Genomic DNA, 57,671 nt, shown 5'->3' on the forward strand with positions numbered 1-57,671 from the left:
TTAGCGTTTTTGACAACGGATTTGATTGTCGCGAGATCCTCGAACGAGTTTTGACCGACGGCTTGAAGATCGTAACCTGTGTGGACACAGATGTAGTCAACACCGAGTTCATCAAGCTCTTTCGCACGTGTCGCGATATCTTTGACAGCAATCATATCCACCAAAATCTTCTTGCCTGATTTTTTCGCTTCTTCAACGGCACCTTGGATCGACATATCTTCGGCAGCTCCAAGAATCGTCACGATATCGGCACCGTGTGCGACAGCTTGGCTGACTTCATAGCCGGCAGCATCCATGATTTTTAAGTCGGCGAGAACCGTTAAGTTCGGGAATGCCGCTTTCATTTCTTTAACGGCACGAAGCCCTTCGTTGATGACGACCGGTGTCCCGATCTCAACGATATCTAAGTTTTCTTCACCAATTTCTTTGACTAAAGCGATGGCACCTGCTGTATCGACTAAATCGATTGCGAGTTGTAATTTCATAATTGATCTCTCCCATTCTTCTCTCTATTTATGGATCCTGGCACTTCCTTCTGACGTTCGTGAAGGAACATGACTAAATATAATCCTCATAGACGAACTTGGGAAGTACGCACTTTTAATTTACATAGTGCGATTTTTCATACATAGTGCGGAAAAGTATACTGTCGATGACAAGAGGGCTATACTGAAAAAGGAGGTGGGACGATGCCACATTTTGAAGACCGGCAGTTTAATTGTGAAAAGGAATTGACCCTATCGATCATCGGGGGGAAATGGAAGATGCTGATTCTTTGGCATCTCGGGAAAGAAGGCACTAAACGCTTCGGAGAGCTGAAAAGTCTGATGCCCGGTATCACGCAACGGATGCTCGTTAATCAATTACGGGAGCTGGAAGATCACCATATCATCCACCGGGAAGTGTATCCGGTCGTTCCGCCGAAGGTCGAATATTCGTTGACGCCACACGGCTACAGTCTGATGCCGATTCTGGACGCGATGTACGACTGGGGTAAGGATTATGCCAAAAATGTCCTCGAAGTCGAGTTTGAACAACAGAAATTGTCCCAATAAAAAAGATGCTCGTCTGTCCCGTCTCAATTTGAGAGGAGGCATCCGAGCATCTTTTTTAGGTTTCTTCTGTCGTAAAAATCTTCGACATTGCCAGTTCGTCGACGTACTCGCCGTCAATTAACAAAGAAGCAATCCGCGTGCCTTCAATATTGAAGCCGAACTTATGATACAACTCGATTGCCCGCAGGTTATCTTTCCGGACTGTCAGTTCCAGCCGGACAAGTCCCGCTTCAACGGCAAAGGCATCGACGGCTTCGAGTAATCCGGCACCAAGCCCGCGCCCCGTATAGGCATCCAGCAAGCCGATAACGAGGTTCGCCCGGTGACGGATTCGGCTTGGTTTGCCACCGACGACCAACACATAGCCGACAAGTTGTTCATCGACATCGACGACAAAGATGTCCGAGTTCGCCGCCTGACCAAATCGTTCGATAAACGCTTCCGCCTGTTCCGTCGACATGCTGCGTTCTTCCGGTTCATACAACATATATTTTGTTTCCCGATCAATCCGTCGCATCAAATCCGATAAGGCCTTTCCGTCCATCAAGGTGGCACGTCGTATCATAGATGTCAGCTCCTGTTTCTAATAAAAAATTCTTTTGTTAGAAATACACCTTATTTTATAATAATGCTCTACACAACCTATAAAGAAAGTTAATTTTTATAACTTGACTTATTATTGTATTATACGTTAATTTCCGCTGAAAACTATTCTTTTTATTCTCTTTATAAAAAAGTACCATATCTAACAAATGATACAGCACTTTTAAAATTCTAGATTTTTTATTGTTACCTCTAATTACATTATCTATCATTAAAACAAAAAAAGACTAATTCTATAAAATATTATCAGAAAACAATAGACTTAGTAAATTACATCGATAATACACCTTGAATATATCCGTCCGAAAATCAGGTATATTATCCAAACTATTTTTTAGAAATTAATTGCTTTTGTTTAAAATCACTTTTAATGATAATAGACAACTCTTCTATACTTGGATTTTCAATATTTGCTACTCTTCTTGCATGATTCATAATTAAATCATCATATATATTTCTTACTAATCGACCATTCGCAAAATTCTCTTCTTTTGATTCTACCAAGTCTTCCAATATTATTTTTACTATATTTTTAGCTTCTTCACTCAAAATATAGTTACTCTTTTCACACAATATTAATAAAATCTGTTCTAGCTCTATAGCTGTGTAATCTTCAAATTCAATAAATGTGTTAAAACGAGATTTTAATCCTAAGTTAGAATCTAAAAATTTATTCATAGGGTCTGTGTATCCTGCTACTATTACCACTAAATCTTCTCGATAATCTTCAAGCGCTTTTGTTAGTTCTGTTATACACTCTCTGCCATAAGAATCACTATGATTATTTTCAGTTATACTATAAGCCTCATCAATAAATAAAACCCCACCCAATGCCTCTTCAATTACTTTTTTAACTTTTAAAGCTGTTTGACCTTGATAACCTGCTATTAAATCCGTTCTAGAAACTTCAACAAAATGTCCTTTAGATAGCAAGCCTAGCTTCTTATACAATCGTCCAATAATTCTTGCAACAGTAGTTTTTCCGGTCCCAGGTTTACCCATAAAAGCTAAATGAAGTGTACTTTTAAGAGAAATTAAACCTTTTTCATGACGCATTCTTTGAATTTTTTGATATGCAATTAAATCATCTACTTTTGACTTCACACTCTCTAAACCTACTAGATTATGTAATTCAATTAATAGTTCTGATAAAGTACGGTTATCCTCAACCATGATTTCTTTATTACAAATATTTAAAACAGTATTATATCCATAGAATTTAATTAAGCTATCTTTTAGCGTTTTAACTAATAGTTTTACATCTAAATTATTATTAGAATTAGATATATCGTTCATTTTTTTCAATAGTATAATTGTAGATTGATAATCTAGATGATCTACAATAGATAGCGCATGTCTTGTAATTTCTCCATGCTCATTAATCAGCGCATCTAATTTCGAAGATAAATCTAAAAAATCATTCGCATATTTATTTCTCATCTTAAAATTCCAACTAAATTCAAAATAAAATGAATCAATGTAACACCTAGAGATCCTGCTGCTAAAAAATAAACATTCTTAATTTTCGCAGATAAATTACGATTTTCTTCAATTAAAACGTTAGTCTCAATTTTATTTTTTTGAAAATCTATCCATAATTCATCAATGTCGTTGAGATATTCGTACTCACTAATAGTTTCTGTAAATTTACTAATAGACTCTATCTTCTCATCTCTAGCTTTAGCTAAACGCTTCATATCTTCAATCTGATCAGCAGTAACATTAAGAATCGAAGAAAATTCTTGTGATTTTACCCATAGTTGATCTACATCATAGATATGATGTAGTTTTTCCAACTTCATTTTAAATTCTTGTATTATATTTATTGACTGTTTTTGAGAAAGAAGTTCTTTTTGATTATTGCTTAGTTGATCATTTAATGAACGTAAGCTGCTTTTAGAATTTTCATGTTCTTCCCATAGTTGATCAATTTTATGAAGATGACTATACTCGGAAATAGTTTCTACAAATTTATTTATAGATAGTAAATTTTTATTTTGAATTTCAATCACTTGTTTCACATTACTAATCTGCAAATTTAGATTATCAATGTTCCCAAAAATATTTTTTACATCTTTCCACATTAAATCAATATCATAAATATGTTTGACCTTATTTATTTTATCTTTAAAGTTTTCAAATTCATCGACTATTTTATTTTGAGAGATGATTTTTTTTTCAATATCAATTATTTGATTACTTAATAATTTAATATTAATTTTAGAAGTATTATTTTCTTCCCACAATTCATCCACATATTTCAAATGCGTTAAATCACTTAATTCTTTTTTAAACTGATTTAACTTAGCAATAGCGTCAAAATGTTTTTTAGACATCTGCTCTATAATTTCAATTTTATGATTAATATTTTGTACATCTCCATTGAATACTTGTACATATTTCCAAACATCATCAACTTTTTCAAGATGCTCATATTTATCTAATTTTTCTTTAAAATTTTTCAATACTTCAATTGTTTGTCTTTGTACTTTTATAGACTTGTTAATCTCTTTTTGAGCTTCTTTTGCTTCTTTACTAGCTTCTTCAGCTGCTTTAATAGAAATAAGTATTCCTTGTATATATTCTTTATCTAGTGCTTCTAGAGCATTGTATACTTGACCAAACTCTTCTATAAATTTTTTGTGTAATGAATTGGATTTCATCAAATTATTTTGTACTTGCTTTATTACCTCATTTAATTCTTCTCCTGTAACCTTATGATCAAACCAGTCAAACAATCCTCCACTTACATCAACTTTATCAAGCTTTAGTTCATCATGTTTAGTCATTGAAAAATTTTTCAATTGTTTTTTTGCTTCATCAAATTTTCGAGTTTTAATAATAAATTTATCCATGTAATAAACCTCTGATTATGTATTTGTTAAAACCAATATTCATTCTAGAAGACCTTTGATAATTTGTTCCATTTCATCAAGTGAATCGTTATTTTCTTTAGAACCATTTGTATCGCTTGTGAAAATAAAATTTAGTGACTCGTTCATTTCAATTTTTGCAGCTGAGTGTCTTACAGATATGGAGTCAGCTGCTTCTTTTTTAGTATCACTGAGCTTTTCACTACTTACATCTATAAGTTGAGACTGAATACTTAAAACTTCATTTCCTTTTTCGATTTGACTGCTCAAATTATAATTTTCTTGCTTCTTTTCTACTGCTTTATCAATTAAATTTAGCGTGATTGCTCCAATTATTCCTGCAGTTAAAGCACCTGCAAACATCCCTATCAAACTAGCTAGACTACCTAGAAATGGAATTTCGATTGCAAGAAAAGGAATTGACATCAAACCTTTCTCAATCGCTTCCCCTAATACGATTGCACTAACAGCACTTAAGCCTACCATCACTATTTTTCCAGCTTCTAAAAGTTTAATCTCCAAGGATTTTTCTTTATTTTCAGGACTATTTAGATAATCTATAGCATCTTTAATAGACTTCCAACCATGCTTTAATAAGCTCCAAACTTTTTTTATACTTGCAACAATTGGTCCGTATATAGCTGTAAATATAGTAGTTAATATAGATTTCCCAGCATTAATTAGATGTTTTTTTAACTTACTCACAAAAGAACTAATTGCTTCTTTGATATGTTCAAACAATGTGCTTAAATTTTTGGAAGATGATTTTAACCATCTGATTAATTTACTCATTACTTCTTTAATAAATTCAGCAAACATAGTCATCACTATTGTACGAAGCGCTTTTCCTGTTATTTTGAATGCTTCTTCTTTACGAGATTTATTTCCAGCTTCAATAGATTTTTGAACACCTTCTTGTTTTTTTTGTTCAAAGTCTTCGCGAGCACTTTTATCTTGTTCTTTCAGCTCTTTTTCATCAATATTAAATCGTTCAGATGCCTTTTTCCCATCACGTTCACTATTTAAAAAATCGCTCATACTACTGTCGCTTTTAGATTGATTGGCAGCGGAATCTAAATCATTCAAATTCGTATTACCATTAGCAAATGCTACTTGTTCCTTCCTACTTAAATGTGCATTTGCTTCTGCGTCTCGGTTAATTTCTGCTGTTGGAATAGTATGATCTTTATGAACACTTGCAGAACCTTTATCTCTACCTTTATCAAAGTCATCTCTTGCATCTTTTGTTAAGACTTTTCGATTTTTACCACTTCTATTATCAAATTTTTCTTTTATATTTCCATTATCATCTTTTTGAAACCTTCCCTGATAGTCATCAAAACGTTTTTGATAGTCAATACTAGAGTTGTTTTTGGCTATCTTACCTTTTTCAAAGTTCTCAGTAGTCTGAACATGTGCATCTTTTTTCAGATTTAATGAGATATTATTGTTTTCTTTTAAAAAGTCTTCACCTGCAGTTACAGCGACTTGATTTAAAAATTGCTCCCAAACTGCATTTTGTATGACACTTCCAAGACTATCTACATTACCTATTTTTTCTCTGTCCTCTTCTAAAAGTTCAAGTTCCGAAATTTTTTCAGCCAATTCTATTTGAAGTTTATTTTCTAACTCTTCAAAGTCAAACGAATCAACTGTATTATTTTCCAATCCCATTAGTTCAGCATTTTCTTTTGACATTTTACACCCCTAAATTTTATTATCAAATATTTAACAAACAGAAAGTTCATTACAATTATTATACTTCTATTGGTTTTAAATTCCAACATTCTTTATTTTAATAGTATTTAATACATACGCATTCAATCATTTATTATTACAATAAAAAAGCACCAAAACCTCAATTTAAGAAGTTTTGGTGCTTTCTGAAATCCTTAAGATTTCAGGGTATGGAGACGGTGGGAGTCGAACCCACGTCCGAAGGCATCGTATACTTAAGCTTCTACGTGTGTAGTCAATTTATTGGGATCTCGTCGTCAGGCTGCCAATTGACAGGCGTCCGTCCGACCAGTCTGATTCCATCTCTTCTCTTTCCCTCCAGACGGAAGGGTCCAAGCGTAGCCTGTTTAAAGTGAGACCCTAGAAATCAGCCGACCAGGCGACGGCTGCTAGGATCCGTAGTAGCTATTAAGCTGCTGCGAGTTGTGTGTTAGTTTTGCCAGTTATGGCTGATGCGTTTTAACGAGGCCGACCCCTCGACACGCCACAGAAGACCGAACTACCCCCGTCGAATCCGTAACGTCCCCAAGATCTAAAATTGGGGCTTTCCGAATACTATTATAATAGCAGAAAAGTGTTACGGGTTCAATACTTTTGCTTGTCACGTAATGCGCGGTCAATATCGCGTTTCGCGTCCTTCTTCTTCAAATCGTCGCGTTTGTCGAATTTCTTCTTCCCGCGGCCGAGTCCGATCAGACATTTCGCGTAGCCGTTCTTGATGTAGACCTTCAGCGGCACGATCGTGTAGCCGTCGCGCGAGACGAGTCCCATTAAGTTTGCGATCTGTTTTTTGTGCAACAACAGTTTCCGCGGACGGAGCTGTTCGTGGTTGTATCGGTTCCCTTGTTCAAAGTGGGCGATGTTCGAGTTCCAGAGAATCGCTTCCCCGCCGTCAAAGCGGACGAACGCGTCGCCGATACTGATTTTTCCTTTACGGACCGATTTGATTTCGGTTCCCGTCAAGACGAGACCCGCTTCGATCGTATCTTCAATCGCATAATCAAACGACGCCCGTTTGTTGTTGGCTAATACTTTTGAACTTGTACCTTTTGGCATCTCTCTTCCACCACATTTCTAAACAGAAGCGCTTATTTGCGCTTCCGTTTTTTATTCGAGACCGCTTTATGGAACGGCGGTTTATCCTTCTTGTCCTTCAGCGCGAACCCTTTGCCTTTCGACTGGTCCTTCGGCTTACTCGGACGCTTCGACTTCCCGCGACGGTCGTCTTTCTTATCGTCGCGTTTTTGTCCCGGACGGCCGCCGCTTGAACGGATCGTCTTCGACTCAAAGCGTTTTTTCGGTTGACGTTCCGGCATGCCGACGACTGCGAAGTCGATCGTCTTCTCATCGATGTTGACACCGGTGACTTTAATCTCGACGACGTCACCGATCCGGAACTGTTGTTTCGTCCGTTCGCCCATCAATTGATAGTTCGCTTCGTCGTAGCGGTAGAAGTCATCCGTCATCGCCTGGATGTGAACGAGTCCTTCGATCGTGTTCGGTAACTCGACGAACATACCGAAGTTGGTCACTCCGCTGACGACACCTTCAAACGTCTCGCCGATGTGTTGTTCCATATACTCGGCTTTCTTCAGCGCATTCGTTTCGCGTTCCGCGTCAACGGCACGACGTTCCCGTTTTGAAGCGTGATCGGCGATTTCCGGCAGAATCGCAGAGTAACGGTCCTGTGTCTTTTGCGATTTATCATTAAAAATGATGTACTCGCGCAGGAGACGGTGGACCATCAAGTCCGGATACCGGCGGATTGGTGACGTGAAGTGCGTGTAGAAATCGGTCGACAGACCAAAGTGACCAATCGGTTCGACGTCGTATTTCGCTTGTTGGAGCGACCGTAACATGACCGTACTGACGACGGCTTCTTCCGGCTCACCTTCCACGGCGTTCAGGATCGATTGCAACGTCTTCGGTGCGACCGACTCGCCTTTGAGTTCGACGTTGATGCCGAAGTTGGCGATGAACTTGAAGAACGTATCGAGACGTTCTGCTTTCGGCTCATCGTGGATTCGGTACATGAACGGCAGTTTTTGGTGTTGAACGTGTTCCGCCACCGTTTCATTCGCGGCAAGCATAAACTCTTCAATCAGTTTCTCGGCAACCGACCGTTCGCGTAAGATGATTTCGCTTGTCTTGCCTTCTTCGTTGACGAGGACTTTCGCTTCCGGGAAGTCGAAGTTGATTGCGCCACGGCGTGAGCGGCGTTCGCGGAGAATCGCAGCCAGTTCCGCCATCTGATCGAAGTTCGCGACGAGATCGTGATATTTTGCGACCACTTCTTCGTCTTCGCGTTCGATGATTTTACGGACATCGGTATACGTCATCCGTTCCACCGTCTTAATGACACTCTGTAAAATCTCATGGTTGACGACAACCCCGTTTTGATCGATTTCCATAATACAGCTGAGTGTTAACCGGTCAACGTGCGGGTTGAGTGAACAGATTCCGTTTGACAGACGGTGCGGAATCATCGGAATGACCCGGTCCACGAGATAAACACTCGTTCCGCGTTCGCGTGCTTCTTCGTCGAGCGGTGAATCTTCCTTGACGTAATGTGAGACGTCGGCGATGTGAACACCAAGCTCGTAGTTACCGTTCGAAAGTTTCTTGACGTGAACGGCATCATCCAAGTCTTTTGCATCGGCGCCGTCAATCGTCACCGTCACTTCGTTGCGTAAGTCGACCCGACCGACAAGATCTTTCTCATCGATTTGATCGGGAATGTCATTTGCTTCCGCAATCGCTGCGTCCGAGAAGTCGACATTGATGCCGTGCTTGTGGACGATCGACAGGATATCGACACCCGGATCGTTTTTATGCCCGATGATTTGCAGGACTTTAGCAGTTCCGGCGTAACGGCCGTCCGGATACTTCGTGATCCGTGCGAGGACTTTATGGCCGTCGACGGCACCAAGCGTATCTTCGTTTGCGACGACCGGTAGGAACGTCAGCTTCGAATCATCAGGCTCGATGTAGGCGATCGACTCAATCCGTCCTTTTGGACTGACGAACGTTCCGACGAAATCAGCCGGTCCACGTGAGAGAATCTTCAGCAGCTTGCCTTCACGGCGGTCTCCGCCGTTTGATTCGGCGAACACTTTGACGAGGACACGGTCGCCGTTATAGACGTTGCCGAGTTCCGGTGCCGGCAAGAAGATATCGCCTGCTGAACCGTCCTCCGGTGAAACGAATCCGAATCCGCGTTGGTGGACCGAGATTTTTCCGGCGACTTGCCCGATTTGCGCCAGTGTCCCGTATTTGTTCGAACGGGTCCGTGCGATGAGTGCTTCATCTTCCAGCTCATTTAATGTCCGGATCAGTTCCTTGAACTGTGCCGTATCTGTTAATTCCAGTTTTTTCGTTAATTGATCAATCGACAACGGACGTTCTTCCGCTCCGATGACCTCTAGTATTCGTTCACGTAATTCCAACGTGACACCTCCAATTAGTGGCTCCAGTTCAAGCCGTCCAGAAATTCATGGATATCTTGGTGGAGCGTTTCTTTTTCTTTGTCGAGCGTAATGACATGACCTGAGTTCTCATACCAGATCAAATCTTTCTGTAAGGCACTGACACCGTCGTGAATGATGTTCGCTGAATCGGTGTTGATCATGTGATCGTTGCGGGCCTGGATGACAAGCGTCGGTGCATAGACATCTTCGAGTGAATCGCGTGTGTCTTTCAGCAAGCCTTGCAAATCTTTTAAGGTCGGCATCGGTTCGAACACTGCCATCTCCTGCTCGATTTCTTCCGCCGATTTTCCTTCTCGCTTCTTAAATTCTCTTGCATACTCCGTGACTCCTGCATACATGACCTCTTCACTTTTGATGTAGGCCGGCGCACACATCGGAATGACCGCTTTGACCGGACGGTGCATCGAAAGTCGAAGTGACATGACTCCGCCGAGCGACAGTCCGCAGACGGCAATCTCGTCATATCCTTTGGCTTTTAATTCTTCATAGCCGTCAAGAACATCTTGCCACCAGTCGGCTGGCCCGGTCTTCGTCAGCTCTTCGGGTGGGGCAGCGTGCCCCTTATATTGTGGTGCGAGTGAAGTATATCCGTGTTTTTGCAAGTAACGTCCGAGCATCCGGACATCGGCGCTTGATCCCGTAAAGCCGTGTAACAACAGAACAGCCCGGTTGCCGCCTTCAAAAAAGAATGGTTTTGGTAATGTGATTTTCATAAAATGATTCCCCCTCTAACTCTATACCCCAAAATGAAAATTTAGAAATCGAGAAATACGAAAAAACGACAGCGCGATCGGACGGCTGTCGTTTCAGTACTCACTTATAAAAAGCGACGAGTAACGCCAAAATAAAGAATAATGCCCCTAAGATAGACGCTACACGGTTTAGGACCGCATCCAAGCCACGGGCTTTTTGGCGACCAAATAATTGTTCTGCTCCACCTGTCAGTGCTCCGAGTCCAGCCGTACGGCCCGACATCAAGAGAACGACGATGATGAGAAGAACGGAAACGACGATGAGGCCGACAAGAGCCACGTTATGAATGATCATCGATGATCCTCCTTCAGTAATATACGCTTCTTTCATTATAGAGAAAAACAACTACGGGAACAAGGTATAGATTCATGAAGTTCATCTTACCTTCAAAAAAACACCAGCCGACTGACAAAATCAGACGGCTGGCAGTGATGCTTATTGTTTGATGAGATCAAGTTCGACCGGAATGTTCTTGTCGACTTTCTCGCCTTTTAAGTGTTTGATTGCTGTATCGATACCCATTTTACCGATTTCTGCCGGTTTTTGAGCAACGGTTCCCGCCATTTTACCGTCTTTGACGGCTTTGACCGCATCGTCTGTTGCGTCAAATCCGATGACTTTGACATCTTCCATGCCCGCTGCTTTTAACGCTTCAACCGCACCCAGTGCCATTTCATCGTTGTGTGCGAAGACGGCTTTGATGTCTTTGTTGTTTTGAAGAATGTTTTCCATGACCGAAAGACCTTTCGCCCGGTCAAAGTTTGCTGATTGTTTCGCCACGACGTCAAGTTTACTGTCGACTGCTGAATGGAATCCTTCGCCGCGGTCACGAGTAGCAGAAGCACCTGGAATTCCTTCAAGTTCAACGACTTTCGCTTTGTCGCCAACGAGTTCGATCATGTATTCACCGGCTTGTTTTCCACCTGCGACGTTATCTGACGCGATGTGCGCGATGACGTCCCCAGCTTCTGCGTTACGGTCAACTGTGATGACCGGAATGTCAGCATCGTTTGCTGTCTGAACCGCTGCACCGACTGCTGCTGAATCTGTTGGGTTGATCAGGATGAGATCCACTTTTTTCTGAATCATATCTTCGATGTCACTTGCTTGTTTCGCCGCATCATCTTGTGCATCGGCGACTTGGAGTGTTGCGCCTTGTGCTTTTGCTTCTTTTTCCGCGCCGTCTTTCAGTGAAACGAAGAACGGGTTGTTAAGTGTCGAAATCGACAGACCGATCTTAAAGTCTTTTGTTTTCTTTTCCTTTTCCGTGTCCCTGCCCGGTTGTTCCGTCGAACAAGCCGCTGCGAAGACCATTAACGCCATCATGACAAGTGCGAGTAATTTTTTCATATCAATATCCTCCTTTTAGATGGTAAATCACGTAGTTTGTTTCCGGTCCGCGAGTACGGCGAACAGGATGACGAGCCCTTTGACGACAAGCTGGAAGAACGACGACACACCAAGCAGGTTGAGTCCGTTGTTGAGTGTGCCGATGATCAAGGCACCGATTAATGTTCCGACAATCCAACCGCGTCCGCCGGATAAGCTCGTTCCGCCGAGTACGACGGCTGCGATGGCATCGAGCTCATACGATGTTCCGGCCGTCGGTTGCGCCGAGTTCAGACGCGACGTCAGGATGATGCCGGCGAGTGCTGCCATTAAACCGGACAGCGCGTAAATCATAATCTTCACTTTGTTGACTTGAATCCCCATTAGTTTTGCCGCTTCTTCGTTCCCGCCGATGGCATACGTATAACGGCCGAACGTCGTTTTCTTCAAAATGAAGTACAGGACTGCAAAGGCGATCAACATCGTGACGACCGGGACCGGGAAGATCCAGAAGTAGCCACGTCCGAATAATTCGAACCAGCCGCCCTGGCTGAGTCCCGTAATCGGCTTCCCGTCCGTGTAGACGAGTGTCAGACCACGGAAGATTGTCATCGTCGCAAGAGTCGCGATGAACGGTGCGACTTTCCCGAGTGAGATGACCATTCCGTTTAAAGCTCCCATGATTGCCCCGACGATTAAGCCTGCGAGGACAGCGAGAATCGCGGACGTTCCGTCGGTCATCAGACCGGCGACGAACGCGGATGACAAGGCGAGAATCGAGCCGACCGACAAGTCAATTCCACCCGTCAGGATGACGAACGTCATTCCGAAGGCAATCAAGGCATTAATCGAAACTTGGCGTAAGATGTTAAATAAGTTATTAAGCGTTAAAAAGTCCGGTTCCATGATTGAAACGACGAGAATGATGGCGAACAGTCCGGCGAGCGGACCAAGCTTTTGACCAATCCCGAGTCGTCTCGGTTTCTTTTCTGTCAGTTTCCCTTGCATCAATTCCATGTCATTGTCCTCCTGTCGCAAGCGTCATGATACTCTCTTGCGTTGCCTCTTCTTGGTTGAGCATGCCGCTCATCTGTCCTTCGCGCATTACATAGACGCGGTCACTCATGCCGAGAATTTCCGGCAGATCCGAGCTGATCATGATGATCGCGACACCCGTTGCGGCGAGTTCGTTCATAATCATATAAATCTCTTTTTTCGCCCCGACGTCGACACCGCGTGTCGGTTCGTCGAGAATCAGGACATCCGGTTTTGTTCCGAGCCATTTCGCGAGGACGACCTTTTGCTGGTTCCCGCCTGATAAAGACTTCGCCGGTTGATCCATTGAGCTGTGCCGGACAGATAACGACTTGAGATATCCTTCGGCGAACTGCCGCTCCGATTGATCGGAGATGACACCGGACTTCGATAACGACCGGATTGTCGGCAAGGAGATGTTTTCCCGGAGTGAAAAATCGAGGAACAATCCTTCGCCTTTTCGGTCTTCCGTTAAGAAACCGAGTCCCTGTTTGATCGCATCGTGCGGTGATTTGATTTTGACGACGTTGCCGTTTAAGCTGATCGTCCCTGCTTTCATCCGGTCGACCCCGAACAAGCCGCGCATGACTTCTGTTCGTCCTGCTCCCATCAAGCCAGAAAATCCGACGATTTCACCGGCACGGACCGAGAACGAGACATCTTCAAACCGTTTGCCGGTTGCCCCGGTGACTTCGAGGACCGTCTGACCGAGTGTCACTTGACGCTCCGGATAGCGTTCGCCCATCTCGCGTCCGACCATTTCGCGGACGATCTGTTCAAATGAGGTGTCGGCAATCCGGTGGGTCGAGACAGAGACACCGTCCCGTAAGACCGTGATCCGGTCACACAGCTCAAAAATTTCTTCCATTCGGTGCGAGATATAAACGATCGAGACTCCTTGACCCCGCAATGCCGTCGCGACACTGAACAAGGCGCGGATTTCGCGTTCCGTCAAAGCGGCCGTCGGCTCATCCATGATGATGACCTTCGCGTCCGTCATCAACGCTTTCGCAATCTCGATCATCTGCTGTTGTCCGACCGATAACGTCCGGGCGAGCTGATTGACGTCCATGAAGACGTTCAATTCTGCCAGTTCACGTTCGGCAAGCCGTTTCATTTCCGCTTGCTTCAAAACACCGAAACGGGATTTCAGTTCCCGTCCGAGAAACAGATTTTCCGTGACCGTTAAGTCCGGTAAGATGTTCAGTTCCTGGTGGATGAAGGCAATCCCGGCTTCTTCCGCCAGTTTCGGATTTTTATACTGCTGTTCGACTCCGTCAATTTGAATCGTTCCTTGATCGGCTTTATGGACACCAGTCAGAATTTTCATCAAGGTCGATTTGCCGGCACCGTTCTCTCCCATCAAGGCATGAATCTCACCGGTCGCGAGAGTGAAGTCGACTCCCTTCAAGACGGGAACGGGACCAAACGCTTTTGTGATACCTGTCATCTCAATTTGCATCGTACTTCCTCCCCTTAAAAAATCACGCCGGCGTGTAAGATGACGTTCGCATACGGTGTCGCTTCACCCGTCCGGATGATGACTTTCGCCTGCTTCGTCAATTCCTTGAATGCTTCGTGCGACATATAATCTTGCGGTACGTCGAGCTTCGTCACAGCTTCGAGCGCAACCGGATTGGCCTCTTTGATTTCCGATGCCAGTGTCACCTGTTCAACCGCCATGTCGTCTGCGACGATCCGGACGACATCAACGAACGATGGTGTCCCGAGTTCAAGTGCCAAATCGATCCGCTCTACGCCTGCCGGAATCGGCAGACCGCAGTCAGCGATGACGACCATGTCCGTATGACCAAGATCCGTTAAGACTTTACTGATATGACTGTTTAAAATCCCGTGTCGTTTCATGATTCGACCTCCATCTGTTCGCGCGTCGGCATTCCGCCTTGTGCTCCGAGTGCCCGGACGGACATACCGGCTGCCTTGTTCGCAAACCGAATCGCTTCCGTCAATGACGTTCCTTCCGTCAAGCTGACAGCAAGTGCTCCGTTGAAGGTATCACCAGCACCTGTCGTATCGACAACGTCCGTCTTGATGGCTGGAACCGTCACAATCGCGTCTCCGTCATAAAAGCGGGCGCCCCGGCTGCCTTCCGTCACGATCAATTTATTGGGATACTGGCTTAACCAATGTTCAAGTGGTTGCTGTTGTCCGAAAATCAAGCCGCATTCATGTTCGTTTGGTGTCAGGTACGTCACGTCTTCGAGTAACTCGTCGTCAAGGACGATGGCTGGCGCCGGATTCAAGACGACGGGAATCCCGTGGGTCTTGCCGTAACGCGCCACCTGTTTGACGGTCGCGAGCGGAATTTCGAGCTGTAACAAAATCATGTCTGCCTGACCAAGCAGGCTGTCGAGTTGATTCTCGTCATAGACAACCGCTAAGTTCGCCGACTGGACGACGACAATCGAGTTGTCACCCTCTGCGAGCGTGATGTGGGCCGTTCCGGTCCGTTCCTTCGCAATCGTCTGCAGATGGGTCGTCCCGACGTGCTCCGTCTCGAAGTTTTGACGGATTGCCACGCCGTTCGCATCGTCGCCAATACAGCCGACCATTTCGACGTGACCGCCGAGCCGGGCAATCGCAACCGCTTGGTTCGCCCCCTTGCCTCCCGGTACCGTATGGAAAGCGGATCCGATAACCGTTTCGCCTGCTGACGGACGACGATCGCTTTCGACGACTAAGTCCATCGAGATACTTCCGACTACACTGATTTGTTTCATAACTGTTCATCCTTCCGCTTCGTTGTTTCCCGTTCAATGACTTCGACCATCAGTTCGTGATGGACAGCTGCAATCTCTTTTCCTTCAATCCGCTGGATCAGTAACTTCGCTGCCAGTTCGCCCATCTGGTAAATCGGCTGGGCAATCGTCGTCAGCGGTGGAGAAATCATCTGTCCGAGTTCAATTCCGTCGTAACCGATGATCTGTAACTGGTCCGGAATCGCAATCCCCCGCTCTGCTGCGACTTGAATCGTCGCTGCTGCAATGACATCGTTTGCTGCAAAAATCCCGTTACAGTCGTAATGGTCAAATAAGTAGTTGGCTGCTCCGAGCGCCCCCTGAAAATGAAACGGCGACTCGATACTTGCGACGAGGTGTTTCCCGGCAACTTCCTCAAATCCATCCCGGCGTTTTTTAATCGTCGGCAATTTCGACGGACCGCTGATGACGACCAGTTCGGTTGCCCCGTGATCGAGCAGAAACTGAGCGGCTTTTTTTCCGCCGTCATGCCCGTTTGAGGTCACTGTCGGAATCGCTCCCTGTAACACACGGTCCAGGGCGACGATCGGTACTTCGAGTTTTTCATAGTTCGGATTGTTCGAATAGTTGGTCGTGATGATCAATCCGTCAACATGCATCGCTTCGAGTGACTGAATATATTCTTGTTCTTTCTGAAACTGTTCATCCGTGTTACACAAAATCACCTGAAATCCGTGCTGATGTGCCATATCTTCCACAGCCCGTGCGAGTTGCGGGAAAAAAGGATTGGTGATGTCCGGGACAATCAGACCAATCAGACCAGATCGTTTTTGGAACAACGACCGGGCGACCCGGTTCGGTCGATAATCGAGCTGCTTAATCGCTTGCAGGACTGCTGTTCTTGCTTTTTCGCTGACATATCCCTTCTCATTCATGACACGTGAGACGGTCGCAACGGAGACATTTGCCACTTTCGCTACTTCCCGGATGGTCGACATGTTCGCCACCTCTTTCTTTTGATAACGCTTACAATGTGTATCATATTGTGTAACCGGTTACACATCAATCTTTTTTACGAAAATATATTTTATTTTTTTCGGAATACAACAAAAAAAGTCCGGATAAACGTTGCAGCAGAACGTTTGTCCGGACTTCTTCAGTGATTGGGATGGCGTTTTTGATATAACCGTCGAAACAAGGCGACAAGAAATGCTAAAATCGCGAGCGGCTCCAATAAGTAAATCAACAGGAACGTAATGTCGATGATTGCATCTTCCGGGTTATACCGCAGAATATAGATGGCTCCCGGTAGAAGCGCAATCAGACCCGTGATGCCAAGGACCGTTCCGAGAATCATGCTTTGACGTGAAAAGCGACTCGTAATCTGATACAGACCGATAAAGAAAATCAGTTCCGTAAAATAGATGATTCGTAATTGAATGTCGTCAATCGCGGGGTCCATACCCAAAAATAAATAACGAAATAGCATATTCATCCCCCCTACCTCTTTCTGTACCCGGTTATTGAATCCGTTAATGCACCGATTCCAGTTTGTCTGCATATCCTATCTGACTTTAGGGAATAGCTTGATAGTAACAGCTACTTAAAAAAAGTTGGGGGTCCGACCGATGAAAGAAGAACATTCAATGAAGGTCGTCAGTTGCTTAAACGACTTTTTTCAACGCAACGAACAACCACTTCAGGTCGACTTACTACGCGGTCTTCCTCCAGTCGTTTTATTGTTAAAAGATGAAGCCAAACGTTCCTTCGCAGCGGAAGCGAACTTGCACGATGAATTACTCAGCGATATCAAACGTCTCGTCCAGGAGTGTCTCGATCCGCAAACTTTACGTGAACTCGATATCGATGTCAACTTACCCGAGTTCTTCGTCACGCGTGCTCCACTCTATTCTGCCCATCATTACCTCGTTACGTTTATCGAGGATTGATTTTAAGCAGTATAATTCTATTTTGATACTACGGGATGCGACGTTTAGTCGGTCTCGTTTTTTATATGTACCCAAAATTATTCATTCGCTCGCTTTTCTAGGGCGGAACGCGAGCCGCGGATTTTTTTCAGATCTCCGGATATCGCCTGTTCCTGACGGAAGCGTTGCTTCCTTTTCCCTTAGAAGTAAGTCGAGCTATGAATGTTTTTCCGCTTTCCTATGAAACTGTTATCACGCATTTCACGCGACTCCTACAGGAAAAAGCGCAAGCCTGCTTGCGCTGTCAGAGACAAACAAGACCCGATTGCCTGCCTCAATGAGGCAGACAAACTGGCTTGTGTCTCGCCTGAGGAAAGCGCGTGAAAAAAAGCGTGCTCTCTTTGCACCTAACCTTAGAAAAGCAAACGAACGGCTAGTTTTGTCAAACCATACTCAACGCAAAAAAACAGCCTCCCGCCAAGCGGGAAACTGTCAACTCAATCCGTAGATTACTTACTTAATTTTCGACTTCAAGAATAGCTTCGATTTCTGCCTCGACTTCTTTATTCACCATCTGCGAACGTTTTTTTCTTAATTCAAGATCCATTTCCTGATCAATGAACTCGTTCGTATGCTTGTCAAAACAGCTGTAACAAATCGGATAAAAGTCTTTTTCTTCTGTCTTCAACGAATTGAATTCCCACGTGTTCAGTTCCAAATAACTGACTTGGTTATTCGTTTCTTTTCCGCATATTTCACACGTCATTTTCATTATTCTCCCCTCGTCATGCATCGATCTTATTTTTTGCTGATTGGCGATCCTTGATTCGTTTCAAACGCCCGTGATATTTCATGATGTTCGCTTGTGATTGTTTGGCCTCTTCGCTCGTCGGTTGCAAGTTCTCAATATCCCAGTATTTCACGACGACATCTAATACCTGGTCAAAGTATTGGAGGGGTCCGTAATTTGTATCAATCGCAATGGTCTTCATACGCTCGGTAAAGTCCGGCATGATCGCACCCGGCATCGAGAAATTGATGATGACATCTTCAAAGAACACGATGAAGTTTGGATCGAGTTCAAGGTGCGCTTTCACCGTGTCGCGGTAGAACGCATAATGAAGAGCTTCATCTTTTGCCAAACGGCGGAGCAGTGTCGCCAAGTCTTTGTCGTGCGCTCCTGCCACTCTCGCTACGTTGTTATAGAAAACGAGTGTCGCAAGCTCTTGCAACGACGTATAGGCCATGGTTGCTAAAGGATTCGTGAAGTCCGGGAACCAGCCGCTTTCAACGACGCGTCTTCTTAATTGATGCAGTCGTGTCGGATTGACGTTTCGTGTTACGAGTAAATACGTTTCGAGTAAGCTCGAGTGCTGGTCTTCTTCCGCCGTCCACGTGCGGACGAAATCATTGATGACTTCCATCGAGTTTTTAAACGTGTAATCCAAATGTGACGTATACCAAGGTAAGTTCACTTCTGTCAGTAAGGCGGTTTCTACGGCAACGATGACACCTTCCGGAAGCGTGACTTGACTCTCTTCCCAAGGAACCCGTTTGAACGACATCGCCTTGTCCCATGGAATAAATTCGTGATAACTCCAGTCAATATTGGCTGAACGCTCCTTATGTAGTCGGTACAACTCTTTAATGCGTGGTTCTAAACGTATATCTAAATCTGAATTTAACATGATCATTTCTCCTTTAGATGTTTTTTGAACCTTCATCCGTTCAAATGTAGTTAAGACTTATAATGATTGTGCTTAAACTTATTTATAACTATAACATTTTAATGACCAGGTAGTAAAAGAAAGGTCCTAAAAATTTGATTTTTGTAACGGTTAGAACTAAGTCGGCTAATTGTGAGCGATAGAAACCGGCGTTTGCATTTTGGAGTGAACTCAATTCCTTTTACTAAATTGATCATAGATATAAAAAAACCTCCTATTCGTATGAATAGGAGGCATCGGCTGTACAGTGAATGTACAATACACTTTAAATCATCAACCCAAAATTACTTCTTGAGGTTGTAGAATGATTTGATTCCGTCGTAGACAGCAACGTCTGAAAGCATGTCTTCGATGCGGAGAAGTTGGTTGTATTTCGCGATACGGTCTGTACGTGAAAGTGAACCAGTTTTGATTTGACCAGCGTTTGTCGCAACAGCGATGTCAGCGATTGTTGAATCTTCTGTTTCACCAGAACGGTGAGAAACGACTGCTGTGTAACCAGCTTTTTTCGCCATTTCGATTGCGTCGAATGTTTCAGTCAACGTACCGATTTGGTTAACTTTGATGAGGATCGAGTTCGCGATGCCTTTTTCGATACCTTCAGCGAGTTTCTCTGTGTTCGTTACGAACAAGTCATCACCAACGAGTTGGACTTTGTGTCCGATACGATCTGTAAGAAGTTTGTGGCCATCCCAGTCGTTTTCGTCACAGCCATCTTCGATTGAGATGATTGGGTATTTGTCAACGAGTTGTGCATAGAATTCAACAAGCTCTTCTGTTGAAAGGACTTTGCCTTCGCCAGCGAGGTTGTATTTTCCAGCTGCTTTGTCGTAGAACTCAGAAGAAGCGACGTCCATTGCAAGGTAAACATCTTCGCCTGCTTTGTAGCCAGCTTTTTCGATTGCTTCAAGGATAACTGTGATTGCTTCTTCGTTTGATTTCAAGTTTGGAGCGAATCCACCCTCGTCACCAACTGCTGTGTTAAGACCCATTCCGCTAAGAACTGATTTCAACGCGTGGAAGATTTCAGCACCCATACGAAGAGCTTCTTTGAATGTTGGAGCTCCAACAGGCATGATCATGAACTCTTGGAAATCAACGTTGTTGTCAGCGTGTGATCCACCGTTGATGATGTTCATCATTGGAGTTGGCAATGTTTTCGCGTTGAATCCACCGAGATACGTGTAAAGTGGAAGACCAAGCTCATCTGCAGCAGCACGTGCAGCAGCCATTGAGATACCAAGAATTGCATTGGCACCGAAGTTACCTTTGTTTTTCGTACCGTCGAGGTCGATCATTTTTTTATCGATTCCAGCTTGGTCGAAGACATCGTAACCGATGATTTCAGGTGCTAATTTTTCGTTGACGTTGTCAACTGCTTTTAAGACACCTTTACCGAGGTAACGTGATTTGTCGCCATCGCGAAGCTCAACTGCTTCGTGCTCACCAGTCGATGCGCCTGATGGGACGAGTGCGCGACCAAAGCCGCCGTCTTCTGTATAAACTTCTACTTCTACCGTTGGGTTACCGCGTGAATCAAGAATCTCGCGTGCATAAATCTCTGTAATCATTGACATTTAAATTCGCTCCTTTTTGTTTGAGAAAGATTGGTTTGTAGTGAGACAGTGACAAGTCCATCGATTGACGGGATTATTTCTTTAATACAATCGATTTCCCGGTCATTTCTGCCGGTTGATCTGCTCCGAGTAAATCGAGAACAGTTGGTGCCAAGTCTGCCAGTACGCCAGTCAATGGCTTAAGGAGTTCGACGTCCTCGACCGTGACGATACATGGAACAGGTTCTGTCGTGTGCGCCGTCATCTTGCTGCCATCGGCGTTGAGGACTTTGTCCGCGTTTCCGTGGTCGGCTGTGATGATGGCTGCGCCACCTTTGCTGAGAATCAAGTCAACGACTTGCCCCAGACATTTATCCACCGCTTCGATTGCCTTTTTCGTCGGCTCGAGCATACCCGAGTGACCGACCATATCGGGATTGGCGAAGTTGAGGATGATCGCGTCATGTTTGTCCGAGTTGATGGCGTCAACGAGTGCTTCTGTGACTTCATAGACACTCATTTCCGGTTTCAAGTCGTATGTCGCGACCTTTGGAGATGGGATCAGAATCCGATCTTCTCCTTCGTACGGCTCTTCACGTTGACCGTTAAAGAAAAACGTGACGTGCGGGTACTTTTCAGTTTCCGCAATCCGTAATTGTTTAAGGCCTTGTTTTGATAACGTTTCACCGAGCGTGTTTTTGATATCTTCCGGTGGGAAGACGATGTCCGTATCAATCGCATCCGAGTACTTCGTCATGGAGACGAGCAGCAGGTTCTTCGGTGCGTTGTCCGGCAATTCAAAACCGGTGAAGCCTGTTTTTTCTTTATACGTCTTGGCGAGCTGAATCGCACGGTCCGGACGATAGTTGAAGAACATGATCGCATCATTATCGTGGATCGGTGCTACTGGAGTACCGTCTTCCTGCACGACTACCGTTGGTTCAATGAACTCATCTGTCACGTCTGTTTTGTACGAAGCTTCGACCATCGCGATTGGGTCTTTTGTTGTCGGACCGTCTGCGAACGTGATGACGTCATAAACTTTCTTGACGCGTTCCCAGCGGTTGTCGCGGTCCATCGCATAATAACGACCAGAGACACTTGCGAATTGACCGACGTTTAACTCGTCCATCTTCGCTTGTGCATCACGAAGGAAGCCGGCTCCTGATTGTGGATCACAATCGCGGCCATCCGTGAAGGCATGGAGATAGACTTTTTCGATTTCGTGAAGTTTGGCGAATTCAAGCACCGCATACAAGTGGTTGATGTGACTGTGGATTCCACCGTCAGAGACCAGACCGAAGATATGAAGGGCTGAACCGTATTTCTTCACGTGACCTGCCGCATCGTTCATCGCTTGACGCGAGAAGAACGAGCGATCCTTAATGGCATTGTTGATTCGGGATAGCGATTGATAGACGACGCGACCTGCACCGATGTTCAAATGACCCACTTCTGAGTTCCCCATTTGACCTTCAGGCAAACCGACGTATTCTCCTTTCGCATTCAACAACGTATGCGGGTACTGTTCCCAGTATCGGTCGAAGTTCGGTTTGTTTGCCGCCGTAACAGCATTTCCGAACTCCTCGTCACGCATACCAAAACCATCAAGGATGATCAGTGCGACTGGACGTTTTTTCATTTAAATCGCCTCCAAGAGTTTGAGGAACGATCCTGTCTCAAGACTTGCGCCACCAACTAAAGCACCGTCGATGTCAGGCTGAGCCATATATTCTTTGATGTTGTCCGGTTTGACACTGCCGCCGTACTGGATGCGGACTGCTTCTGCAGCTTCCGTACCGAATTCAGCTGCGATGACATCGCGAACGAATTTACAAGAATCTTGCGCGTCTTGTTCTGTTGCTGATTTTCCTGTTCCGATTGCCCAGACAGGCTCATATGCAACAACAAGGTTTTTGACTTGATCGACTGTCAAACCTTTTAAGCTGTTTGTTGTTTGTTCACGGATCACTGATTCGAATTTTCCGCCTTCGCGTTCTTCGAGTGTTTCACCGACACAAACGATTGGCACGAGACCATGCTCGAATGCTTTTTTCGTTTTGCTGTTGATGAATGCATCAGTTTCTCCGAAGTACTCACGACGTTCTGAGTGACCGAGGACGACGTATGTTACGCCAAGTTCTTTGAGCATCACTGGGCTGATTTCACCTGTGAATGCGCCGCTCTCTTGGTCGTACATGTTTTGAGCACCGATTTTCAGGTCCGTTCCAGCTGTCGCTTCTGTCAAGTGTGCAAGGAATACAGACGGTGCACAGACAGCCGCGTCGACTTTCGAAGAAGCGGGTACAGTTCCTTTGACTTCCTCAGCGAATGCCACAGCATCCTTGAGTGTAAGATTCATTTTCCAGTTACCTGCGATAATTGGTTTACGCATTGAAAACACTCCCTTGTGAACTTTAGATTACTTGTCGTTAAGCGCTTCGACACCTGGAAGAGCTTTTCCTTCCATGAACTCGAGGCTTGCGCCGCCACCTGTTGAAATGTGACTCATTTTATCTGCAAGACCAAACTTCTCAGCCGCTGCAGCAGAATCTCCACCACCGATGATCGAGTATGCATCGCTGTCAGCTAATGCTTGAGCGACACCTTTTGTTCCGTTTGCATATTTATCAAGTTCGAACACACCCATTGGTCCGTTCCAGACAACAAGTTTCGAAGCCTTGATTGCTTCTGCATACAGTTCTACCGTTTTTGGACCGATATCGAGTGACATGTGATCCGCTGGGATACTGTCGATGTCGCGTGGTCCAACATATGTTTCTTCGCCGAATTCCTTCGTGATGACACAGTCAACCGGCATCAAGAATTTCACGCCTTTGTCTTCTGCTTTTTTCATGAATTCCTTCGCCTGTTCGATTTTGTCGACTTCAAGAAGTGACGTACCGACTTCATAACCTTGAGCTTTGAGGAATGTATAAGATAATCCTCCGCCGATGATCAACGTGTCGACGATATCAAGTAAGTGATCGATGACGCCAATTTTGTCAGCGACTTTCGAACCACCGATGATCGCTGTAAACGGACGATCCGGGTTTGAGAGAGCTTTACCGAGAACTTGAAGTTCTTTTTCGATCAACAATCCTGCTACAGCAGTCTCGACATGATGGGCGATTCCTTCTGTAGAAGCGTGCGCACGGTGAGCTGCACCGAATGCGTCGTTGACGAAAACGTCTGCAAGTTTCGCAAAACCTTCTGCGAGTTCAGGATCGTTTTTCGTTTCACCTGGGTAGAAACGAACATTTTCAAGAACGATGACATCGCCTTCTTCAAGCTTGCTGACCGCTTCTTCAGCGACCGGACCGTATGCTTCTTCAACGAGCTTGATGTCTTTACCAAGCAGTTCGCTGAGGCGTGCTACGACTGGTGCAAGTGAGAATTCAGGGTTCTTCTCGCCTTTTGGACGTCCCATGTGGCTTGCGAGGATGACTTTCGCTCCACCGTCAACCAAGTGTTTGATTGTCGGAAGGGCAGCACGGATGCGTGTATCATCTGTGATTTTGCCGTCTTCTAGCGGTACGTTGAAGTCCACACGTGTAAACACGCGTTTTCCTTTTACATCGATATCGCGAATTGATTTCTTATTCATACATTCGTCCTCCGTCTCATACGTATAGTGAGGGGCTAATGCGCCCCTCCAGACTTTTTTTCCGCAATAAGAGCGGAGACTGTATCGTTTCCGCTCTTATTCAATTGCTATTTAATTGCTCGAATTACTTAGCGATTTCTGCGAAGTGTTTGAGTGTGCGAATGAGCTGGCTAGTGTAAGACATTTCGTTGTCGTACCAAGCAACTGTTTTAACGAGTTGTTTGTCGCCGACTGTAACGACTTTCGTTTGTGTTGCATCGAAGAGTGATCCGTAAGAGATACCAACGATGTCAGAAGAAACGATTTCGTCTTCAGTGTAACCGTAAGATTCGTTAGCTGCTGCTTTCATAGCTGCGTTAACTTCTTCAACTGTTACTTTCTTCTCGAGAACTGTTGTGAGCTCAGTGAGTGAACCTGTAGCAACTGGTACACGTTGTGCTGCGCCATCAAGTTTACCTTGAAGTTCTGGAAGAACAAGACCGATTGCTTTAGCAGCACCAGTTGAGTTAGGAACGATGTTAGCTGCCGCTGCACGTGCACGACGGAAGTCACCTTTAGGGTGTGGAGCGTCGAGTGTGTTTTGGTCGCCAGTGTAAGCGTGGATCGTTGTCATGAGACCTTGAACGATTCCGTAGTTATCTTGAAGAACTTTAGCCATAGGCGCGAGACAGTTCGTAGTACATGAAGCACCAGAGATAACTGTTTCAGTTCCGTCAAGAATTTCGTGGTTCGTGTTGAAGACAACTGTTTTCATGTCGCCAGTAGCAGGTGCTGAGATAACGACTTTCTTAGCTCCAGCTTTCAAGTGAAGCTCAGCTTTTTCTTTGTCTGTGAAGAAACCAGTACATTCGAGAACGATGTCAACACCGAGCTCGCCCCATGGGAGTTCTTCTGGGTTGCGGTTAGCAAGTGTTTTGATTTCTTTACCGTTGACGAGGAAGTAACCGTCGTGTACTTCAACTTCTCCGTCGAAACGACCTTGAGTCGTATCATATTTCAAGAGGTGTGCAAGCATTTTAGTGTCTGTAAGGTCATTGATTGCGACTACTTCGATTCCGTCAAACTGAAGAATTTGACGAAGTGCCAAACGTCCGATACGTCCAAATCCATTAATACCAACTTTTACTGCCATGATAATTTTCCTCCTTTTAATGTAAAGCGAGTTATCTATTATTCAAAAGGGGGCTACCCTTTCAAAATCGTTGTTGCTGCCCCTTCATCCGTAATCAGGATGATGTCCGGGGACTGTTTGACATACGCGTTGATGGCTTCCGCTTTGGAATGTCCTCCGGCGACGACGATGACGTGTTCGACTTGTTTTAAGTCGTCCAGTTGAAGACCAACCGTCTTCACCCGATGCACGATCTTTCCGTCCCGATCGAAGTAATACCCAAATGCTTCTGCTACCGCATGTTCTTGTTCAAGCTGTTCCAGTAACTCGGCTGAAGCGCGACGACGTTTTGCCATCGTTTTTGCCTCACCAATTCCATGTACCACGATTGAGGCATCTTTAATCATTTGTAACACATTTTTAATGCTTGGCTCTTCCACCATCTTCACAAACGTTTCCTTGCTGACCATGTCTGGAATGTGCAATAAGTGATAATCACTTTGTGCACGGGATGCCATCCGTGAACAAACCGTATTCGCTTGTAATTCAAGGGTTTCACCTAAGCCCCCACGTGCCGGCACGAATGTCATCGGACGGTTTTCCTTATCAGGCGACATCATCGCCGCGACGGAAGCCATCGTCGTACCTCCTGTGACTGCAATCGTGTTGTGTACAGATGAAGAAAGTTCTCGTTTCAAACGTGCGACCGTCGCACGTCCCATATCGCGTTGCACCCAGAAGGTTTGATCCGAATCTCCTGGTACGATGACGACATCCCGGACGCCCAGTTTTTCCTTTAAGGCTTTCGCCATATCAGAAATTCCGGCCAGTTCTGCCATCACGCTGTGCATACTTCGTAAGACGATCCGCCCTTCATCTGTCAAAGACATTCCTTGTGTCGCCACTTCGAGCAATCCTTGCTCTTTCAGGAAGTCCACTTCCCGACGTAACACCCGTTCCGTCAAGCCAAGGCTTGTTGCCAGGGTCCGCCGGCCAATCGGCTGCATGAGCCGGACATAATGAAGTATGTCGTAACGTGTCTGCATTTCTTCGATCAGATCAGGCACGATTCGTTTTTGGATCTGTACTAACTGCCGAATCATGTATTCCCGCTCCTCTCAAGTTGCTGGACACTTTACGTCCCGCGTGTCATATCTTGTCCCACTTGGTACATCCTTATCATAACAGCCCTCGTACAAGGATTCAAGCCTCGCCCTTTAACTTTTTTCAAGTAAGCGGTTTCTTATCGTCTCTGTCTCAAATTTGCCATAACTCCAAATTTCAGACTGATGCATGACGACAGGAATTTCATATAAAAACCGGAGACTGAGCGCAGCATCTTCTTCAATGTTCACTTCTTCGAATGTCCAATCCGGAAATTCATCGAGCACGAAATCAAGTAAGAAGGCGGCTTCCTCACATAGCGTACATCCGGGACGTGAATACAGTGTTAAGGTCGTGTGTTCTTTTGATGGCATCATTCATTCGCCTCTCGTCGTTTCGTCATGTCGGACCGGGTCAAGTACAGACCCGCCCGATACTTCGCGACTGTCCGTCTTGCGACCCGGATGCCTTCCAGGTCGAGACGGTTGACGATCTGTTGATCCGACAGCGGCGAGGTCGCTTCCTGAATCAATTGTGCGATTCGGGCTTTGATTAAAAAGCTCGATGTGCCGCTTTGCGTCTTCGAGACGAAAAAATTTTCAAGCTCGAGCGTTCCATGGATCGTCCGAATCGTTTTGTGGACGATTGCCCGACCAACCGTCGACGGATGGTATCCCGTTTGTTTGGCTACCTCTTTTTTCGTCAACGGCTCCAAATGAAGCTCTCCTTTGAACCAGCGCATTTGCCGTTCCACGATGACATCGAGGATTGCACGCAACGTGTTACGCCGTCGTTCATAAGCGCTGAGAAACGGTTTTGCTTCCGCGAGATCCGTCCAGGACGTATCAATCGGCAAGGAAGACCACTGGATTTGCACCTGATCGTCCGACCAACTGATATCGGCTTCCGGTATCGTCATGGTGGTGGATACTGGTAAGACCGGTGTCTTCGGCAACCGTTCCATCTTTTGCTTCATCTGTCGCCGCTCTGTTTCATCATCCAGTACGGCTTTTAACGGCTGTCCGTCCGACAGTGCAGTAAGCAAATTCATCAAACGGTCATCTTCGAGCTCGATGGCATGCAACAAGCGACACTCCGCTTCCGAGCGTGCCGCAATTCCGGTTGGTTCACATTGCTGGAGCAGTTGCCGTGCCTGTTTGATGATCGTCTCCTCACTGTCGAGCAAGGTCGCCAGTCGTGCGTCTGTCGTTCTGAGTAATCCATCCGCGTCTAAGTACATGATGAGTTGTTCCGCCATATATCTTATTTCCTGTCTGACCGATTCTAAACGTATTTGCTGAAGAAGTTCCGCTTCAAACGAATCAATCCGGTCTGCAACCTGCTCTAAATCCGGCGGAATCATTTTTCTTCCATTATGTTCGCTGCGTCCGGCACGACGGATGATCCGGTACAGCCGCTCCTCGAGTTCCGCCTGCGTTTCTTCCAAAACCGTCAATTGATACAACTGGGCTGCCGACATCACAAGACGTTGCGCTTGTTCCTGTCTCTGTTCCATCCGCTCACCTCCCGTTTCCTCGTTTAATGTGATTCCACTTTCATTATATAGGAAGGATACGTCTTCCATCGTCTCTTACGTTTTGACAAAAAATCAATAAACTCGCAAATCTAGTATTGCTTTTCTGAAAAAATGTCGGTATACTATTAATTGTTCAGTACAAACATGCACCCGTAGCTCAGGGGATAGAGCACTGGTTTCCGGTACCAGGTGTCGGGAGTTCAAATCTCTCCGGGTGTACCATACTTGAATATTCAGGCAATGCCGTTTACGGTATTGCCTTTTTTCTATACTGATATGTTTAACAGGAACTGTTTCAGGAAAAATACATAAAACCAACAGCGTATCTTTTGACCAATATTGACCAAAGGATTATGATAAGGACAAGTCGAATATGTGCTACATACCAACCATAAGGAGGCAAAGACTATGTTAATTCCAACAGTCATCGAACAAACCAACCGCGGGGAACGTGCTTACGATATCTATTCACGTTTGCTCAAAGACCGGATCATCCTTCTCGGGAGCGCGATTGACGACAACGTCGCCAACTCAGTCGTTGCCCAGTTACTTTTCCTAGCAGCAGAAGATCCAGATAAAGAAATCTCGCTTTACATCAACAGCCCGGGTGGCTCAATCACAGCAGGTATGGCGATTTACGATACAATGAACTTCATCAAACCACAAGTTTCAACGATTTGTATCGGAATGGCTGCTTCAATGGGTGCATTCTTGCTCCAAGCCGGCGCTAAAGGAAAACGTTTTGCTCTTCCTAACGCTGAAATCATGATTCACCAACCACTCGGTGGTACACAAGGTCAAGCATCGGACATCAAAATCCATGCGGAACGCATCATCAAAATGCGTGAGCACCTCAACAAAATCATGGCTGAAAACACAGGACAACCACTTGAAGTCATCGAGCGTGATACAGAGCGCGATAACTTCATGTCTGCTCAAGCAGCAGCTGACTACGGTTTAATCGACCGCGTCATGGAACGTGCTTAATCTTCACCTGACCGTCTTCGCAATTTGCGAGGACGGTTTTTTTGTGTGTACAAAAAAAGACCACTGTCCTTTGCGTCACTCTTCTCAGAACAGACGCGGACAGAGGTCCTATTTTTTAGTCGATCAAATCTGTGATATCAGACACGATATCGTGGTTTTCGCGAATCAATGTGTAGATTCCGTTCGCATGTGGTGAAAGTTCTTCTTCCGCCTGCAATTGCTTCAGGAACAACGATGTCGCAAAGGCGACGAGCGTACTTTTTGGTACACCGATCGTTTTCGCTTTTTTCGTAAGCACTTCATCAAACTTCGCATCAACTGTCAGCGAAATACGTTTTTTCTCATTAGCCATTTCAAAAACTCCTTAATTCGAACATTTAGTTGCATCGACTATATATTATAGTAGACTATGGTTCATCTCGCAAGTTACTCCCTAAAGAGCCCCGGTCATCGACTCCCCGTTTCGGATTTTATCCGCGATTTGATCAATCTTGCGCAATCGATGATTGATCCCGGATTTCGAGATGGAACCGCTCTCGACCATCTCACCGAGCTCCTGTAATGTCACGTCTTGATGTGTGACCCGCAAGATGGCGATTTCTTTTAATTTATCCGGCAAAACGTCGAGTCCGACCGTCCGTTCCAGAAACTTGATGTTCTCGACCTGGCGCAGTGCCGCCCCAACCGTCTTGTTGAGGTTTGCCGTCTCACAGTTGACGAGCCGGTTGACTGAATTCCGCATATCTTTTAAAATACGGACATCCTCAAACCGTAACATCGAATACGTCGCTCCGACGAGCTTCAGAAAATCAGAAATCTTCTCACTTTCCTTGATGTAGAGAATATGTCCTTTTTTCCGTTCGATGGCTTTTGCATTCAAATCAAACTGATTTGTCAGGCTGCGCAAGGCGGCATTATGTTCTTCGTACAGACTGAAGATTTCCAGATGGTACGAAGACGTCGCCGGATTGTTTAACGATCCGCCGGCTAAAAAGGCGCCGCGCAGATATGCCCGGGCACGCCGTTCGTCTTTGAGAATCGAATCGCTGATTGAACGGATCATCGTAAATCCTTCCCCTAAAATCCCGAGGTCCTGTAAAATCTTATCCGCTTGTTGTTTAACGCGGACGATGTAGACATTATTTTTCTTCAAGCGCATTTTTTTCCGGACCAGTAAATCCAGATGGACGGCATACGCCCGTTTGAGCAAGGAATAAATACGGCGGGCAATCGATGCGTTTTCCGTCGAGATATCCAGTGTCAGACCACGTCCGAGTCCGAATGAGATGGCTCCGTTCATCCGGGCCAAAGCGGCGAGTTCCGCCTTCATTTCATGATCGGTGATCGCGATTTGCGTTAACTCTTTTTTGACTTCTGATGCAAAACTCACGTCAGTTCCTCCTTCCCTTCGAATTGACGCACACGTCGGATGGATAGAACTTTCCGCATGACGAGGCTTGCGACAGCATCCGAGTCATGACGGATGAAGTGATGGTTATAATCCACGATATCGTCCGCGAGTACTTCAATTCCTGCTTCTTCAAAACTTGATTCATCATAGGTCACGATGTCGGCATGATCCTTTTGATACTTCCGCAGATAACTGACATCAATCGATTCGTTGTTGACGATGATTGTATCAATCACCCCTTTACCGAGGAATCGTTCCAACACATTCAAGTGATCATTTGCCGTAAAGGCTGTCGTCTCACCCGGCTGCGTCATGACGTTACAAATATAGACGACCGGCGCAAGCGATTGACTGATGGCGTCCCGGATTTCCTCAATCAGGACGTTCGGAATGACACTCGTATAGAGACTGCCGGGACCGAGGACGATGACATCAGCATCAAGAATCGCCTGAATCGCTTCCGGAACCGGACGGACATCCTCTTCCTCGAGGAAAATCCGCTCGATGACTTTGCCGACTTTCGGAATCAGGGATTCCCCTTTGACGATCGTTCCGTCTTCAAACTCGGCGCATAACGTAATCGTCCGTTCCGTCGCCGGATAGACTTTCCCTTCGGCATTCAAGAGTTGTCCCATGACACCGATCGCTTCGACGAAGGAGCCGTTACAGAGCTGCGTCGCTGCCGTCAGCATCAAATTACCGAGTGAGTGCCCGTGCAGCCCTTCTCCCGTCTCAAAGCGGTACTGCATGATCCGGTCCATCAGCGTCTCCGATTTTGAGAGCGAAACGATGACGTTCCGGATATCGCCCGGCGGTAACATGTTAAACTCTGTCCGCAGACGGCCGGAGCTTCCGCCGTCGTCGGCGACGGTGACGATGGCCGTGATATCAAGCGGATAGTGTTTTAGCCCGCGCAAGAGAGTCGATAGGCCCGTTCCTCCGCCGATGGCGACGACTTTCCGTTCCCATTTCATTATTTTTCCTCCTTCGCATGGACATAATCCCGATGGTTCGTCACGACATGGTATTGATTCTTGAATTCTTTACTGATCGCTTCGGCAAACGTAATCGAGCGGTGTTTGCCCCCCGTACAGCCGAGCGCCACGACGAGCTGCGATTTCCCTTCCCGTTCATACTGGGGAATCAGGAATTCGAGCATGTCGACGAGCTTTTTATAAAACAGCTTCGCTTCCGGCCACTGCATGACGTACGACGAGACTTCGAGATCGAGTCCCGTTTTCGGACGGAGTTCCGGAATATAAAACGGATTCGGCAGGAAACGTAAATCGAAGACGAGATCGGCGTCGAGCGGCAGACCGTGCTTAAATCCAAACGACATGACATTGACGGTGAACGGAATCCGCTCCCCTTCCGTAAACTCTTTTAAGATCCGTTCCTTTAAGGCAAGCGGTTTGATGTCACTCGTATCCATCAGCAACTGGGCTTTATCGCGGAATCCTTCGAGCAACGTCCGTTCCCGCTCGATACCGATCAATGGAGACGCAGTCGGTGCGAGCGGATGCGACCGTCGGGATTCTTTGTACCGGCGGACGAGTACGTCATTACGGGCATCGAGGTACAGCATCCGGATTTGCAGATTCGTTTTTTTCAAATCTTCATAGACGACAAAGAAGCTGTCAATGAAATCACGAGCCCGTGTATCAATGGCGACGGCGATTTTTGGACGCACCTGCCCAATGACTTCGATCAATTGCGGCAGTAACGTCGGCGGTAAATTATCGACACAAAAATAGCCCAAGTCTTCAAAGCTGTTCATTGCGACTGTTTTGCCGGCGCCGCTCATTCCTGTAATGATGACCAGTTGCGGTTGATTCTGTTCCATCTCTTCGCCCTCCAGACAACAGTTCCGTGTGTATTTTTCACTCTCATGTCAGTATAACATAAAAAAAGAGCCAGCTTGATGGAAGAGCCTCCCAACCAAGCTGGATCTTGAATTAGACTTGTGATGATTCCTGTAATTCTTCAAGCAAGGCTTCGATGTAGTGTTGCGCGTTTTGCGCGGCAATCGAACCGTCGTTTGTCGCTGTGACGACTTGACGAAGTGTTTTTTCACGGACGTCGCCGGCTGCAAAAATGCCTTTGATGTTCGTTTCCATTGCTTCATTTGTCACGACATAGCCTTGGTCGTTCAGAATACCAAGATCTTGCACATATCCTGTGATCGGGTTCATCCCGATGTAGATGAATACGCCATCGATTGGATACGTCGTTGTTTCCGCCGTTTTCGTATTGATCAGTTCAATGCCGCCGACTTTTCCGTTATCTTCGTTGATCTGTTTGACCGTATGGTTCCAGATGAAATCGATTTTCGGATTGTCGAATGCCCGTTTTTGAAGAATTTTTTGAGCACGTAATTCTTCACGACGGTGAACGATCGTGACTTTTTTCGCGAAGCGCGTCAGGTAGACACCTTCTTCGACGGCAGAGTCACCGCCACCGATGACGAACAGTTCTTTTTCTTTAAAGAACGCGCCGTCACAGACTGCACAGTAAGATACACCGCGTCCGCCGAGTTCTTCCTCACCCGGAACACCGATTTTCTTATACTGTGCTCCTGAAGCGATGATGATCGCCCGGGCATGGTAATCCTTGTTGTGAGCATGGACGGTCTTGAACGCCGGACCGTCTTCAATGCTGCGGACGTCGCCGTACGCATACTCTGCGCCGAACGCTTTTGAGTGGTCGAACATTTTTTGTGAAAGATCCGGTCCTAAGATACTGTCATAACCGGGATAGTTTTCGATATCTTCCGTATTGGCCATCTGTCCGCCCGGAATACCGCGTTCGATCATCAGTGTTGAAAGGTTCGCACGTGATGCGTAAAGTGCTGCTGTCATTCCGGCAGGACCGGCACCAATAATGATGACGTCATAAATTTTCTGTTCAGTTTCTGTCATGATTCCACCCCATCTGTATTTTCGTTGTAACTTGAGTATAGGTGAGAATCGTACAAACGTCTAACACTTTGCACGGGCCGGGTTTAAAAGTCGTTGATAGGCACGGATCGCCGTTGCCGTATCCTCAAAGGAAACGTGGACGAGTGCCGCACAGTCTTCAATCAACATACCGTCGCGGACATCGTGGAATAAATAAATCAGAGCCGCAGCCGACTGTTCGACCGAATCAAACGTCTCACCGCTCAAGACGAGTCGCGCAAACCGTTCGTAAAAATCACCTTCAAGGCTCATCCGTTCTTCATCCGAGACAAATCGTTCCGCAAGGCGGATCGTCATCAAGGCACGGTGAATCCGGGCATCGACGACGTCGTGCTCCCCGTTCATCTCATGAATGATTTGTTCCGTCAGCAAGAGGACGTCCGGATGATCCGTTACTTCCGGCATCATCGATAACGCGAGTTTCGCTTCTTCATCATTCAGCTTGCCGAGTAACAACGCTGTAAAAATCCGTGAGACATCATCTTCCGTCTTCAAGGCTTGAATCAAAGCCGAGCGGAACTGGAGATTATGACGGATGTCGTAAGCTTCCTGTTCTTCCCGCATACTTTGCGCTTCTTCTGATTGAAGGAACGCAGCTGCTTCTTCGACGTGTCCCGTTTTGAAAGCTGAGATCGACAGCCAGTGTCCGAACAGCGGATCTCCACGGTAGCCGCGTCGTTCCAGTAACTTCAGTTCTTCGTAAGCCAAATCGTGACGACCGATGATCGCAAGCGTCGAAGCGACCTTGTAGCGTGTTTCAAGATTCACAGAGCGGACATGCTCGAGCTTGTTCGATAAACGATGCGCTTCTTCATCCTGTCCCATCTCGTGCAACAGCACAAGCGTGTTACAGAGAGCATGCAGGTTTCCCGGATTTCCATCGAGGACCTGTTCCAGTGAAGCAAACGCCCGGTCGTTTTCACCAAGGTAAAACTCGACGATGGCAAGATTGTTGTATGCCGGCCAGAAGGTCGGATACTGGACGATCAGGGATTCGAGTGTTTCCTGCGCCGCAAAGAGCATCCCTTTGTCGATTTGACGTTGTGCCTGAGCATGTAAACGAATCAATTCATCCTCATCGTCATCTTCCATCTCTTGTTCGAGATCGATTAATTCCACGAGCGCGGCCGATGCCTCTGCGTGTTTCCCGTTTGGTGCACTGGATAAATATTCAAGCGCGTAATTTTTCGCCTCTTCATATAAAGAGACATGCGCGTAGTTATTCGCTAAATAAAACAAGGATTCCGTATTTGACTGGTCGAGCGTCCGCACTTGTTTCAAGACATCATTGGCATGATTGATTTCGCCTGTCTCGAACAAAACACGAGCGTAACGTAAAAGATAACGGACATCACTCGGCTGAAGCGTCGTTGCTTCATCAAGGTGATAAACCGCCTCTTCCAGTCGCCCTTCCCGGTGCGCCTTCCGTCCGCGGAAATAAAAAAGTTCCGCTTGGCGCGTTGTAATCGCAAAGGGGTCTGCTTTGTATTCAGTTAATTCCATCATGATTCAAGCCCCCATAGATCTAAATCTGGTTTCGTAGTTGCAGAGACAAGAATAACCTATCTCGGAAACCGTTGCAACAGAAAAAAACGCCGGGGTTTATCCCCAACGTTTCGCATAAATCGATTCCAGTTCCTTGTAATTCTCTAAGCATTTTTGTACGAAAGCATCCGCTTGCGGGTTTTGTCCATTCAACCGTTCGACTTCTTTGTCGAACGCTTGGCGTAAGCTTTCGGCGTAGCTCGGAATCTCACCTTCATAGGCATAAACGACACCGGGAGCAACCGTTACTTTTTCGTGCGGGTGTAAGGCAGTACGGACATGGAAGAGGGGCACGTCGACCTGATTCGGATTGTGCAGATCACCTTGAATCGGGTGTTTCTCGACGGCCAGTACCTCGACGACCAACCCTTGCGGACGTTCGGCAAATAATCTTCCGAAATACTTTCCTGTTTTATACGTAAAGCGGATATGACTCATCTTGTCCTCTCCTTCCTCTCACATTTTCGTCACATTTCGTGCCGGCGGAGCGGCTGACTCGACACGCGTTCCCCGGGCAGAATATCCCGATGGACGACGGAACCGGCTCCGACCATCGCACCGTCCCCAATCGTCACGCCGGGTAAAATCGTCACGTTTGCGCCAATCAACACGTCATTTCCGATCGTCACGTTGCCGATCCGGTATTCCGTCGTCAAATATTCGTGGCAGAGAATCGTCGTATTGAAGCCGATGACCGTATTGGAGCCGATCGTAATCCGTTCCGGGAACATCGTATCCGGCATGACCATCAACGCCAGTGCCGTCCGGTCGCCGATCTTCATCCGCAAACACGTCCGGTAGAGACTGTTCTTGAAGCGGAGCGACGGCGAGAACCGGCCAATCGTAATGATGATGAAACACCACATGACTTTGAAGAACGATACCGTCCGATACATATGCCAGAGCGGATTTGTCGCTCCGACGTGATACCGGTCAGTCCGCCTTGGCATTTTCAGCCTCAATCCAGTCGCCCAACTGTTCCATCGAATCAATGATCAAATCCGGTTCAAGCGCTTCGAGATATGGACGTCCTTTGATTGCCCAGCCGACGGCAACGGTTTTCAGACCGGCATTTTTCCCGCCGTGGATGTCCGTGTCGTTGTCACCGACCATGATTGTTTCTTCGCGTGTTGAACCGAGTAACGCCATCGCCTTTTCAAACGGTTCGACAGCCGGTTTTTCTTCCGTAACATCATCTGCCGCGATGACCGCGTCAAACAGATGCGACAGTCCAAACAGTTCGATTCCTTTTAACGCAACGCGCCGGCTCTTTGAAGTGACGATTGCCATTTTGTAGCCCTGTTCCTTCAATCGGCGTAATCCGTCGAGCACACCCGGATACTCGAGAACAAGTGCATCATGCATCGCAATGTTGTAACTCCGGTAAAACGCGACCATCTCTTTCCATTGACCGGCATTCATTTCCGAGAACGACTTTTCAAGCGTCGGTCCGATGAACGGAAGCAGTTCTGCTTCCGTAAAGGTCCGGTCCGGATAATAATAATCGAGCGTATGGGCAAAACTTTTTAAAATGAGGGGATTCGTATCAATCAACGTCCCGTCGAGATCAAAGAGAATCGTTTGAATCATCGGTTCATTTCGCCTCCCGTTTTGTTCCGTCCAAATAACGGACGGCATTTTTTCGGATAAACAGCATGATCAGACCAAAGACAATCAGACAGATCGAGACGATTTGTGCCGTCCGGAGACCGCCGCCCATCATTAAACTGTCCGTCCGTAAGCCTTCGATGTAAAAACGTCCGATCGAGTACCAGATCAGGTAACCGAGGAAGACATAACCGCGTCGCGGATTAAACTTCATCCGCCAGACAATCAACAGGATGACACCGATGATGTTCCAGATACTTTCATATAAGAACGTCGGAATGTAATAAACCCCGTCGATGTACATCTGATTGACGATCCAGTCCGGTAAGTGCAACGTATCCTGCAGGAAGGTCCAGGTCGTCTCGCCGCCGTGCGCTTCCTGGTTAAAGAAGTTGCCCCAGCGTCCGACCGCTTGTCCGAACAAGAGTGACGGTGCCAGAATATCGGCAATTTGCCAAAACGAGATGTTTTTCTTGCGCGTATAAATCAGGACGGTCAAAATCGCACCGATGATGGCACCATGGATCGCAATCCCGCCTTGGCGGATGTTGATGATTTGATCGAGATTCTGACCATAATAATCCCATTCGAACGCCACGTAGTAAATCCGGGCGCAGATGATACTGATCGGAATCGACCAGATGACGACATCGACAGCATATTCTTCGTTAAAGCCAATCCGTTTGGATTCAAAGATGGCAATCATCAGACCGACGACCGCGCCAAGCGCGATGACGATACCGTACCAATAGATCGGAATCGGCCCGATTTCGATCGCCACCCGGTCAAACGTCGGTTGGACACTCGCTAATGTTCCCATCAAAGACCACCGTTCCCATCTTCAATCGCTTGCGCGAGACGCCCTGCAAATTCTTCTGCTGTATTGATGCCCATGTTTTTCAGACGATAGTTCATGGCAGCCACCTCGATGATGACAGCCAGGTTTCGTCCGGGACGAACCGGAATCGTCAAGAACGGGATTTCCGTATCGATGATTTGTAAGGTTTCCTGGTCCAGTCCTACGCGGTCGTAGACTTTCGCCTGATCCCAGATTTCCAAATTACAGACGAGGCTGATTTTCTTGTGCGAACGAACGGCACCGGCACCGAATAACGTCATCACATCGATGATCCCGATTCCGCGAATCTCAAGCAGATGCTGAATCAATTTCGGAGCGGTCCCGACAAGGATGCCGTCGCCGGTCTGACGAATCTCGACCGAATCATCGGCGACTAAACGGTGTCCCCGTTTGACGAGTTCAAGAGCTGTCTCGGATTTCCCGACGCCGCTTGCCCCTTTGATGAAAACACCGACGCCGTAGATATCGACGAGCACGCCGTGCATTGCCGTTGTCGGTGCGAGCTCCGCTTCGAGGAAGTTCGTAATTTGTGATTCGACCGATGTCGTATGTCCCTTCGTCGTCAAAAGAGGGACGTTCGTTTCGTCCGCCGCCTTGACGATTGCTTCCGGTACATCAAAACCACGTGTAATCAAAATTCCCGGTGTCTCATCCGTACAGAGAACGTTTGCCCGCTCGAGCTGTTCCTCATACGTCAGGTTGTTGAAAAACGTCAATTCCGTTTTCCCGAGAATCTGCAGACGTTCTGCCGGGTAATAGGCATAATAGCCGGCGAGGACAAGACCCGGTCGACAAAGATCAGCCGTCAGAATCGGACGATGCAGTCCTTCTTCTCCGGTGACGATTTTTAAATTGAATTGCTTTACGATTTCAGCTGTTCGCACTTTTGGTTGCACGCTCAATCAGCCCCTTTCACTTGAAGTATTGTACCATATTTTTCTCAAAATCAAGGATTTCGATTAGAAGTGGACAATCTTGGGAATGGAGTACAGATAGGAAAAAAAGGAGGTTTTATTATGATGGAATCAACAGGCAGCGGAATCGGCATTATTATCATCATGATTTTATTCGCAATTCTCGCCATCGTCGGCTTTGTTTACCTGATCATCGCCTTGATCGATATGTGGAAAGCCTATTCGCGCAATCAGGACCAAACGGCATTATTATTCTTCATTATCTCGATTATCGGAATCTTCATCAGCGGTTCGTTTATCTCGTACATTTTAGCTATCATTTTCTATTGGAACCGCTCACGCCGCAAGAGCTGGATGGGAATCGGCTTGATCATTCTCTCGATCGTTCTTGCCATTGTCGGTGTCGTCACACTTTTATCGTTTGGATATGACATGAATAACTTCGAAAACATGAATTTTGACGATCCGATGATGGATCAAGACTACAATTATTAATTCGTACCGGCATTTCATCCGGCGACTCCCTATCTTCTGATAGCGGGTCGTCTTTTTTTCGGCAAAAAAATCCTGCCCCTTATGAATCAAGGGACAGGACTCGGATTATAAAGCTTGCGGACTTAAGTGAACACCGTGCGTGACGGAAATCGTGCCCGTCTTCGTATCAGCGGCGACTTCAATCTTCGGAGTCCGACCACGACCTGACAGGAAGTGGAGTTTCCGGTTGACGACTTCTTTTTGATCGCGGATCAATTCCATTTCGTCGAGGTTACAGTTCAGACCGCCGAAGTTCGTTTCCAGTTCACCGTAGACTTCTGCACCGTGCGGCAACATCAAGGCGATGCTTCCGGCAAGCGACGACGCTTGGATCTTCGCATCCTGGACTGTCTTCAGTTCACACCGGACGTTACCGTTCGCCGTCTTCAGATCAGACCGCTCAAACACGCCGGTCGCAATGACTTGACCGTTGGCCGTTTTCGCTCTTAACGACTTGATTTCCGATTCTTCGATTTCGATCGAACCGTTGGCGGTTGACGTCTTCACTTCTTCACTGAACAGGTCACGGACATGAATTCGTCCGTTCGCTGTCATCAGTTGCACTGACGTCGCATCAAGCGACGATAACGTGACTTCACCGTTTAACGTCTGCAAGACGAGTGATTCATAGTGACGGCGCGGAATCTTCAAGTGAACCGTCGCGCGAACGCGTTTATCCTTCAGACGAATCGATAACGTGTTCGCAGAAACAGAGTGCTGAAGTGCTGCCTGCAGTTGCTCCAGCGCTTGTTCTTCGTTCACTTGACGGAGCGGGCGACCGGTAACGGTCAACTCACACTCTTCCAAGTCACCCGGTTCGACGATGGCATTGGCATTAAATAAATCCAAATGAATCGTCTCACCGCTGAACGGGAATTGTTTGACGTACGTGACGTTCGGTCCGGACGTTTGATTGAGTGACAAGTCACTTTCTTTGATCCGGTTGACGAGGCCGTCAAAAGCTGACATGACTTTTGATGTCAAGGAGTCGACCGTATAATGGTCGACCCGGTCGTATTGTTCCGGTTCGTCCACGTATTTATGCTCACTTGAAGACGACGGTTTCTGATCGATGGCTTCAAGGCGTTCGAGTTTATCGAGTGCTTCGTCAATCGTCAGCTTTCCTTCTTTCACTTGTTCAAGTATCAGTTGGCGCATATCCTGCTTCATCAATAGTTCCCTCCTCTGATCTGGTACACGTTAATCGATGGGACTTGCTTATTTACTTCGTTCTACTTTCCTTACTTCCCTTTTTACGATTCCTGAATCAAAAAAGTTTCATGATTTGATTCGGGCCGTGTCTCGTTCGAGAACAGGAGCCAGGTAATGACCGGTATAGGATTCCTTGACCGCTGCGATTTCTTCCGGTGTTCCGGTCGCGACAATCTTCCCGCCGCCGTCTCCGCCCTCTGGTCCGAGATCAATCAAATAGTCAGCTGTTTTGATGACATCCAGGTTGTGTTCGATGACGAGCACCGTGTCTCCGTTGTCGACGAGTCGTTGCAAGACTTTCAGCAATCGGGCGATATCGTGGACGTGTAACCCGGTCGTCGGCTCATCGAGAATATAAATCGTTTTCCCGGTCGAACGTTTATGCAGCTCGGATGCCAACTTGACCCGTTGTGCTTCTCCGCCGGACAGTTCCGTCGCCGGTTGTCCGAGACGCATGTAGGTCAGACCAACGTCGACAATCGTCTGCAGTTTCCGACTGATTTTCGGAATCTTTTCAAAGAATTCCAACGCATCTTCAACCGTCATCTCGAGCACATCGGCAATCGTCTTGCCTTTATATTTTACTTCCAGCGTTTCGCGGTTGTAGCGTTTGCCGTGACAGATTTCACACGGCACATACACATCCGGCAGGAAGTGCATCTCAATCTTGATGATGCCGTCGCCGCGGCAGGCCTCGCAACGTCCGCCTTTGATGTTGAAGCTGAAGCGGCCTTTTTTATACCCGCGGAGTTTTGCTTCGTTCGTCGAGGCAAAGACGTCGCGGATATCGTCAAAGACGCCGGTATACGTCGCCGGGTTCGAACGTGGTGTCCGACCGATCGGCGACTGATCGATATCGATGACTTTATCGATTTGGTCGAGTCCTGAAATCCCTTTATGGGCCCCCGGTTTTTCCTTCGCCCGATTCATCTCATGGGCAATCGTCTTGTAGAGAATCTCATTGATCAATGTCGATTTCCCGGAACCGGATACACCGGTCACGGCGACGAACAAACCAAGCGGAATGTCGACATCGACGTTTTTCAAATTGTTTTCCGATGCTTTATGGATTCGTAAGGCCCGACCGTCCGGTTGTTTCCGTTCAGACGGGACGGGAATGAATTTCTTGCCGGACAAGTATTGTCCCGTCAAAGAATTCGGATCCTGCATCAGTTCTTCCGGACGTCCCGCTGCCGTGACGAATCCGCCGTGGTCACCGGCTCCCGGTCCGATATCAATCAGGTAGTCCGCTGCCATCATCGTATCCTCATCATGTTCGACGACAATCAACGTGTTTCCGAGATCGCGCATCGTCTTGAGGGTATTGATCAGCCGGTCGTTATCACGCTGGTGGAGTCCGATTGACGGTTCATCAAGGACGTACAAAACACCGGTCAGCCGTGACCCGATTTGCGTCGCGAGACGAATCCGTTGTGCTTCTCCGCCGGACAATGTACCGGCAGCCCGCGAGATCGTCAGATAATCGAGTCCGACGTTCTCGAGGAACGACGACCGTTCATGAATTTCGCGGACAATCATCCGGGAAATCGTCTGATCCTTCTCGGATAATTTGTCTGGCAACTCTTCAAAAAAGACGACGGCCTGTTTGACGGACATCTTCGTCACTTCACCGATATGGATTCCTGACACTTTGACGGCGAGGGATTCGCGTTTTAAGCGGTGTCCTTTACATGTCGGACAGGCTTTTTTCGCCATGTACCCTTCCATCTGTTCCCGGATGTAGTCGGACGATGTCTCTTTGAAGCGTCGTTGTAAATTGTTCAGGACACCTTCAAAGAACAATGACGTATTGCGGACCATCCCAAAGTCATTTTCATAGCGGAACTGGATTTCTTCCTTCGTGCTACCGTTCAACAGAATATCGCGGTGTTCGTCCGACAGCTGTTCGAACGGTGTATCCATGTCGATGTTGAAGTGGCTGCAGACAGCCGCAAGCAACTGCGGATAATATTGTGAACTGGTTGGTTCCCAGGCGATGATCGCCCCTTCGTTCAACGATTTATCCGGATGCGGTACAACGAGATCAACGTCGACTTCGAGTTTCGTCCCGAGTCCGTCACACGATGTACAAGCTCCGAACGGCGAGTTAAACGAAAACATCCGTGGTTCGAGTTCTCCGATTGAAAAACCGCAGATCGGGCAGGCATGATGTTCGCTGAACAACAGTTCGTTTCCGTCCATCGTATCAACGATGACACGACCGTCCGCAAGACGAAGCGCCGTCTCGAGCGAATCCGCGAGGCGGGCTTCCACATCCGGACGGACAACGACCCGGTCGACGACAACTTCGATCGAGTGTTTTTTATTTTTCTCGAGTTCGATGTCATCTGTCAAATCGATCGTTTCGCCATCAACGCGAACACGGACGAACCCTTCTTTTTTCAGGTCTTCGAAGACTTTGACATGGGCGCCTTTGCGGCCGGAAATGATCGGTGCGAGAATCTGCAGACGGCTGCGCTCCGGCAGTTCCATCACCTGGTCGACCATCTGACTGATCGTCTGGCTTGAGATTTCAATCCCGTGATTCGGACAAATCGGTTTTCCGATCCGGGCATAGAGCAGACGGAGATAGTCATAGATTTCCGTAACCGTCCCGACCGTCGAACGCGGGTTTTTACTGGTCGTCTTTTGGTCAATCGAAATGGCCGGACTGAGTCCTTCGATCGCATCGACGTCCGGTTTGTCCATCTGTCCTAAAAACTGGCGGGCATAGGCGGACAGACTTTCGACATACCGCCGTTGTCCTTCCGCATAAATCGTATCAAATGCGAGAGACGATTTCCCGGACCCGGATAAGCCTGTCAGGACGACAAGCTGATCGCGCGGGATTTCGACATCGATGTTTTGTAAGTTATTGACGCGAGCGCCCTTGATGATGATCTTGTTCTTTTTTTCTGCCAACTTAGGCACCTGCTTTCAATTCTAAGATAAGGTCACGCAATTCTGCTGCCCGTTCAAACTGCATATCTTTCGCCGCTTGACGCATCTCTTGATCGAGTTGTTCGAGCAGTGTTTCGCGTTCCGGTTTTTTCAGTTTGTTGAACTTCTCGAGTTTTTCGACTGTATCGTCGCTCTCGATTGTCGTACTGATGACACCACGGACATCCTTTTGAATCGTTTTCGGCGTGATGCCGTGTTCTTTATTAAAGGCGAGCTGAATGTTGCGCCGCCGTTCCGTTTCATCAATGGCCCGCTGCATCGAGTCGGTCATCTTATCGGCAAACAGAATGACGTGCCCTTCCGAGTTCCGGGCTGCCCGACCGATCGTCTGAATCAGTGACCGTTCCGAACGCAGGAATCCTTCCTTGTCGGCATCAAGTATCGTCACGAGCGAGACTTCCGGAATATCCAGTCCTTCCCGCAACAGGTTGATCCCGACGAGGACATCGTATTTCCCGAGCCGTAAATCGCGGATGATTTCAATCCGCTCAAGCGTCTTGATTTCCGAGTGCATGTAGTTGACCTTAACGCCATGCTCCTTCAGATAATCCGTCAAATCCTCCGACATTTTTTTCGTCAATGTCGTCACGAGCACACGTTCATTTTTCGCGACCCGTTCGCGGATGTTATCCATCAAGTAGTCGATTTGACCTGTGATCGGATGAATCTCGATCGTCGGATCAACGAGTCCGGTCGGACGGATGATTTGTTCGACCATTTCTTTTGTATGTTCGATTTCGTAAGGACCGGGTGTCGCCGAGATATAAATCGCTTGGCTGACCTTTTCCTCAAATTCCTCGAACCGGAGCGGCCGGTTGTCCTTCGCTGACGGCAGACGGAAGCCGTGGTCGACGAGGACTTGTTTCCGAGCCTGGTCCCCGTTGTACATCCCGCGGATTTGCGGCAACGTCACGTGCGACTCATCGGCGACCAGTAAAAAGTCTTTCGGGAAGTAATCGATCAACGTGTACGGTGTCGAGCCCGGCGGCATTAAGTTCAAGTGACGGGAATAGTTTTCGATCCCCGAGCAGTAACCCATCTCACGCATCATCTCAAGGTCATAATTCGTCCGCTGTTCGAGCCGCTGGGCTTCGAGCAGCATACCGTCTTCCCGCATCTTCGCGAGTTGTGTCTCAAGTTCTGCCTCGATGTTCGTAATCGCTTTTTGCAGCCGGGTATCCCCGGTCACGAAGTGGGATGCCGGGAAAATCGAGATGTGTTCCCGGTCGGCGATGATTTCACCGGTCAACGGGTCCATGTCGCGGATCCGTTCAATCTCATCTCCGAAAAATTCAACCCGGACACACTGTTCGTCACGCGATGCCGGGAAAATTTCGACGACGTCTCCCCGGACGCGGAACCGTCCGCGCTGGAAATCGATATCGTTCCGTTCATATTGAATGTCGATCAGACGACGCAACATCTCGTTTCGTCCCATTTCGTTTCCGACACGGAGCGACAGCACATGGTTGTTGTACTCTTCCGGATTACCAAGACCATAAATACACGAAACCGAGGCGACAATTAAGACGTCTTCGCGTTCAAACAGCGCTGACGTCGCTGAGTGACGCAACTTATCGATCTCATCATTGATGGACGAGTCCTTTTCGATGAACGTATCCGTTGACGGCACGTAAGCTTCCGGTTGGTAATAATCATAAAAGCTGACGAAATATTCGACCGCGTTGTTTGGGAAGAACTCTTTGAACTCCGAATACAGCTGACCGGCAAGTGTCTTATTGTGGGCCAGGACCAACGTCGGCTTCTTAATCTCTTTGATGACGTTCGAGACGGTGAAGGTTTTCCCTGTTCCCGTCGCTCCGAGCAACGTCTGATGGCGCTCGCCGTTCTTGACGCCTGCAATCAATTTTTCAATCGCTACCGGTTGATCGCCACCCGGTTCAAATGGTGATACTAACTCAAAATCCATCGTATTCTTCCCCCTCATCCAGTTCACAAAATCTATTTTCATTGTACCACTTTACGAACAAACATTCGATTTTGAAGTGCTCCATTTAAAAGTTACCCGTTTTTCACGAAAAGAAAAAGTCCAGCCCGCAGGCTGAACTGTTTTTTACGCTGAATTTTAAACTCAAGTCACTGCAGGGTCCGGATTTTCGTCCGTTTGTTGCCAGGTTCACTGACGAACAAAATCCCGAGATCATGATGATCCTGTTCATAAAAAGCCCGCTGCGCGAACCGGACATCTCCGTTGTGATTCATGACCTCGAGACGGAGGTACGGTTTGTGTTTTTGAATCGCTTCGTAAAACGACTTCTCCGACTCGACGAACTCTCCATTGACTTTATAAATCGCTTCGCCCGGGACGAGTCCCATCTCAGAAGCCGGCTTCTCCGGTAACGTTCCGAGAATGACGACCCCGCGTTTTCCGTTGAGGAACAGCGGTGTCTGCGAGCGGTTGAGTCGTTTAATCCGCTGATGCAAAATCAGGTGTACGATCAGCAGGACGGGTAATCCGTATAACCAGACAGCCTGTCCGGTCAAGAAGGCGCCTGCCGCAAGCACGACGGACAAGACGAACGTCAGCAGTCGTCCCTGGATCAGCGGACGGATTAACTGGTCCGGCAACTGTCCGGTAAAGAGGAAACTGAATCCGATCGGCAAAAACAGGACAATCGGAACGAACTCCGGAAACGACCATTGTGGAATGAGCGTTTCCAGGCTGCTGCCCGGTACAAAGACGACGAGCGGAATCAGCCACAGCTTATTCGACGAAAGTCCACCGATGTAACGTCCCCGCTTCGATAAGACCAAGGAAGGTGATAAATTCTTTTTCCCCCGCCAGATCAACAGTACCAGTTCAGCTCCCAAGGACAAGGCCGCAAGCAACAGCCAGTCGCTGACCGTGACATCCCGGAGACTGTCAACCCGGTCACCCGTCATGAACCAGGTGACGCCGGCAAGCAGGACGAGCGGTCCGAGCGGTAAATTGAAGCGGATGACACCGGTCAACAAAATCAGGAACGTCAACACCATGAAGGCGATCAGAAACTCTGTTGAGACCGTCAACGTCAGACTCACACTGATGACGGATAAGACAAGACCAACCACGAAGCCCGGAACAAGCGTTTCGAAGAGATCGGTCCGTTTGCTACGCGTGCGTGACCGGAACAGATTCCGTTCACGTTTGATACGTCGCATACTGAGTAAAAAACTGACTAGAACGGCTAACCACAAGATTGGACTAGCGAAGAGACTAATCACTGTCCAACCGATTCCATCGAGTAATTCCACGCCCATTCAGACCTCTTTCTGTAAGTTATTGTGCAGCGACTTCCAACGCCTTGATGCGCTGGACATCATTTTTTTCGTCTTCCAGTTTCTTCAGGAGACGCGTTTCCATCTCGGAAGCGGTCACCTGATCGATTTTGCCGGTCACCTCAAGCTTCGCGTCTTTTTGGAGACGCTCGACCGCCTGTTTCATCGTATCGCCGAAGTAACCGTCCTGTCCTTTCGGATCAAAACCGATCGCTTCAAGAACCAGGTGTGCGTTTTCGACAGGCTTGCCGTAATCGCCGCTTGCAAGCGTCTTATTATCCGTCAGAATCTTCGTGACGTTAAAGTAATCCGGCTGTTTGACTTCGACCGTCGGCTTGACGCCTTTTTTATGAATCCAGTTGCCGTCCGGTGTCAGCCATTTATTCGTCGTCAGCTTCAAATCACTGCCGTCTTTTAAATCATAAGCGCTTTGGACGATTCCTTTTCCGAACGATTTCGTCCCGACCACTTCGGCACCGGCGCCTTCTTTTAATCCGGCGGCCAGAATTTCCGAAGCCGAGGCCGATCCGCTGTCTTCGAGGACAACGAGCTTATAAGGTTTCTTCTCTTCCGCTTTCCCGAATTCCTGCGTCCGCTCCCCTTTGTTGTCTTCCACCTGGAAAATCGGTGTGTCTTTCGGGATGAACGGCGCAATCATTTGTGAAACGGCTGTCAGCAAGCCGCCCGGATTTCCCCGGACATCGATGACAAGACCATCAATGTTTTTCTCCTCGAGGGCTGCGAGTTGTTTCTCGAACTCTTTTGCTGTCGGGTCCGAGAATTGTGTCACTTGCAGGACACCAATCGTCTTGCCGTTGATTTTTTCCGTTTTCGAATAAACCGTCTCGATCGGAATTGTATCGCGGACGATTGAAATCTTCATCGGATCCTGTCCGCCGCGTTGAATCGTCAAGACGACTTTCGTCCCTTTTTCGCCGCGGATTTTCTTGACCGCTTGATCCGTTTTCTGTCCTTTTGTTGATTTACCGTCAATTTCTAAAATAATATCCCCCGGTTTGATACCGGCTTTTTCAGCGGGCGATCCCTTGATTGGTGAGACGATGACAATCGATTCGCCTTTTTGTTCGAGGGTCGCACCGATGCCTTCGAATGAAGACGACAAATTCGTGTTGAACGATGCCGTTTCCGATTCGTCCATGTAGACCGAGTACGGATCGTCGAGGACTTCCGTCATGCCGGTTAATGCCCCTTCCAGCAATTCCTGATCCGTCACGTCCTCCAAATAATTTTGTGAAATCATCTGCCGGACCTGATCGATCTTTTTCCAATTCCCCGTTGCATTGGATGAAGAACTTGTTGCTACTGAATCCGTTCCACCTGTCGCTAACATCCCGACAGCACCTGCTCCGAGACCCAGGCCAAACGTGCTGACCGCTATGACGGCCGTTGTCGATTTTTTCACGCGTAATTCCTCGTTTCTGGTCTAAACCTGCTATTTTTTTCAGTATAGCAAAAAAAGATAGGTTACCCTATCTTTTCGTCAGTCGTACGTTGAAGTTATAAGATGTAAGGCGCCGGATCGACCGCATTCGGTTGTCCGACAGCCCATTCACCGCGATGAATCTCAAAGTGAAGGTGTGGTCCCGTCGACCAGCCCGTCGAACCGAGTTTACCGACGATATCGCCCGGCATGACTGTTTGCCCGGCTTTGACAGAAACCGAATCGAGGTGTCCGTAAACGGTCGTCCAGACTTTTCCGTCGATCAAATGCGTAATCATGACGACATTTCCGTAGCCGGTTGCACTGCCGGCCCGGAGGACAATCCCGCCGGCCGCCGCTTTGATCGGCGTCCCTTTGGCATTAACGAGATCGATTCCGGTATGTCGTTCCGACTTCCCGGTCAACGGATTGGTGCGGGGACCAAACGGTGACGAGACGTAGCCGGTCACAGGCAACAGGAACGGTTTGATCGACGTGCTTGGATTAGATGTCGCCGGTTGGGACGGGGCTTCCGTCACCGGTTCTGAAGCAGCCGGCGGACGGGAAGTCGTATCATTCCGTTCTTTCTGTTCTTTTTGCGCTTGTGCTTTTTGTTCCGCCTGACGCTGTGCTTCTGCCTCTGCTTCCCGGGCAGCAGCTTCTGCAGCTCTCTGTGCCGCTTCCGCCCGTTCTTTCGCTTCCTGCTGGGCCTGGAGTTCGGCTGCCCGCAACTCTTCCAATTGACGGCTGATCAGACGTTTTTGATCTTCAAGAATCGAGGCTTCTTCTGCTTTCGTAAACTGTTCCTGTTGCAACTGTTTGACCTGGCTGTTCAAACGGACAACCAACGTCCGTTTGATTTCCGATTCCGCGATGATCCGGGTCTGCAGAATCAGCAGTTTCCGTTGCTCTTTCTTTAACTGTCCGAGAACCAGTTCCTGCTCGGACCGTTGTTCGGTTAATTGTTTGACGTTTGCCTGATAGGTCTGCAGGACACCGTCATCCTGCTTGATAATTTCACTGACAGTGCTGAAACGCGAAATCAGATCTCCAAAATCTTTTGCATCGAGCAATACTTCGATGTATTTGACGTCGCCGTCCCGTTGAACGGACCGCAGACGGTCTCCGATCAACTTTTCCTGTGTCCGGATTTTGGATTCGGTTTGACCGACGGCACGGGTGACGATCGCCAGTTCTTCTTTGGCAACAGAAACAGCCGCCTGTTGATCCGCAATCTTACTCGCTAAATCTTCCAGACGGCTGTTGACTTCATCAAGGCGCGCTTTTGCTTCCTTGCGCTCCTGTTTCGTCAAGACTAACTTCTCCGATGTCTGATTCTGCGATTGTTCCGTCTCTTGCAGACGGGACTCGACCTCCTGTTGTTCCTTCAACAAATCTTCCTTGGACGTTGCCTGAACGGATACACTTGAACCAATTAATGCCAAGCTTAGGACGGTAGAACAGAATCGGACCTTCATGAGAAGCATCTCTCCTCTATCTTTTATTTGATTTTTAGAATTTAAATCTTCAAGAAACGGCCAAGTGACGTCGTTGATCCCCAGACACCGATGAAGGCACCGAGTGCAAGCAGAATGACAGACACTTGAATCGACAGTTCACCCGGTGGAATCAAGGTGAAAATTGAGGCATTCAATGATACGAGTTGTGGTTGCAATGCATTGTACGTCACTTCGTATCCGAAGTAGACGACAGCAATCGGAATCAGTGCCCCGAGTACCCCCATCAGCAGTCCTTCGATGAAGAACGGTGCACGGATGAAGCCGTTTTTTGCACCAACGAGTCGCATGATTTCAATCTCACGGCGACGTGAGAAAATCGTGACCTTGATCGTATTCGAAATGAGGAACATCGCCATGAATGTCAAACCGACAATCAGGATGATTCCGCCGATCCGAACCCCTTGAAGGAAGTTGAACATCTTCTCAACATAATCTTCGCCATATTCGACACTATCTATATTTTCCATTTTTTTGACGGTATTTGCAATAGTTTCTGTCTCATTTGGTGAAGTTGCCTTGACGATATACCGGTCGTGGAGCGGATTATCCTTCTCAACCGACTGGTAGGCCTGTGATCCTTCGCCAAGCTGTTCCTTGAAGCGGTCCAGTTCTTCTTCTTTTGAGCTGTAACGAACAGATTCAACACCCGGCATCTGTTCTAGTTTTTTTCCAACTGCATCGATTTTTGCCTGATCGGACTCTCGTTCGACGAACACTTGAATTTCGACGTCTTTTTCGACGTTATCGGAAATCTTGTTGACGTTGAACATGACCATCGCAAAAATCCCTACGAGTAATAAGGTCACGGTAACGGCACTGACGGAAGCGAATGTCATCCAGCCGTTTCGGACGAGACCTTTTGCCCCTTCCCGTAAATGACGGAATCCATTAAACTTCATAGCCGTACATTCCTTTCTCTTCGTCTCGGACGATTTTTCCACCGTCAATCGCGAGGACGCGATGACGCATCTTATTGACGATATCTCGGTTGTGGGTCGCCATTACGACCGTTGTCCCACGGCGATAAATCTCTTCAAACACTTCCATGATCTCCCATGCGGTATCCGGGTCGAGGTTTCCTGTCGGCTCATCGGCGATGACAAGGGCAGGACGATTGACAATGGCTCTCGCGATCGAGATCCGTTGCTGTTCTCCACCGGATAATTCATCAGGATAGTTCCGTTCCTTGTGCTTCAACTTCACGAGATCGAGTACTTCAAGCACTTTCTTACGGATTTGCGAGCGGTCTTCCCCGACAACTTCAAGGGCGAACGCGACGTTTTCATAAACCGTCAAGGACGGGAGTAGTTTAAAGTCTTGGAAGATGACGCCGATTTGGCGACGAAGTTCGGGGATTTGGCGGTTTTTCAACTTACCTACTTCAATTCCTTTAAATAAAAACGAACCGCTTGTCGGACGTTCTTCGCGATACATCATTTTCATGAATGTCGATTTCCCGGCTCCGGATGGACCAACGATATAGACGAATTCGCCTTGGTTGATCGTCAAATTGACTTCACGAAGTGCCGTGACACCGTTCGGATAAATTTTGCTGACTTGTTGCATCTTGATCACTTACTTCACATCCTTACTTGATTACTGATGCTGATCAGATAGGTCTTAACGCCTACCGACCCCCATTATAACAGGCAACAATTTTTAAGCACATTACAATCAAATGTCATTTCCGGCTGATTTACATAAAAAAAGGGAGCCGGACAGCGAACATTTGTCATGTTCGTCATCTCTAGCCCCATACTATCACATAATTATTTTTTGTCAGCTAACCAATCCGCAACGGCGACGATTTCTTTGTCGTCTTTCAGGATACCGGCTGGCATTTGCCCTTTACCGTTTTTGATGATTTTTTGAATTTCTTCCGAAGAATATTTCGCTCCGACTTTCGTCAAGTTCGGTCCGACATTTCCCTCGAGATTATTCCCGTGACACGAAGCACAGTTGTTGGCGAAGATTTTTTCAGCGTCAACCGCTGTTTCTGTTTTTGACGAATCATCGCTCATCGTCGACTCGTCTTTTGATGTATCAGACGAACTTGAATCGTCACTGCCGCATGCACCGAGTACAAGCGTCGCACCGAGTCCGGCTGCGAGTAAAAGTTTTTTCAGCTTCATCCGTATATCCCCCTTAGTAAGTACCAAATAACGTTGTTTGTTATTAGAGTATAACCGTTATCGCTACTTTTTAAGCGTGATTTCACAAAAACTTCACGAATAACAAACGATTACGGCACATTCCGGTACCGTTTATCATCTGAAAAACCAAGTCCCAGCACTTCATGGGCTTCACTGACGACCAAAAAGGCTGTCGGATCGATGTGCTTGACGATTTCCTTTAACGTCGTGATTTCCCCCTGCCGGACGACGACCATCAGCATCGGCTTGCGTGTCCGGGTAAAGGCACCGGCCGCTTCGATTTCCGTCGCTCCCCGGTCAAGCGTCTGGAAAATCTCTTTGACGAGCGCTTCCCGTTGATCGGAGATGATATACGCCAGCTTATCGTTCGTGATGCCGAGTTGGACGACATCAATCATCTTGATCGTAATGAACAAGGCAACGAGGGCATACAAACCGATTTCAAGCGAGAAGATGATTGCGGCACTGATGACGATCGTCCCGTCGAGCAACGCGATACAGAAATGGAGCGGAATTTTCGTGAAGCGGTGCAGAATCTGGGCAATCAAATCCATCCCGCCGGTCGAGGCCCGGGCTTTAAAAATCAGACCGAGACCGATGCCGACACCGGCTCCGCCGAAGATCGCAGCAAGCATCGGATTCATCGTCGCTGCCGGCACCTCGAACCGTTCATAAACCAAGATGACGACCGGTAAAAAAATCGAGCCGACGAGTGATTTGACGCCGAAGCCCATCCCGAGGATCATCCAGCCGATCGCAAGCAAAACGATATTCGCAATCAGCTGAAACAAACCCGGTGAAATTCCGAACAGATCGTTCAAGACAATCGACAGACCGCTGACGCCTCCGGAGGCCAACTGGTTCGGTGCCAAAAATAAACTGAAGGCACTGGCGACAAAGACTGAGCCGAGTAATAAATACACATAGTCGCGGACGACTTCCTGACGTGTTGATGTCATAACGTTACATTTCCCCTTATATAAGTTCTACAACCCGTTTTTCATTTTAGCGGAAAAACAGAGGAGCGACTAGAAGGGCTGAGCAACTCGCAGTGGTTCTCTTATACCGCACTAAAGGGTTTCGAGTACCGGACTATACCGGTGACTCCTTTTAATGCCTGCCGTTCAAGCGGCATGACCAGAAAGACGTCCGTCGGAACCGGGAACGGGGCTTCGATGCCGTAATCGGCCGCCCGTTCGAACCCGAACTGCGGATAATAACTGTCATGACCGAGGACGACGATATGTGATTCCCCGGCTTCCCGGGCGTCTTCAATCACTTGGCGGATCAGTTCCGAGCCGATGCCTTTGCGTTGCCAGAACGGTTTGACACCGACCGGGGCTAATGCAAGCGACGGGATGTCCTCGATGTAAATCCGGCTCAGTAGGACGTGACCGACGATCTCGCCCTTATCGGTGACGGCGACGCGGCTGTAGTGCGGCAGCGACTCTTCCTCTTCCCGCAACGCTTCGACGAGATCGGCTTCCGTCCGTTGACCAAAGGCGGCCTGATGAACAAGCCGGATTCCGGCCGCATCCTTGAATATTTCTGTACGAATCTGCATCTGTTGCACTCCTTCAATCGAATTGGTAGAAAAAAACCGCCGACACAAAGGCCGACGGGATATCCACTTACATATTCATTAAGCGCAGGTACGCATCGATGAAGCCCATGATGTCCCCATCCATCGCGCCTTGCGTATTCCCGACTTCGTAGTTCGTCCGGTGATCCTTAACCATGCTGTATGGGTGGAAGACGTATGAACGAATCTGACTGCCCCAGGCGATATCTGATTTTTCGCCACGGATTTCGTCGAGTTTCTTTTGTTTTTCTTCGATTTCACGTTGATAAAGTTTTGCTTTCAACATCTTCATTGCCGCTTCACGGTTCTTGATTTGCGACCGTTCCTGCTGACATGACACGACGACACCTGTCGGAACGTGCGTAATCCGAACAGCAGAGTCCGTCGTATTGATGTGCTGTCCACCGGCACCGGATGCCCGGTACGTATCGACACGCAAGTCTTCTGTCCGGATCTCGATATCGATATCATCGTTGAATTCCGGCATGACGTCACACGACACGAACGACGTATGGCGACGGCCTGACGAGTCGAACGGAGAAATCCGCACGAGACGGTGAATCCCTTTTTCCGCTTTCAAATACCCATAGGCGTTGTGCCCCTGGATCCGGAGCGTGACCGATTTCACACCGGCTTCGTCACCCGGCTGATAGTCCATTGTTTCGACTTTCCAGCCCTGCTTGTCGCAGAAACGTTGATACATCCGTAACAACATCGATGCCCAGTCCTGTGACTCGGTTCCGCCGGCGCCCGGGTGCAATTCGAGAATCGCGTTGTTGGCATCGTATTCGCCGTTCAACAGGATTTGCAGTTCGAACTCATCAAATTTCTTTTTGATGTCGCCGAGTTCCGACTCCAGTTCTTCCTGAAGTTCAACGTCCGGCTCTTCTTTAATCAATTCGTACGTCAAGACGATGTTTTCGTGACCGTCTGCGAGGTGCTGGTATTTATCGACCATCGCTTTCAGACCGTTTGATTCGTCGATGACTTTTTGAGCCGACTCCTGATTGTTCCAGAAGTCCGGGTACGTCATCTCGTTTTCAAGCTCCTCGATGCGTGAAATCTTCGTCTCGAGATCGAGTGATGCTTTGTATTCATCGAGTTTCTTTTCCATCCACTCGGCGGTATTACGTATTTCTGCTAATTCCATTGTGTTCCACCTTCTCTTTCCGTCAAAAGAGGCAGGAATCTCCCGCCTCTTTCAGCCGCTTCGTCACTTATGCCTGACGGCCGTGACAGTTCTTATATTTTTTACCGGATCCGCACCAACATGGGTCGTTACGTCCGATTTGTTCATTTGGATTTTTCCGGACCGGTGCTTTCTTGACGACCTTGTCCTCTTTACCGGAAACGGCGACTTCGTCTTTAACGACTTTTTCGCGTTTCAGGTTCGGATCAAGATCCGCCCGAAGAACGAACTGTGTCACTTCTTCCGCAATCGCTGCGTTCATCGTATCAAACATCATCGAACCTTCCGATTGATACTCACGAAGTGGATCGTTCTGACCGTAAGCGCGTAAGTGAATCCCTTCACGCAATTGATCCATTTGATCGATATGGTTCATCCAGTGCTGGTCGACGGCGCGGAGAACGATGACTTTCTCGAACTCGTCAAACGCTTCAGCCGGCACTTCCGAGCGTTTGTGCTCGTAATGGGCGAAAGTCCGTTCTTTTAACAGTTCGATGATTTCTTCGCGTTCCTTGCCGAACAGATCCTGCTCGGAGACTTTTTCTTCGAGCGCAAGCGTCTGGTTGGCCCACTCTGCTAATGCAGCGATGCTCCACTCTTCCGGAACGAACTCGATTGGCGTGTACTGATGGACACCCGCTTCAATCGTCTGTTCGACCATCGGACGGACGATGTCAGAAACCGACTGGGCATCAAGAATCGCCGCCCGGTCCGCGTACATGACTTTCCGTTGATCGGCCATGACGTTATCGTACCCGAGAACCTGTTTCCGCGCATCGAAGTTATTTCCTTCGACGCGTTTTTGAGCCGATTCAACAGCCCGTGAAACCATCCGGCTTTCGATCGGTTGCGAATCATCCATTCCGAGACGGTCCATCATCGATTGCAGGGAATCCGATCCGAAACGACGCATCAATTCATCTTCGAGTGACAAGTAGAACTGGGATGCCCCCGGATCTCCCTGACGTCCGGCACGACCACGGAGCTGGTTATCGATCCGGCGGGATTCGTGACGCTCCGTCCCGAGGATGTAAAGACCGCCTTTTTCAATGACGCCTTGTCCGAGCTTGATGTCGGTACCACGACCGGCCATGTTCGTTGCGATCGTGACCGCGTTCGGTTGTCCGGCATTCTCGATGATTTCCGCTTCCCGCGCATGGTTTTTTGCGTTCAAGACTTCATGGCGGATGCCACGTTTCTTGAGGATGCTGCTGAGCAACTCTGACGTCTCGACGGCAACCGTACCGACGAGGACCGGTTGTCCTTCGCGGTGGGCACGTTCGATTTCGTCCGCGACTGCGGCAAACTTCCCGTTCATCGTCTTGAAGATCAAGTCAGCGCGGTCATCCCGGACGATCGGTTTGTTCGTCGGAACCGGTACGACGTGCATGTTGTAGATGTTACGGAATTCTTCTTCCTCGGTTTTCGCTGTCCCGGTCATCCCGGCAAGCTTCGTGTACATCCGGAAGAAGTTTTGGTACGTGATCGTCGCAAGTGTCATCGATTCGCGTTGAATCTCAACACCTTCTTTCGCTTCAATCGCCTGGTGCAGCCCTTCCGAGTAACGGCGGCCTTCCATGACACGACCCGTGAACTGGTCAATGATCATGACTTCATCTTCACGAACCATGTAATCGACATCCCGGTGCATGACCGAGTTGGCACGGAGCGCCAGGCTCAAGTGATGGTTAAGAGCGATGTGATCGAGCGCAAACAAGTTATCGATGCCGAAGTATTTTTCAGCACGGTCGATTCCCTGTTCCGTCAGCAATACACTTTTCGTCTTGATGTCGACCGTATAGTCTTCATCCGCTTTCATCATTTTCGCGAACATGTCCGCTTGTGAATAAAGCGCTGTTGATTTTTCGGCAGAACCGGAGATGATCAACGGTGTCCGTGCTTCATCGACGAGAATCGAGTCGACTTCATCGACGACAGCGAAGTAAAGCGGACGCTGGACGCGGTCTTCTTTATAGAGGACCATGTTGTCACGCAAGTAATCGAAGCCGAACTCATTGTTCGTTCCGTATGTGATGTCACAGCTGTACGCCGCTTGTTTTTCCTGGCGCGACATGCTCGACAAGTTCAGACCAACCGATAAACCGAGTGCTGCGTAAAGGGGTTCCATGATGTCCCGGTCACGTTTCGCCAAGTATTCGTTGACGGTGATGACGTGAACGCCGTTGCCGGCGAGGGCATTCAAATAGACGGGAAGTGTCGCGACAAGCGTTTTCCCTTCCCCGGTTTTCATTTCGGCGATATCGCCGTTGTGCAGGACGTATCCGCCGATCAGCTGGACACGGTAATGACGCATCCCGAGGACACGTGTTGAAACTTCGCGACAGACCGCAAAAGCTTCCGGTAAAATATCATCGAGGTCTTCCCCGTTCTCAAGACGAGTCCGGAATTCGACCGCTTTTCCTTCTAATTCCTGATCCGATAAGGCAGCGACTTGTGCCTCAAATGATTCCACGGCATCCGCCGCTTTTTCTGCTTTTTTCAGAACACGTTTCGTCGGTGCGAATAACTCTTTTAGAAAATTAGCCATGCCTTACAGTCCCCTTACTTCGAACGATTCTTTAAACGAACAGAATTCCGAGATTTTTCCTTTATTCAGTGTACCGAATACCCGGTCAAATTTCAACAAGCGGAGCGACTTCGTCTTATGAAATACAACTTTAGTCTGAGACATGTTCTATTCACAAATAGTTTTTTATCATACCAAAAGAGGACTTACTCCGGAGAGTAAGTCCTCTGTAGATTCATTATTCTGGTTCAATCAAGCCGTAACGGCCATCTTTCCGACGGTAAACGACATTCGTGTTACCCGTTTCAGCGTCTGAGAAGACGAAGAACGTGTGACCGAGCATGTCCATTTGAAGAATTGCTTCTTCCGTATCCATCGGTTTGAGTGTGAAACGTTTTGTCCGAACAAGTTCGAGCTCCGCTTCATCCTCTTCGTAGACAGGTGCTTCTGCCTCCGGTCCTTCGAGCGTTTTGAAGTATTCTCCAATACCGCCGTCTTTGGCACGGCCTCTCCGGTTGATTTTCGTTTTATGTTTCCGGATTTGACGTTCGAGCTTATCGACGACGAGGTCGATTGCTGCGTACATGTCGCCATTGACATCCTCTGCCCGTAGCAAGAGGTTTGGCATTGGAATCGTCACTTCGACTTTTTGTTTCTCATTGTTGACTTTGAGATTGACATAAGCCGTTTGCGCTTCCGTAGGAGTTGTGAAATAACGAGTTAACTTTTCAAGCTTTTTCTCGACGTAGTCCTTGAGAGCATCTGTGACGTCCAAGTTTTCACCGCGAATGTTGTAGATCATGTAAACTCCTCCTTAAGTAACCGGTTG

Annotated in this window: 55 protein-coding genes, 1 tRNA gene and 1 other RNA gene (1 of these 57 only partly in view); 5 read left to right on the plus strand and 52 right to left on the minus strand. The window is 47.6% G+C overall.

Annotation, left to right across the window (positions count from 1 at the left end; all coding sequences use genetic code 11):
- On the minus strand, window positions 1-485 hold the 5' portion of the coding sequence (gene hxlA / locus ABIC15_RS03180) for a 3-hexulose-6-phosphate synthase (RefSeq protein WP_026827605.1). 151 nt of this gene lie to the left of the window's left edge; only the first 485 of its 636 coding nucleotides appear in the window; it begins with the start codon at window positions 483-485; the stop codon falls past the left edge of the window.
- Between the two features lie 204 nt (window positions 486-689).
- Between hxlA and ABIC15_RS03185 the strand changes: the two genes are divergently transcribed.
- The gene (locus ABIC15_RS03185; protein WP_012371239.1) at window positions 690-1,055 is read left to right on the plus strand and encodes a winged helix-turn-helix transcriptional regulator; all 366 of its coding nucleotides are present in this window, start codon (window positions 690-692) and stop codon (window positions 1,053-1,055) included.
- Window positions 1,056-1,110: 55 nt separating this feature from the next.
- On the opposite strand, the gene ABIC15_RS03190 is transcribed toward ABIC15_RS03185, so the two are convergent.
- From ABIC15_RS03190 to ABIC15_RS03265, 16 genes are all read right to left on the minus strand, one after another.
- Window positions 1,111-1,620: a GNAT family N-acetyltransferase gene (locus ABIC15_RS03190; RefSeq protein ID WP_114595135.1), complete on the minus strand. Its 510-nt coding sequence runs from the start codon at window positions 1,618-1,620 to the stop codon at window positions 1,111-1,113.
- Between the two features lie 365 nt (window positions 1,621-1,985).
- Window positions 1,986-3,098: an AAA family ATPase gene (locus tag ABIC15_RS03195; protein ID WP_354019701.1), complete on the minus strand. Its 1,113-nt coding sequence runs from the start codon at window positions 3,096-3,098 to the stop codon at window positions 1,986-1,988.
- Window positions 3,095-4,513, minus strand: a complete 1,419-nt coding sequence (locus tag ABIC15_RS03200; protein ID WP_354019702.1) for a hypothetical protein — start codon at window positions 4,511-4,513, stop codon at window positions 3,095-3,097. The genes ABIC15_RS03195 and ABIC15_RS03200 overlap by 4 nt, the downstream gene beginning before the upstream one ends.
- Before the next feature lie 39 nt (window positions 4,514-4,552).
- Window positions 4,553-6,229 carry an AI-2E family transporter gene (locus ABIC15_RS03205; RefSeq protein ID WP_354019703.1) on the minus strand — a complete coding sequence of 559 codons (1,677 nt, stop codon included), beginning with the start codon at window positions 6,227-6,229 and terminating at the stop codon, window positions 4,553-4,555.
- Window positions 6,230-6,436: 207 nt separating this feature from the next.
- Window positions 6,437-6,795, minus strand: a transfer-messenger RNA (tmRNA) gene (ssrA, locus tag ABIC15_RS03210).
- Window positions 6,796-6,853: 58 nt separating this feature from the next.
- Window positions 6,854-7,324: an SsrA-binding protein SmpB gene (gene smpB, locus ABIC15_RS03215; protein ID WP_014971147.1), complete on the minus strand. Its 471-nt coding sequence runs from the start codon at window positions 7,322-7,324 to the stop codon at window positions 6,854-6,856.
- Window positions 7,325-7,356: 32 nt separating this feature from the next.
- Window positions 7,357-9,714 (minus strand): ribonuclease R, encoded by a 2,358-nt coding sequence (gene rnr / locus ABIC15_RS03220; RefSeq protein ID WP_354019704.1) that lies wholly within the window; start codon window positions 9,712-9,714, stop codon window positions 7,357-7,359.
- A 14-nt stretch (window positions 9,715-9,728) separates the two neighbouring features.
- Window positions 9,729-10,469 carry an alpha/beta hydrolase gene (locus tag ABIC15_RS03225; protein ID WP_012371247.1) on the minus strand — a complete coding sequence of 247 codons (741 nt, stop codon included), beginning with the start codon at window positions 10,467-10,469 and terminating at the stop codon, window positions 9,729-9,731.
- Window positions 10,470-10,569: 100 nt separating this feature from the next.
- The gene (gene secG / locus ABIC15_RS03230) at window positions 10,570-10,803 is read right to left on the minus strand and encodes a preprotein translocase subunit SecG (RefSeq protein WP_012371248.1); all 234 of its coding nucleotides are present in this window, start codon (window positions 10,801-10,803) and stop codon (window positions 10,570-10,572) included.
- A 141-nt stretch (window positions 10,804-10,944) separates the two neighbouring features.
- Window positions 10,945-11,859 carry a ribose ABC transporter substrate-binding protein RbsB gene (gene rbsB, locus ABIC15_RS03235; protein WP_354019705.1) on the minus strand — a complete coding sequence of 305 codons (915 nt, stop codon included), beginning with the start codon at window positions 11,857-11,859 and terminating at the stop codon, window positions 10,945-10,947.
- Between the two features lie 27 nt (window positions 11,860-11,886).
- Window positions 11,887-12,855 (minus strand): ribose ABC transporter permease, encoded by a 969-nt coding sequence (gene rbsC, locus ABIC15_RS03240; protein ID WP_012371250.1) that lies wholly within the window; start codon window positions 12,853-12,855, stop codon window positions 11,887-11,889.
- 1 nt (window position 12,856) lies between these two features.
- On the minus strand, window positions 12,857-14,335 hold the full coding sequence (locus ABIC15_RS03245) for a sugar ABC transporter ATP-binding protein (RefSeq protein WP_354019706.1): 1,479 nt from the start codon (window positions 14,333-14,335) through the stop codon (window positions 12,857-12,859).
- A gap of 14 nt (window positions 14,336-14,349) precedes the next feature.
- Complete coding sequence (rbsD, locus tag ABIC15_RS03250) at window positions 14,350-14,739, minus strand: D-ribose pyranase (RefSeq protein WP_354019707.1); 390 nt, start codon at window positions 14,737-14,739, stop codon at window positions 14,350-14,352.
- The gene (gene rbsK / locus ABIC15_RS03255) at window positions 14,736-15,614 is read right to left on the minus strand and encodes a ribokinase (RefSeq protein ID WP_354019708.1); all 879 of its coding nucleotides are present in this window, start codon (window positions 15,612-15,614) and stop codon (window positions 14,736-14,738) included. The genes rbsD and rbsK overlap by 4 nt, the downstream gene beginning before the upstream one ends.
- A complete protein-coding gene (locus ABIC15_RS03260) occupies window positions 15,611-16,591 on the minus strand; it encodes a LacI family DNA-binding transcriptional regulator (protein WP_354019709.1) in 981 nt (326 codons plus the stop codon). The genes rbsK and ABIC15_RS03260 overlap by 4 nt, the downstream gene beginning before the upstream one ends.
- A gap of 158 nt (window positions 16,592-16,749) precedes the next feature.
- Complete coding sequence (locus ABIC15_RS03265) at window positions 16,750-17,082, minus strand: hypothetical protein (protein WP_012371255.1); 333 nt, start codon at window positions 17,080-17,082, stop codon at window positions 16,750-16,752.
- Between the two features lie 139 nt (window positions 17,083-17,221).
- On the opposite strand from ABIC15_RS03265, the gene ABIC15_RS03270 reads away from it, so the two are divergent.
- The gene (locus ABIC15_RS03270) at window positions 17,222-17,542 is read left to right on the plus strand and encodes a hypothetical protein (RefSeq protein ID WP_012371256.1); all 321 of its coding nucleotides are present in this window, start codon (window positions 17,222-17,224) and stop codon (window positions 17,540-17,542) included.
- Window positions 17,543-18,038: 496 nt separating this feature from the next.
- Here ABIC15_RS03270 and ABIC15_RS03275 read toward each other — a convergent pair whose 3' ends face one another.
- The 10 genes from ABIC15_RS03275 to ABIC15_RS03320 form a co-directional block, all read right to left on the minus strand.
- Window positions 18,039-18,293, minus strand: a complete 255-nt coding sequence (locus ABIC15_RS03275; protein ID WP_012371257.1) for a hypothetical protein — start codon at window positions 18,291-18,293, stop codon at window positions 18,039-18,041.
- A 13-nt stretch (window positions 18,294-18,306) separates the two neighbouring features.
- Window positions 18,307-19,209 carry an acyl-ACP desaturase gene (locus tag ABIC15_RS03280; protein ID WP_012371258.1) on the minus strand — a complete coding sequence of 301 codons (903 nt, stop codon included), beginning with the start codon at window positions 19,207-19,209 and terminating at the stop codon, window positions 18,307-18,309.
- A gap of 323 nt (window positions 19,210-19,532) precedes the next feature.
- The gene (gene eno, locus ABIC15_RS03285; RefSeq protein WP_012371259.1) at window positions 19,533-20,825 is read right to left on the minus strand and encodes a phosphopyruvate hydratase; all 1,293 of its coding nucleotides are present in this window, start codon (window positions 20,823-20,825) and stop codon (window positions 19,533-19,535) included.
- A gap of 73 nt (window positions 20,826-20,898) precedes the next feature.
- Complete coding sequence (gpmI, locus tag ABIC15_RS03290) at window positions 20,899-22,446, minus strand: 2,3-bisphosphoglycerate-independent phosphoglycerate mutase (RefSeq protein ID WP_354019710.1); 1,548 nt, start codon at window positions 22,444-22,446, stop codon at window positions 20,899-20,901.
- Entirely contained in the window at window positions 22,447-23,199 is a 753-nt protein-coding gene (tpiA, locus tag ABIC15_RS03295) for a triose-phosphate isomerase (protein WP_012371261.1), read from the minus strand.
- Window positions 23,200-23,226: 27 nt separating this feature from the next.
- A complete protein-coding gene (locus ABIC15_RS03300; protein WP_214722103.1) occupies window positions 23,227-24,411 on the minus strand; it encodes a phosphoglycerate kinase in 1,185 nt (394 codons plus the stop codon).
- Window positions 24,412-24,535: 124 nt separating this feature from the next.
- Window positions 24,536-25,543, minus strand: coding sequence for a type I glyceraldehyde-3-phosphate dehydrogenase (gene gap, locus ABIC15_RS03305; protein WP_012371263.1), 1,008 nt, complete (start codon window positions 25,541-25,543; stop codon window positions 24,536-24,538).
- 53 nt (window positions 25,544-25,596) lie between these two features.
- Window positions 25,597-26,622, minus strand: coding sequence for a sugar-binding transcriptional regulator (locus ABIC15_RS03310; protein WP_041262016.1), 1,026 nt, complete (start codon window positions 26,620-26,622; stop codon window positions 25,597-25,599).
- Window positions 26,623-26,739: 117 nt separating this feature from the next.
- Complete coding sequence (locus tag ABIC15_RS03315) at window positions 26,740-27,003, minus strand: glutaredoxin family protein (RefSeq protein WP_012371265.1); 264 nt, start codon at window positions 27,001-27,003, stop codon at window positions 26,740-26,742.
- Window positions 27,000-28,142 carry an RNA polymerase factor sigma-54 gene (locus ABIC15_RS03320; protein WP_354019711.1) on the minus strand — a complete coding sequence of 381 codons (1,143 nt, stop codon included), beginning with the start codon at window positions 28,140-28,142 and terminating at the stop codon, window positions 27,000-27,002. The genes ABIC15_RS03315 and ABIC15_RS03320 overlap by 4 nt, the downstream gene beginning before the upstream one ends.
- Before the next feature lie 167 nt (window positions 28,143-28,309).
- Here ABIC15_RS03320 and ABIC15_RS03325 point away from each other — a divergent pair.
- Window positions 28,310-28,385 (plus strand) — tRNA-Arg (locus ABIC15_RS03325).
- A gap of 153 nt (window positions 28,386-28,538) precedes the next feature.
- Window positions 28,539-29,150 (plus strand): ATP-dependent Clp endopeptidase proteolytic subunit ClpP, encoded by a 612-nt coding sequence (gene clpP, locus ABIC15_RS03330; RefSeq protein WP_255412930.1) that lies wholly within the window; start codon window positions 28,539-28,541, stop codon window positions 29,148-29,150.
- 115 nt (window positions 29,151-29,265) lie between these two features.
- Here the strand turns inward: clpP and ABIC15_RS03335 are convergent, their stop codons facing one another.
- The 11 genes from ABIC15_RS03335 to hprK form a co-directional block, all read right to left on the minus strand.
- The gene (locus ABIC15_RS03335) at window positions 29,266-29,502 is read right to left on the minus strand and encodes a hypothetical protein (protein ID WP_012371268.1); all 237 of its coding nucleotides are present in this window, start codon (window positions 29,500-29,502) and stop codon (window positions 29,266-29,268) included.
- Between the two features lie 81 nt (window positions 29,503-29,583).
- Window positions 29,584-30,540: a DNA-binding protein WhiA gene (gene whiA / locus ABIC15_RS03340; RefSeq protein WP_012371269.1), complete on the minus strand. Its 957-nt coding sequence runs from the start codon at window positions 30,538-30,540 to the stop codon at window positions 29,584-29,586.
- Window positions 30,537-31,535, minus strand: a complete 999-nt coding sequence (locus tag ABIC15_RS03345; protein WP_114595117.1) for a gluconeogenesis factor YvcK family protein — start codon at window positions 31,533-31,535, stop codon at window positions 30,537-30,539. The genes whiA and ABIC15_RS03345 overlap by 4 nt, the downstream gene beginning before the upstream one ends.
- Window positions 31,535-32,404 carry an RNase adapter RapZ gene (gene rapZ, locus ABIC15_RS03350; protein WP_026827576.1) on the minus strand — a complete coding sequence of 290 codons (870 nt, stop codon included), beginning with the start codon at window positions 32,402-32,404 and terminating at the stop codon, window positions 31,535-31,537. Before rapZ ends, ABIC15_RS03345 begins: the two co-directional genes overlap by 1 nt.
- Before the next feature lie 112 nt (window positions 32,405-32,516).
- Complete coding sequence (gene trxB / locus ABIC15_RS03355) at window positions 32,517-33,479, minus strand: thioredoxin-disulfide reductase (RefSeq protein ID WP_012371272.1); 963 nt, start codon at window positions 33,477-33,479, stop codon at window positions 32,517-32,519.
- A gap of 60 nt (window positions 33,480-33,539) precedes the next feature.
- The gene (locus tag ABIC15_RS03360) at window positions 33,540-35,024 is read right to left on the minus strand and encodes a tetratricopeptide repeat protein (RefSeq protein ID WP_012371273.1); all 1,485 of its coding nucleotides are present in this window, start codon (window positions 35,022-35,024) and stop codon (window positions 33,540-33,542) included.
- Window positions 35,025-35,120: 96 nt separating this feature from the next.
- On the minus strand, window positions 35,121-35,501 hold the full coding sequence (gene kapB, locus ABIC15_RS03365; RefSeq protein ID WP_012371274.1) for a sporulation phosphorelay system protein KapB: 381 nt from the start codon (window positions 35,499-35,501) through the stop codon (window positions 35,121-35,123).
- A gap of 29 nt (window positions 35,502-35,530) precedes the next feature.
- Complete coding sequence (locus tag ABIC15_RS03370; RefSeq protein WP_012371275.1) at window positions 35,531-36,013, minus strand: acyltransferase; 483 nt, start codon at window positions 36,011-36,013, stop codon at window positions 35,531-35,533.
- The gene (gene ppaX, locus ABIC15_RS03375) at window positions 35,997-36,653 is read right to left on the minus strand and encodes a pyrophosphatase PpaX (protein ID WP_290827598.1); all 657 of its coding nucleotides are present in this window, start codon (window positions 36,651-36,653) and stop codon (window positions 35,997-35,999) included. The genes ABIC15_RS03370 and ppaX overlap by 17 nt, the downstream gene beginning before the upstream one ends.
- 4 nt (window positions 36,654-36,657) lie before the next feature.
- Window positions 36,658-37,491, minus strand: a complete 834-nt coding sequence (gene lgt, locus ABIC15_RS03380) for a prolipoprotein diacylglyceryl transferase (RefSeq protein WP_290827600.1) — start codon at window positions 37,489-37,491, stop codon at window positions 36,658-36,660.
- Window positions 37,491-38,426 carry an HPr(Ser) kinase/phosphatase gene (gene hprK / locus ABIC15_RS03385; protein ID WP_012371278.1) on the minus strand — a complete coding sequence of 312 codons (936 nt, stop codon included), beginning with the start codon at window positions 38,424-38,426 and terminating at the stop codon, window positions 37,491-37,493. The genes lgt and hprK overlap by 1 nt, the downstream gene beginning before the upstream one ends.
- Before the next feature lie 120 nt (window positions 38,427-38,546).
- On the opposite strand from hprK, the gene ABIC15_RS03390 reads away from it, so the two are divergent.
- Entirely contained in the window at window positions 38,547-38,939 is a 393-nt protein-coding gene (locus tag ABIC15_RS03390; protein ID WP_012371279.1) for a hypothetical protein, read from the plus strand.
- A gap of 105 nt (window positions 38,940-39,044) precedes the next feature.
- On the opposite strand, the gene ABIC15_RS03395 is transcribed toward ABIC15_RS03390, so the two are convergent.
- The 14 genes from ABIC15_RS03395 to hpf form a co-directional block, all read right to left on the minus strand.
- On the minus strand, window positions 39,045-40,148 hold the full coding sequence (locus ABIC15_RS03395; protein ID WP_012371280.1) for a DUF4097 family beta strand repeat-containing protein: 1,104 nt from the start codon (window positions 40,146-40,148) through the stop codon (window positions 39,045-39,047).
- 108 nt (window positions 40,149-40,256) lie between these two features.
- Complete coding sequence (gene uvrA, locus ABIC15_RS03400) at window positions 40,257-43,112, minus strand: excinuclease ABC subunit UvrA (RefSeq protein WP_354019712.1); 2,856 nt, start codon at window positions 43,110-43,112, stop codon at window positions 40,257-40,259.
- A 1-nt stretch (window position 43,113) separates the two neighbouring features.
- On the minus strand, window positions 43,114-45,081 hold the full coding sequence (gene uvrB / locus ABIC15_RS03405; protein WP_413230424.1) for an excinuclease ABC subunit UvrB: 1,968 nt from the start codon (window positions 45,079-45,081) through the stop codon (window positions 43,114-43,116).
- 167 nt (window positions 45,082-45,248) lie between these two features.
- Entirely contained in the window at window positions 45,249-46,412 is a 1,164-nt protein-coding gene (locus ABIC15_RS03410) for a PDZ domain-containing protein (protein WP_354019713.1), read from the minus strand.
- Between the two features lie 19 nt (window positions 46,413-46,431).
- Window positions 46,432-47,853, minus strand: coding sequence for a S41 family peptidase (locus tag ABIC15_RS03415; protein WP_354019714.1), 1,422 nt, complete (start codon window positions 47,851-47,853; stop codon window positions 46,432-46,434).
- A gap of 95 nt (window positions 47,854-47,948) precedes the next feature.
- Complete coding sequence (locus ABIC15_RS03420) at window positions 47,949-49,349, minus strand: peptidoglycan DD-metalloendopeptidase family protein (protein WP_354019715.1); 1,401 nt, start codon at window positions 49,347-49,349, stop codon at window positions 47,949-47,951.
- Between the two features lie 41 nt (window positions 49,350-49,390).
- Window positions 49,391-50,290, minus strand: a complete 900-nt coding sequence (gene ftsX / locus ABIC15_RS03425; RefSeq protein WP_354019716.1) for a permease-like cell division protein FtsX — start codon at window positions 50,288-50,290, stop codon at window positions 49,391-49,393.
- Window positions 50,280-50,966: a cell division ATP-binding protein FtsE gene (gene ftsE / locus ABIC15_RS03430; RefSeq protein ID WP_209547953.1), complete on the minus strand. Its 687-nt coding sequence runs from the start codon at window positions 50,964-50,966 to the stop codon at window positions 50,280-50,282. Before ftsE ends, ftsX begins: the two co-directional genes overlap by 11 nt.
- A 194-nt stretch (window positions 50,967-51,160) precedes the next feature.
- Window positions 51,161-51,523 (minus strand): cytochrome c551, encoded by a 363-nt coding sequence (cccB, locus tag ABIC15_RS03435; RefSeq protein ID WP_199505838.1) that lies wholly within the window; start codon window positions 51,521-51,523, stop codon window positions 51,161-51,163.
- A 110-nt stretch (window positions 51,524-51,633) separates the two neighbouring features.
- Window positions 51,634-52,503: a YitT family protein gene (locus ABIC15_RS03440; RefSeq protein ID WP_354019717.1), complete on the minus strand. Its 870-nt coding sequence runs from the start codon at window positions 52,501-52,503 to the stop codon at window positions 51,634-51,636.
- 101 nt (window positions 52,504-52,604) lie between these two features.
- A complete protein-coding gene (locus tag ABIC15_RS03445; RefSeq protein WP_354019718.1) occupies window positions 52,605-53,108 on the minus strand; it encodes a GNAT family N-acetyltransferase in 504 nt (167 codons plus the stop codon).
- A 67-nt stretch (window positions 53,109-53,175) separates the two neighbouring features.
- Window positions 53,176-54,276 (minus strand): peptide chain release factor 2, encoded by a 1,101-nt coding sequence (gene prfB, locus ABIC15_RS03450; protein WP_012371291.1) that lies wholly within the window; start codon window positions 54,274-54,276, stop codon window positions 53,176-53,178.
- 67 nt (window positions 54,277-54,343) lie between these two features.
- Window positions 54,344-56,863 (minus strand): preprotein translocase subunit SecA, encoded by a 2,520-nt coding sequence (gene secA / locus ABIC15_RS03455; RefSeq protein ID WP_214849551.1) that lies wholly within the window; start codon window positions 56,861-56,863, stop codon window positions 54,344-54,346.
- A gap of 217 nt (window positions 56,864-57,080) precedes the next feature.
- Window positions 57,081-57,644, minus strand: coding sequence for a ribosome hibernation-promoting factor, HPF/YfiA family (hpf, locus tag ABIC15_RS03460; RefSeq protein ID WP_012371293.1), 564 nt, complete (start codon window positions 57,642-57,644; stop codon window positions 57,081-57,083).
- Window positions 57,645-57,671: the final 27 nt, after the last annotated feature.

Origin of the sequence: Exiguobacterium sp. PvP048 (genome assembly GCF_040549175.1) — a bacterium.
GTDB classification, from domain to species: Bacteria; Bacillota; Bacilli; order Exiguobacteriales; family Exiguobacteriaceae; genus Exiguobacterium_A; species Exiguobacterium_A artemiae.

What these genes read in the sequence shown, in the direction of transcription:
- ABIC15_RS03195 (WP_354019701.1), bottom strand. Translation starts at nt 3,098, where the DNA reads ATGAGAAATAAATATGCGAATGATTTTTTAGATTTATCTTCGAAATTA.
- ABIC15_RS03360 (WP_012371273.1), bottom strand. Translation starts at nt 35,024, where the DNA reads ATGATGGAATTAACTGAATACAAAGCAGACCCCTTTGCGATTACAACG.
- rbsD (WP_354019707.1), bottom strand. Translation starts at nt 14,739, where the DNA reads ATGAAACGACACGGGATTTTAAACAGTCATATCAGTAAAGTCTTAACG.
- ABIC15_RS03265 (WP_012371255.1), bottom strand. Translation starts at nt 17,082, where the DNA reads ATGCTATTTCGTTATTTATTTTTGGGTATGGACCCCGCGATTGACGAC.
- ABIC15_RS03270 (WP_012371256.1), top strand. Translation starts at nt 17,222, where the DNA reads ATGAAAGAAGAACATTCAATGAAGGTCGTCAGTTGCTTAAACGACTTT.
- rbsK (WP_354019708.1), bottom strand. Translation starts at nt 15,614, where the DNA reads ATGAAACAAATCAGTGTAGTCGGAAGTATCTCGATGGACTTAGTCGTC.
- prfB (WP_012371291.1), bottom strand. Translation starts at nt 54,276, where the DNA reads ATGGAATTAGCAGAAATACGTAATACCGCCGAGTGGATGGAAAAGAAA.
- ABIC15_RS03185 (WP_012371239.1), top strand. Translation starts at nt 690, where the DNA reads ATGCCACATTTTGAAGACCGGCAGTTTAATTGTGAAAAGGAATTGACC.
- ABIC15_RS03395 (WP_012371280.1), bottom strand. Translation starts at nt 40,148, where the DNA reads ATGAAGCAGGATATGCGCCAACTGATACTTGAACAAGTGAAAGAAGGA.
- uvrB (WP_413230424.1), bottom strand. Translation starts at nt 45,081, where the DNA reads ATGGATTTTGAGTTAGTATCACCATTTGAACCGGGTGGCGATCAACCG.
- ABIC15_RS03320 (WP_354019711.1), bottom strand. Translation starts at nt 28,142, where the DNA reads ATGGAACAGAGACAGGAACAAGCGCAACGTCTTGTGATGTCGGCAGCC.
- gpmI (WP_354019710.1), bottom strand. Translation starts at nt 22,446, where the DNA reads ATGAAAAAACGTCCAGTCGCACTGATCATCCTTGATGGTTTTGGTATG.
- ABIC15_RS03205 (WP_354019703.1), bottom strand. Translation starts at nt 6,229, where the DNA reads ATGTCAAAAGAAAATGCTGAACTAATGGGATTGGAAAATAATACAGTT.
- ABIC15_RS03275 (WP_012371257.1), bottom strand. Translation starts at nt 18,293, where the DNA reads ATGAAAATGACGTGTGAAATATGCGGAAAAGAAACGAATAACCAAGTC.
- ABIC15_RS03280 (WP_012371258.1), bottom strand. Translation starts at nt 19,209, where the DNA reads ATGTTAAATTCAGATTTAGATATACGTTTAGAACCACGCATTAAAGAG.
- secA (WP_214849551.1), bottom strand. Translation starts at nt 56,863, where the DNA reads ATGGCTAATTTTCTAAAAGAGTTATTCGCACCGACGAAACGTGTTCTG.
- ABIC15_RS03260 (WP_354019709.1), bottom strand. Translation starts at nt 16,591, where the DNA reads ATGTCGACCATCCGGGAAGTAGCGAAAGTGGCAAATGTCTCCGTTGCG.
- ABIC15_RS03390 (WP_012371279.1), top strand. Translation starts at nt 38,547, where the DNA reads ATGATGGAATCAACAGGCAGCGGAATCGGCATTATTATCATCATGATT.
- hpf (WP_012371293.1), bottom strand. Translation starts at nt 57,644, where the DNA reads ATGATCTACAACATTCGCGGTGAAAACTTGGACGTCACAGATGCTCTC.
- cccB (WP_199505838.1), bottom strand. Translation starts at nt 51,523, where the DNA reads ATGAAGCTGAAAAAACTTTTACTCGCAGCCGGACTCGGTGCGACGCTT.
- secG (WP_012371248.1), bottom strand. Translation starts at nt 10,803, where the DNA reads ATGATCATTCATAACGTGGCTCTTGTCGGCCTCATCGTCGTTTCCGTT.
- ABIC15_RS03225 (WP_012371247.1), bottom strand. Translation starts at nt 10,469, where the DNA reads ATGAAAATCACATTACCAAAACCATTCTTTTTTGAAGGCGGCAACCGG.
- rapZ (WP_026827576.1), bottom strand. Translation starts at nt 32,404, where the DNA reads ATGGAACAGAATCAACCGCAACTGGTCATCATTACAGGAATGAGCGGC.
- ABIC15_RS03410 (WP_354019713.1), bottom strand. Translation starts at nt 46,412, where the DNA reads ATGGGCGTGGAATTACTCGATGGAATCGGTTGGACAGTGATTAGTCTC.
- ABIC15_RS03335 (WP_012371268.1), bottom strand. Translation starts at nt 29,502, where the DNA reads ATGGCTAATGAGAAAAAACGTATTTCGCTGACAGTTGATGCGAAGTTT.
- smpB (WP_014971147.1), bottom strand. Translation starts at nt 7,324, where the DNA reads ATGCCAAAAGGTACAAGTTCAAAAGTATTAGCCAACAACAAACGGGCG.
- ABIC15_RS03315 (WP_012371265.1), bottom strand. Translation starts at nt 27,003, where the DNA reads ATGATGCCATCAAAAGAACACACGACCTTAACACTGTATTCACGTCCC.
- ABIC15_RS03445 (WP_354019718.1), bottom strand. Translation starts at nt 53,108, where the DNA reads ATGCAGATTCGTACAGAAATATTCAAGGATGCGGCCGGAATCCGGCTT.
- gap (WP_012371263.1), bottom strand. Translation starts at nt 25,543, where the DNA reads ATGGCAGTAAAAGTTGGTATTAATGGATTTGGACGTATCGGACGTTTG.
- rbsB (WP_354019705.1), bottom strand. Translation starts at nt 11,859, where the DNA reads ATGAAAAAATTACTCGCACTTGTCATGATGGCGTTAATGGTCTTCGCA.
- tpiA (WP_012371261.1), bottom strand. Translation starts at nt 23,199, where the DNA reads ATGCGTAAACCAATTATCGCAGGTAACTGGAAAATGAATCTTACACTC.
- lgt (WP_290827600.1), bottom strand. Translation starts at nt 37,491, where the DNA reads ATGGGAACATTAGCGAGTGTCCAACCGACGTTTGACCGGGTGGCGATC.
- ABIC15_RS03300 (WP_214722103.1), bottom strand. Translation starts at nt 24,411, where the DNA reads ATGAATAAGAAATCAATTCGCGATATCGATGTAAAAGGAAAACGCGTG.
- ABIC15_RS03420 (WP_354019715.1), bottom strand. Translation starts at nt 49,349, where the DNA reads ATGAAGGTCCGATTCTGTTCTACCGTCCTAAGCTTGGCATTAATTGGT.
- kapB (WP_012371274.1), bottom strand. Translation starts at nt 35,501, where the DNA reads ATGAGTCATATCCGCTTTACGTATAAAACAGGAAAGTATTTCGGAAGA.
- ABIC15_RS03440 (WP_354019717.1), bottom strand. Translation starts at nt 52,503, where the DNA reads ATGACATCAACACGTCAGGAAGTCGTCCGCGACTATGTGTATTTATTA.
- trxB (WP_012371272.1), bottom strand. Translation starts at nt 33,479, where the DNA reads ATGACAGAAACTGAACAGAAAATTTATGACGTCATCATTATTGGTGCC.
- ABIC15_RS03370 (WP_012371275.1), bottom strand. Translation starts at nt 36,013, where the DNA reads ATGCCAAGGCGGACTGACCGGTATCACGTCGGAGCGACAAATCCGCTC.
- ABIC15_RS03345 (WP_114595117.1), bottom strand. Translation starts at nt 31,535, where the DNA reads ATGAAATGGGAACGGAAAGTCGTCGCCATCGGCGGAGGAACGGGCCTA.
- rbsC (WP_012371250.1), bottom strand. Translation starts at nt 12,855, where the DNA reads ATGGAATTGATGCAAGGGAAACTGACAGAAAAGAAACCGAGACGACTC.
- ABIC15_RS03245 (WP_354019706.1), bottom strand. Translation starts at nt 14,335, where the DNA reads ATGCAAATTGAGATGACAGGTATCACAAAAGCGTTTGGTCCCGTTCCC.
- eno (WP_012371259.1), bottom strand. Translation starts at nt 20,825, where the DNA reads ATGTCAATGATTACAGAGATTTATGCACGCGAGATTCTTGATTCACGC.
- ftsX (WP_354019716.1), bottom strand. Translation starts at nt 50,290, where the DNA reads ATGAAGTTTAATGGATTCCGTCATTTACGGGAAGGGGCAAAAGGTCTC.
- ABIC15_RS03190 (WP_114595135.1), bottom strand. Translation starts at nt 1,620, where the DNA reads ATGATACGACGTGCCACCTTGATGGACGGAAAGGCCTTATCGGATTTG.
- ppaX (WP_290827598.1), bottom strand. Translation starts at nt 36,653, where the DNA reads ATGATTCAAACGATTCTCTTTGATCTCGACGGGACGTTGATTGATACG.
- ABIC15_RS03200 (WP_354019702.1), bottom strand. Translation starts at nt 4,513, where the DNA reads ATGGATAAATTTATTATTAAAACTCGAAAATTTGATGAAGCAAAAAAA.